This window comes from Streptomyces sp. NPDC101132, from assembly GCF_044759225.1.
In the GTDB taxonomy this organism is placed as follows: domain Bacteria; phylum Actinomycetota; class Actinomycetes; order Streptomycetales; family Streptomycetaceae; genus Streptomyces.
In genome coordinates, this window is record NZ_JBIVYX010000001.1 from 190,641 (window position 1) to 246,122 (window position 55,482).

At 73.9% G+C, this 55,482-nt stretch carries 50 protein-coding genes and 1 pseudogene (2 of these 51 running past the window's edge); 21 read left to right on the forward strand and 30 right to left on the reverse strand.

Translation table 11 applies throughout. The features are described 5' to 3' along the window. Positions 1-29, reverse strand: partial view of a hypothetical protein gene (locus ACIQUR_RS00960; RefSeq protein ID WP_403656460.1) — the start only. The gene continues 463 nt to the left of window position 1, outside the view; the window shows 29 of its 492 coding nt (coding positions 1-29); it begins with the start codon at positions 27-29; its stop codon lies off the left edge, out of view. Positions 30-141: 112 nt separating this feature from the next. On the opposite strand from ACIQUR_RS00960, the gene ACIQUR_RS00965 reads away from it, so the two are divergent. Beyond that, positions 142-1,197: an LLM class flavin-dependent oxidoreductase gene (locus tag ACIQUR_RS00965; RefSeq protein ID WP_403657931.1), complete on the forward strand. Its 1,056-nt coding sequence runs from the start codon at positions 142-144 to the stop codon at positions 1,195-1,197. A gap of 17 nt (positions 1,198-1,214) precedes the next feature. Here the strand turns inward: ACIQUR_RS00965 and ACIQUR_RS00970 are convergent, their stop codons facing one another. Then, on the reverse strand, positions 1,215-2,030 hold the full coding sequence (locus ACIQUR_RS00970) for a MerR family transcriptional regulator (RefSeq protein ID WP_403656463.1): 816 nt from the start codon (positions 2,028-2,030) through the stop codon (positions 1,215-1,217). Between the two features lie 76 nt (positions 2,031-2,106). Between ACIQUR_RS00970 and ACIQUR_RS00975 the strand changes: the two genes are divergently transcribed. Beyond that, positions 2,107-4,566: an ABC transporter gene (locus tag ACIQUR_RS00975; RefSeq protein ID WP_403656466.1), complete on the forward strand. Its 2,460-nt coding sequence runs from the start codon at positions 2,107-2,109 to the stop codon at positions 4,564-4,566. Positions 4,567-4,664: 98 nt separating this feature from the next. Then, complete coding sequence (locus ACIQUR_RS00980) at positions 4,665-5,315, forward strand: hypothetical protein (protein WP_403656468.1); 651 nt, start codon at positions 4,665-4,667, stop codon at positions 5,313-5,315. Positions 5,316-5,349: 34 nt separating this feature from the next. On the opposite strand, the gene ACIQUR_RS00985 is transcribed toward ACIQUR_RS00980, so the two are convergent. From ACIQUR_RS00985 to ACIQUR_RS00995, 3 genes are read right to left on the reverse strand one after another with little or no spacing between them, the layout of a single operon-like run. Beyond that, complete coding sequence (locus ACIQUR_RS00985; RefSeq protein WP_403656471.1) at positions 5,350-6,096, reverse strand: succinate dehydrogenase/fumarate reductase iron-sulfur subunit; 747 nt, start codon at positions 6,094-6,096, stop codon at positions 5,350-5,352. Then, positions 6,093-8,039 carry a fumarate reductase/succinate dehydrogenase flavoprotein subunit gene (locus tag ACIQUR_RS00990; RefSeq protein ID WP_403656475.1) on the reverse strand — a complete coding sequence of 649 codons (1,947 nt, stop codon included), beginning with the start codon at positions 8,037-8,039 and terminating at the stop codon, positions 6,093-6,095. Before ACIQUR_RS00990 ends, ACIQUR_RS00985 begins: the two co-directional genes overlap by 4 nt. A 2-nt stretch (positions 8,040-8,041) precedes the next feature. Then, on the reverse strand, positions 8,042-8,746 hold the full coding sequence (locus ACIQUR_RS00995) for a succinate dehydrogenase (RefSeq protein ID WP_403656478.1): 705 nt from the start codon (positions 8,744-8,746) through the stop codon (positions 8,042-8,044). Positions 8,747-8,840: 94 nt separating this feature from the next. On the opposite strand from ACIQUR_RS00995, the gene ACIQUR_RS01000 reads away from it, so the two are divergent. Then, a complete protein-coding gene (locus ACIQUR_RS01000) occupies positions 8,841-9,737 on the forward strand; it encodes a LysR family transcriptional regulator (protein ID WP_403656481.1) in 897 nt (298 codons plus the stop codon). A gap of 9 nt (positions 9,738-9,746) precedes the next feature. Here ACIQUR_RS01000 and ACIQUR_RS01005 read toward each other — a convergent pair whose 3' ends face one another. Continuing rightward, the gene (locus ACIQUR_RS01005; protein WP_403656484.1) at positions 9,747-10,412 is read right to left on the reverse strand and encodes a TetR/AcrR family transcriptional regulator; all 666 of its coding nucleotides are present in this window, start codon (positions 10,410-10,412) and stop codon (positions 9,747-9,749) included. A gap of 111 nt (positions 10,413-10,523) precedes the next feature. Between ACIQUR_RS01005 and ACIQUR_RS01010 the strand changes: the two genes are divergently transcribed. After that, the gene (locus ACIQUR_RS01010; protein ID WP_403656487.1) at positions 10,524-12,014 is read left to right on the forward strand and encodes an FAD-dependent oxidoreductase; all 1,491 of its coding nucleotides are present in this window, start codon (positions 10,524-10,526) and stop codon (positions 12,012-12,014) included. A 92-nt stretch (positions 12,015-12,106) separates the two neighbouring features. Here the strand turns inward: ACIQUR_RS01010 and ACIQUR_RS01015 are convergent, their stop codons facing one another. Together ACIQUR_RS01015 and ACIQUR_RS01020 are read right to left on the reverse strand one after the other, a co-directional pair. Continuing rightward, positions 12,107-14,287: a putative bifunctional diguanylate cyclase/phosphodiesterase gene (locus tag ACIQUR_RS01015; protein WP_403656490.1), complete on the reverse strand. Its 2,181-nt coding sequence runs from the start codon at positions 14,285-14,287 to the stop codon at positions 12,107-12,109. Next, a complete protein-coding gene (locus ACIQUR_RS01020; protein ID WP_403656493.1) occupies positions 14,284-15,096 on the reverse strand; it encodes an SAM-dependent methyltransferase in 813 nt (270 codons plus the stop codon). The genes ACIQUR_RS01015 and ACIQUR_RS01020 overlap by 4 nt, the downstream gene beginning before the upstream one ends. An 894-nt stretch (positions 15,097-15,990) precedes the next feature. Between ACIQUR_RS01020 and ACIQUR_RS01025 the strand changes: the two genes are divergently transcribed. From ACIQUR_RS01025 to ACIQUR_RS01035, 3 genes are all read left to right on the forward strand, one after another. Continuing rightward, positions 15,991-16,116, forward strand: a complete 126-nt coding sequence (locus ACIQUR_RS01025) for a hypothetical protein (protein WP_399941867.1) — start codon at positions 15,991-15,993, stop codon at positions 16,114-16,116. Between the two features lie 59 nt (positions 16,117-16,175). Further along, complete coding sequence (locus ACIQUR_RS01030) at positions 16,176-16,940, forward strand: hypothetical protein (protein WP_403656496.1); 765 nt, start codon at positions 16,176-16,178, stop codon at positions 16,938-16,940. Positions 16,941-17,137: 197 nt separating this feature from the next. Further along, entirely contained in the window at positions 17,138-17,659 is a 522-nt protein-coding gene (locus tag ACIQUR_RS01035) for a hypothetical protein (protein WP_403656499.1), read from the forward strand. Between the two features lie 115 nt (positions 17,660-17,774). Here the strand turns inward: ACIQUR_RS01035 and ACIQUR_RS01040 are convergent, their stop codons facing one another. Next, positions 17,775-18,269, reverse strand: a complete 495-nt coding sequence (locus tag ACIQUR_RS01040) for a hypothetical protein (protein WP_403656502.1) — start codon at positions 18,267-18,269, stop codon at positions 17,775-17,777. 344 nt (positions 18,270-18,613) lie between these two features. On the opposite strand from ACIQUR_RS01040, the gene ACIQUR_RS01045 reads away from it, so the two are divergent. After that, positions 18,614-19,276: a class F sortase gene (locus ACIQUR_RS01045; protein WP_403656504.1), complete on the forward strand. Its 663-nt coding sequence runs from the start codon at positions 18,614-18,616 to the stop codon at positions 19,274-19,276. A 136-nt stretch (positions 19,277-19,412) separates the two neighbouring features. Here the strand turns inward: ACIQUR_RS01045 and ACIQUR_RS01050 are convergent, their stop codons facing one another. From ACIQUR_RS01050 to ACIQUR_RS01060, 3 genes are all read right to left on the reverse strand, one after another. Continuing rightward, positions 19,413-20,312, reverse strand: coding sequence for a polysaccharide deacetylase family protein (locus ACIQUR_RS01050; protein ID WP_403656506.1), 900 nt, complete (start codon positions 20,310-20,312; stop codon positions 19,413-19,415). Between the two features lie 173 nt (positions 20,313-20,485). Further along, entirely contained in the window at positions 20,486-23,791 is a 3,306-nt protein-coding gene (gene lysX / locus ACIQUR_RS01055; protein ID WP_403656509.1) for a bifunctional lysylphosphatidylglycerol synthetase/lysine--tRNA ligase LysX, read from the reverse strand. 103 nt (positions 23,792-23,894) lie between these two features. Further along, a complete protein-coding gene (locus tag ACIQUR_RS01060; protein WP_403656513.1) occupies positions 23,895-25,082 on the reverse strand; it encodes a CapA family protein in 1,188 nt (395 codons plus the stop codon). 378 nt (positions 25,083-25,460) lie between these two features. On the opposite strand from ACIQUR_RS01060, the gene ACIQUR_RS01065 reads away from it, so the two are divergent. Then, the gene (locus ACIQUR_RS01065) at positions 25,461-25,994 is read left to right on the forward strand and encodes a sigma-70 family RNA polymerase sigma factor (RefSeq protein WP_403656516.1); all 534 of its coding nucleotides are present in this window, start codon (positions 25,461-25,463) and stop codon (positions 25,992-25,994) included. Positions 25,995-26,175: 181 nt separating this feature from the next. Beyond that, the gene (locus ACIQUR_RS01070; protein ID WP_403656519.1) at positions 26,176-26,676 is read left to right on the forward strand and encodes a hypothetical protein; all 501 of its coding nucleotides are present in this window, start codon (positions 26,176-26,178) and stop codon (positions 26,674-26,676) included. A gap of 73 nt (positions 26,677-26,749) precedes the next feature. Here ACIQUR_RS01070 and ACIQUR_RS01075 read toward each other — a convergent pair whose 3' ends face one another. From ACIQUR_RS01075 to ACIQUR_RS01105, 7 genes are all read right to left on the reverse strand, one after another. Continuing rightward, positions 26,750-27,976: a histidine kinase gene (locus ACIQUR_RS01075; RefSeq protein WP_403656522.1), complete on the reverse strand. Its 1,227-nt coding sequence runs from the start codon at positions 27,974-27,976 to the stop codon at positions 26,750-26,752. Further along, positions 27,973-29,727, reverse strand: a complete 1,755-nt coding sequence (locus ACIQUR_RS01080) for a cation acetate symporter (protein WP_403656525.1) — start codon at positions 29,725-29,727, stop codon at positions 27,973-27,975. The genes ACIQUR_RS01075 and ACIQUR_RS01080 overlap by 4 nt, the downstream gene beginning before the upstream one ends. Then, positions 29,724-30,083 (reverse strand): hypothetical protein, encoded by a 360-nt coding sequence (locus ACIQUR_RS01085; protein WP_403657934.1) that lies wholly within the window; start codon positions 30,081-30,083, stop codon positions 29,724-29,726. Before ACIQUR_RS01085 ends, ACIQUR_RS01080 begins: the two co-directional genes overlap by 4 nt. A 174-nt stretch (positions 30,084-30,257) precedes the next feature. Next, positions 30,258-31,085 carry a LytR/AlgR family response regulator transcription factor gene (locus tag ACIQUR_RS01090; RefSeq protein WP_403656528.1) on the reverse strand — a complete coding sequence of 276 codons (828 nt, stop codon included), beginning with the start codon at positions 31,083-31,085 and terminating at the stop codon, positions 30,258-30,260. A gap of 19 nt (positions 31,086-31,104) precedes the next feature. Then, complete coding sequence (locus tag ACIQUR_RS01095; protein ID WP_403656531.1) at positions 31,105-31,965, reverse strand: Fpg/Nei family DNA glycosylase; 861 nt, start codon at positions 31,963-31,965, stop codon at positions 31,105-31,107. Between the two features lie 252 nt (positions 31,966-32,217). Then, complete coding sequence (locus ACIQUR_RS01100) at positions 32,218-34,266, reverse strand: SpoIIE family protein phosphatase (RefSeq protein ID WP_403656534.1); 2,049 nt, start codon at positions 34,264-34,266, stop codon at positions 32,218-32,220. A 63-nt stretch (positions 34,267-34,329) separates the two neighbouring features. Next, positions 34,330-35,613 carry a DUF6777 domain-containing protein gene (locus tag ACIQUR_RS01105; RefSeq protein WP_403656537.1) on the reverse strand — a complete coding sequence of 428 codons (1,284 nt, stop codon included), beginning with the start codon at positions 35,611-35,613 and terminating at the stop codon, positions 34,330-34,332. Between the two features lie 205 nt (positions 35,614-35,818). Between ACIQUR_RS01105 and ACIQUR_RS01110 the strand changes: the two genes are divergently transcribed. From ACIQUR_RS01110 to ACIQUR_RS01120, 3 genes are read left to right on the forward strand one after another with little or no spacing between them, the layout of a single operon-like run. Further along, positions 35,819-36,688: a YndJ family protein gene (locus ACIQUR_RS01110; RefSeq protein ID WP_403657937.1), complete on the forward strand. Its 870-nt coding sequence runs from the start codon at positions 35,819-35,821 to the stop codon at positions 36,686-36,688. Continuing rightward, positions 36,685-37,212, forward strand: a complete 528-nt coding sequence (locus ACIQUR_RS01115) for a DUF1990 family protein (RefSeq protein WP_403656540.1) — start codon at positions 36,685-36,687, stop codon at positions 37,210-37,212. The genes ACIQUR_RS01110 and ACIQUR_RS01115 overlap by 4 nt, the downstream gene beginning before the upstream one ends. A gap of 55 nt (positions 37,213-37,267) precedes the next feature. Continuing rightward, positions 37,268-38,731: a lipase maturation factor family protein gene (locus tag ACIQUR_RS01120; RefSeq protein WP_403656543.1), complete on the forward strand. Its 1,464-nt coding sequence runs from the start codon at positions 37,268-37,270 to the stop codon at positions 38,729-38,731. A 69-nt stretch (positions 38,732-38,800) separates the two neighbouring features. Here the strand turns inward: ACIQUR_RS01120 and ACIQUR_RS01125 are convergent, their stop codons facing one another. The 4 genes from ACIQUR_RS01125 to ACIQUR_RS01140 form a co-directional block, all read right to left on the reverse strand. Beyond that, positions 38,801-39,289 carry a hypothetical protein gene (locus tag ACIQUR_RS01125; protein ID WP_403656546.1) on the reverse strand — a complete coding sequence of 163 codons (489 nt, stop codon included), beginning with the start codon at positions 39,287-39,289 and terminating at the stop codon, positions 38,801-38,803. Positions 39,290-39,483: 194 nt separating this feature from the next. After that, positions 39,484-39,906: a DUF350 domain-containing protein gene (locus tag ACIQUR_RS01130; protein WP_403656549.1), complete on the reverse strand. Its 423-nt coding sequence runs from the start codon at positions 39,904-39,906 to the stop codon at positions 39,484-39,486. Between the two features lie 123 nt (positions 39,907-40,029). Further along, the gene (locus ACIQUR_RS01135) at positions 40,030-41,034 is read right to left on the reverse strand and encodes an NAD-dependent epimerase/dehydratase family protein (protein ID WP_403656552.1); all 1,005 of its coding nucleotides are present in this window, start codon (positions 41,032-41,034) and stop codon (positions 40,030-40,032) included. 178 nt (positions 41,035-41,212) lie between these two features. Continuing rightward, positions 41,213-41,392: a hypothetical protein gene (locus ACIQUR_RS01140; RefSeq protein WP_403656555.1), complete on the reverse strand. Its 180-nt coding sequence runs from the start codon at positions 41,390-41,392 to the stop codon at positions 41,213-41,215. Positions 41,393-41,776: 384 nt separating this feature from the next. Here ACIQUR_RS01140 and ACIQUR_RS01145 point away from each other — a divergent pair, with 384 nt between their 5' ends. Beyond that, positions 41,777-42,391 carry an inositol oxygenase family protein gene (locus tag ACIQUR_RS01145; RefSeq protein ID WP_403657940.1) on the forward strand — a complete coding sequence of 205 codons (615 nt, stop codon included), beginning with the start codon at positions 41,777-41,779 and terminating at the stop codon, positions 42,389-42,391. On the opposite strand, the gene ACIQUR_RS01150 is transcribed toward ACIQUR_RS01145, so the two are convergent. Beyond that, positions 42,370-43,845, reverse strand: a complete 1,476-nt coding sequence (locus tag ACIQUR_RS01150; protein ID WP_403656558.1) for an SDR family NAD(P)-dependent oxidoreductase — start codon at positions 43,843-43,845, stop codon at positions 42,370-42,372. The genes ACIQUR_RS01145 and ACIQUR_RS01150 overlap by 22 nt on opposite strands. A 369-nt stretch (positions 43,846-44,214) precedes the next feature. On the opposite strand from ACIQUR_RS01150, the pseudogene ACIQUR_RS01155 reads away from it, so the two are divergent. After that, positions 44,215-45,015, forward strand: a pseudogene (locus tag ACIQUR_RS01155) (DMT family transporter); the annotation flags it as partial. Between the two features lie 204 nt (positions 45,016-45,219). Here the strand turns inward: ACIQUR_RS01155 and ACIQUR_RS01160 are convergent. Next, entirely contained in the window at positions 45,220-46,428 is a 1,209-nt protein-coding gene (locus tag ACIQUR_RS01160) for a transglycosylase family protein (protein ID WP_403656561.1), read from the reverse strand. A gap of 196 nt (positions 46,429-46,624) precedes the next feature. Between ACIQUR_RS01160 and gndA the strand changes: the two genes are divergently transcribed. Next, on the forward strand, positions 46,625-48,082 hold the full coding sequence (gene gndA, locus ACIQUR_RS01165; RefSeq protein ID WP_403656564.1) for an NADP-dependent phosphogluconate dehydrogenase: 1,458 nt from the start codon (positions 46,625-46,627) through the stop codon (positions 48,080-48,082). 202 nt (positions 48,083-48,284) lie between these two features. After that, positions 48,285-49,484: an NAD(P)/FAD-dependent oxidoreductase gene (locus ACIQUR_RS01170; protein WP_403656567.1), complete on the forward strand. Its 1,200-nt coding sequence runs from the start codon at positions 48,285-48,287 to the stop codon at positions 49,482-49,484. 16 nt (positions 49,485-49,500) lie between these two features. Here ACIQUR_RS01170 and ACIQUR_RS01175 read toward each other — a convergent pair whose 3' ends face one another. From ACIQUR_RS01175 to panD, 4 genes are all read right to left on the reverse strand, one after another. Next, positions 49,501-49,686, reverse strand: a complete 186-nt coding sequence (locus ACIQUR_RS01175) for a hypothetical protein (RefSeq protein WP_403656569.1) — start codon at positions 49,684-49,686, stop codon at positions 49,501-49,503. Between the two features lie 73 nt (positions 49,687-49,759). Continuing rightward, positions 49,760-50,521 (reverse strand): aspartate/glutamate racemase family protein, encoded by a 762-nt coding sequence (locus ACIQUR_RS01180; RefSeq protein WP_403656572.1) that lies wholly within the window; start codon positions 50,519-50,521, stop codon positions 49,760-49,762. Next, positions 50,521-50,856 (reverse strand): GNAT family N-acetyltransferase, encoded by a 336-nt coding sequence (locus tag ACIQUR_RS01185; protein WP_403656575.1) that lies wholly within the window; start codon positions 50,854-50,856, stop codon positions 50,521-50,523. Before ACIQUR_RS01185 ends, ACIQUR_RS01180 begins: the two co-directional genes overlap by 1 nt. Before the next feature lie 72 nt (positions 50,857-50,928). Continuing rightward, complete coding sequence (gene panD, locus ACIQUR_RS01190) at positions 50,929-51,348, reverse strand: aspartate 1-decarboxylase (protein ID WP_403656578.1); 420 nt, start codon at positions 51,346-51,348, stop codon at positions 50,929-50,931. Positions 51,349-52,004: 656 nt separating this feature from the next. On the opposite strand from panD, the gene ACIQUR_RS01195 reads away from it, so the two are divergent. Both ACIQUR_RS01195 and ACIQUR_RS01200 read left to right on the forward strand, forming a co-directional pair. Next, entirely contained in the window at positions 52,005-52,175 is a 171-nt protein-coding gene (locus tag ACIQUR_RS01195) for a helix-turn-helix domain-containing protein (RefSeq protein ID WP_078909523.1), read from the forward strand. A gap of 73 nt (positions 52,176-52,248) precedes the next feature. Continuing rightward, complete coding sequence (locus ACIQUR_RS01200) at positions 52,249-53,070, forward strand: serine/threonine protein kinase (protein WP_403328106.1); 822 nt, start codon at positions 52,249-52,251, stop codon at positions 53,068-53,070. A gap of 81 nt (positions 53,071-53,151) precedes the next feature. On the opposite strand, the gene ACIQUR_RS01205 is transcribed toward ACIQUR_RS01200, so the two are convergent. Beyond that, the gene (locus ACIQUR_RS01205) at positions 53,152-53,853 is read right to left on the reverse strand and encodes a tyrosine-type recombinase/integrase (protein ID WP_403656581.1); all 702 of its coding nucleotides are present in this window, start codon (positions 53,851-53,853) and stop codon (positions 53,152-53,154) included. Positions 53,854-54,625: 772 nt separating this feature from the next. Between ACIQUR_RS01205 and ACIQUR_RS01210 the strand changes: the two genes are divergently transcribed. Then, positions 54,626-55,482, forward strand: the 5' portion of a protein-coding gene (locus tag ACIQUR_RS01210) for a protein kinase (protein ID WP_403328112.1). Its footprint extends 325 nt past the window's final position; 857 of the gene's 1,182 nt are visible here — the first part of the coding sequence; the start codon lies at positions 54,626-54,628; the stop codon falls past the right edge of the window.

Genomic DNA, 55,482 nt, shown 5'->3' on the forward strand with positions numbered 1-55,482 from the left:
GCCAGCGGCCGCCGGTGGGACTCTGTCATGTACGCCACCCTAGACAGGGGCGCCGACAGCGCCCGGGAAGGCGGCCCGGGAAGGCGGCCCCGGGAATCACCGGCCCTCCGCCGCGTTGAAGACTCCGTGACTGCGAACCCGATCCTGGCCGCGACCCGCTTCTCGGTCCTCGACCGCTCCCGCGTCCGCGAGGGCCACGACGGCCCCGAGGCGCTGCGCGACACCGTCGCGCTGGCCCGGTACGCCGAGGAACTGGGCTACCACCGGTTCTGGGTGTCCGAGCACCACAGCGTGCCGGGCGTGGCGGGTTCCGCGCCGACCGTGCTGGCCGCCGCCGTCGCGGGCGCCACCTCGGCGATCCGGGTGGGCACGGGCGGGGTGATGCTGCCGAACCACGAGCCCCTGGTGGTCGCGGAGCAGTTCGGCGTGCTGGAGTCGCTGTTCCCGGGCCGGATCGACATGGGGCTGGGCCGTTCCGTGGGGTTCACCGACGGCATCCGCCGGGCGCTGGGCCGGGACGTGAAGGACGCCGACGCCTTCGAGGAGCGGCTGGGGCAGCTGCTCGGCTGGCTGGACGGCACCCAGCGCGCCCACCCGCAGGTCCACGCGCGCCCCGCGGAGGGGCTGCGCGTGCCGCCGTTCCTGCTGGCGACCGGCGAGGGCGCGGGGATCGCCGCGCGGGCCGGGCTGCCGCTGGTGGTGGGCGACCTGCGGCGGCGGGACCGACTGCTGGTGGCGGTGGAGGAGTACCGGCGCGGGTTCCGGCCCTCGGCCTGGGCGGAGCGCCCGTACGTCGTGGTCTCGGGGACGGTCGCGGTCGCGGGCAGCGAGCGGGAGGCGCGGCGGCTGCTCGTCCCGGAGGCGTGGTCGATGGCGCACGCGCGGACGCGGGGCAGTTTCCCGCCGCTGGCCCCCGCGGAGCGGATCGAGGCCCTGGAGATGTCGGCCAGGGAGCGGGAGCTGTACGAGTCCGGGCTCGGGGGGCACGTGCACGGCACCCCTGAGCGGGTGGCCCGGGAGCTGGCCGCGGTGGTCGCGGAGACCGGCGCGGACGAGGTGCTGGTGACGACCAGCACGTACGACCGGGCCGGCCTGCTGGACTCGTTCGCCCGGCTGGCGGAGCTGGCGGGGCTGGTGCCGCGTACCGCCGGCGGCGCCGGCACAGGCCCCAACCCGCCGGCAGGACAAGCGGATTGAGGCGTCCCCGGCCGGGATCAGACGAGGGGCTCCTGGAGTTCGGTCACCCACTGGCGCGGGTCGTCGGGGCATTCCAGGTACAGCTCGCGCGCGTACCCCGCGGAGCGGTGGCCCTGTGTGTCGATCCACGCCGCCAGCGCCTGGGCGGTGGGCAGCACCTCGTCCATGGCACCGCGGTGGACGAGGGTGGCGGCGCGTTCCACGGCCGGGAGGTCGACGAGGTCGAAGTCCCCGCCGCTGACGGAGGAGCCGACCGGGAGCGCGGCGTGGACGCGTACCGCCTCGCCGCCCTCGGGGGCGTCGTCGTAGTAGGCGACGGCCGGGCCGGCGGGCGTGACGCCCGCGCGTTCCAGGCGGCGGCACAGCTCGTCGAAGAGCGGGCCGACGACGGGCCCGATCCGGTCCGGGTCGAAGTTCTCCGCGGTGGCGCTCAGCTCCGCCACCCGCACCGCCTCGATGCGTTTGACCACCACGTCGTGGGTGTCCATGCGTCCCTCGCTCTCGATCGTCCGGAGCCTCGCCTCGACCTGGGCCAGCCGGGCCGCGGCGGCCGCCTGCGCCTCCGCGAGCTCGGCCCGGCGGAGCCGGAGCATGCCGCGCAGCTCGTCGGGGCCGACCATCTCGTCGAGGATCAGGCGCACCTGTTCGAGGGTGAAGCCGAGGTCCTTGAGCGCGATGACGCGGTTGAGCCGGCTGAGCTGGGCCGCCTCGTAGGAGCGGTAGCCGGTGAAGGGGTCCACGCGGGCGGGCGGGAGCAGGCCGATGGCGTCGTAGTGCCGCAGCATGCGGACGGACACGCGGCCGTGGCGGGCGAAGTCTCCGATGGTGAACATGATGCTCCTACTGCACGGCCTCACACGGTGTGAGGGTCAAGTATCGCGGGCGGTGGCGACGCCTAGAATCGGACAAATGCACAGCCCGGAAGCCCAGCAGCCCGCCCCCGTCCACTCCCCCGCCGTCGCGGGGGCGCCCGCCGCCGATCCCTTCGTACGGGTGCGGGGCGCGCGGGAGCACAACCTGCGCGGGGTGGACGTGGACATCCCGCGGGACGCGCTGACGGTGTTCACGGGTGTGTCGGGGTCCGGGAAGTCCTCGCTGGCGTTCGGCACGATCTACGCGGAGGCGCAGCGGCGGTACTTCGAGTCGGTGGCGCCGTACGCGCGGCGGCTGATCCACCAGGTGGGGGCGCCGAAGGTCGGGGAGATCACGGGGCTGCCGCCGGCGGTCTCGCTGGAGCAGCGGCGGTCGACCGCGGGGACGCGGTCCTCGGTGGGCACGGTGACGATGCTCTCCAACTCGCTGCGGATGCTGTACTCGCGGGCCGGCGACTACCCGGCGGGGGCGGAGCGGCTGGACTCGGACGCGTTCTCGCCCAACACGGCGGCCGGCGCGTGCCCGGAGTGCCACGGGCTGGGGCGGATCCACCGGACCAGCGAGGAGCTGCTGGTGCCCGATCCGGCGCTGTCGATCCGGGAGGGGGCGATCGCGGCCTGGCCCGGGGCCTGGCAGGGGAAGAACCTGCGGGACGTGCTGGACGCGCTCGGGTACGACGTGGACCGGCCGTGGCGGGAGCTGCCCGCGGCGGAGCGGGAGTGGATCCTGTTCACGGAGGAGCAGCCGGTGGTCACCGTGCACCCGGTGCGCGAGGCCGACCGGATCCAACGCCCCTACCAGGGGACGTACACGAGTGCGCACCGGTATGTGATGCGGACCTTCTCGGACAGCAGGAGCGCGACGCTGCGGGCGCGGGCGGAGCGGTTCCTGACGAGCGTGGCGTGTCCGGGGTGCGGCGGGAGCCGGCTGCGGGCGGAGGCCCTGGCGGTGACGTTCGCGGGGCGGACCATCGCGGAGCTGGCGGGGCTGCCGCTGACGGAGCTGGCGGTGGTGCTGGCGGGGGCCGCGGACGGGGGCAGCGAGACGGCTCGGGTGCTGGCGGGCGATCTGCTGGCGCGCATCGGGACGGTCACCGAACTGGGGCTGGGCTACCTGTCGTTGGACCGTACGGCGCCGACGCTGTCGGCGGGTGAGCTGCAGCGGCTGCGGCTGGCGACGCAGCTGCGGTCGGGGCTGTTCGGGGTGGTGTACGTGCTGGACGAGCCGTCGGCGGGGCTGCACCCGGCGGACACGGAGGCGCTGCTCGGGGTGCTGGACCGGCTGAAGGCGGCGGGGAACACGGTGTTCGTGGTGGAGCACCACCTGGACGTGGTGCGGCACGCGGACTGGCTGGTGGACGTCGGGCCGCGGGCCGGTGAGCACGGGGGCGAGGTGCTGCACTGCGGGCCGCCGGAGGGACTGGCCGGGGTGGCGGAGTCGGCGACGCGGAGGTTCCTGTTCGGGGAGCGGGGCGGGGCGGGGGCCGGGGAGGCGGGCGGGGCGGTGCGGGCGGTGCGCGGTGCGAACGGTCACATTGCACTGTCACAGGTGACGCGGAACAACCTGCGCGGTCTGGACGTGGAGTTCCCGCTCGGGGTGTTCACGGCCGTCACCGGCGTGTCCGGCTCGGGCAAGTCCACGCTGGTGGGGCGGGCGCTGGCGGAGGAGGTCGCGGGGCGGCTGGAGCGGGAGGGGGCGGCGGGGCCGGTGCGGCGGCTGGTCGAGGTGGACCAGAAGCCGATCGGCCGTACGCCGCGGTCCAACCTGGCGACGTACACGGGTCTGTTCGACACGGTGCGGAAGATCTTCACGGCCACTCCGGAGGCGCGGGCGCGCGGGTACTCGGCGGGGCGGTTCTCGTTCAACGTGGCGGGCGGCCGGTGCGAGACCTGCCAGGGCGAGGGGTTCGTCTCGGTGGAGCTGCTGTTCCTGCCGTCCACGTACGCGCCGTGCCCGGACTGTGCGGGGGCCCGGTACAACCCGGAGACCCTTCAGGTGCGGCACGAGGGGTTGACGATCGCCGACGTGCTGGGGCTGACGGTCGAGGCGGCGGTGGAGTTCTTCGCCGGGGTGCCTGCGGCGGCGCGCAGTCTGCGGGCGCTGGAGGAGATCGGTCTGGGCTACCTGCGGCTGGGACAGCCGGCCACCGAGCTGTCGGGCGGCGAGGCGCAGCGGATCAAGCTGGCGGCGGAGCTGCAGCGGGTCCGCCGCGACCACACCCTGTACCTGCTGGACGAGCCGACGACGGGCCTGCACCCGGCGGATGTGGAGGTGCTGCTGGGGCGGCTGCACGGACTGGTGGAGGCCGGGCACTCGGTGGTGGTCGTCGAGCACGACATGGACGTGGTGGCGGGCGCGGACTGGGTGATCGACCTCGGGCCGGGTGGGGGTGACGCGGGCGGCCGGGTGGTGGCGGCCGGCCCCCCGGCGGAGGTGGCCGCGGCTCCGGGCAGCCGTACGGCGCCGTACCTGGCCCGGCGGCTCGGCACGGCCTGACCGCAGGGCCGGGGCGGGTCGGCCGATCGGCTGACCGGCGGCCGGGTACGCCGTGCCGCGCGCCGGGGGCTCGCGGGTGATGGGCGACAGTGGGGCGCATGCCCCACGGATCCGCCGGTGTGCCGCGCCGCAGCGTGCTGGCCGCCCTCGTTCTCGCGGGACCCGCCGCGGCCGCCGGATGTGCCGGGAGCGAGCCGCCGCCGCCCGCGCCGGGCCCGCCGCCCGGCCGGGACGCGCTGGTCATGGTGATGCGGCACGCGGAGCAGCCGTACGCGGGGGCGCCGGGGCAGGACGCCGACGGTGAGGACGATCCGGGTTCGCTGGCGGGGCGGGGCCGGCGGCGGGCCGGGGCGCTGCCGCTGCTCTTCGCGCCGTCCCCGAAGGCCCCGCTCCCCCGGCCCGGTCTGGTGTTCGCGGTGGCCGACGCGGGCCGGCACGCCGGTTCGCACCGGAGCCGGGAGACGGTCGGGCCGCTCGCGGAGTCCTTGGGCGTGAAGGTGCGGACGGACCTGGGGCTGGGTGAGGAGGCGCGGGTCGCGGCGGCTGCGGTGGCCTCGGGTGCGCCCGTGCTGGTGTGCTGGGAGCGGGCGGGTGTTCCGGGGCTGGTGCGGGCGCTGGGCGCGGACCGGGTGCCGGGGGTGCCGGCGGAGTGGCCGGACCGGTTCGACCTGGTGTGGGTGTTCACGCGCCGGTCCGGCCGGTGGTCGTTCCGGGAGCTGCCGCAGCACCTGCTGGCGGGGGACGCGTAACCCCGCACCGGCAGCGGCAGCTCCCGTACCGCGCCTAGCGCTTGACCTTGCGGGTGGCGCGCAGCCATTCCTTGTTCATGGCGGCGATGGAGGGCAGGGGGATGCCCTTGGGGCAGGCGGTGGCGCATTCGCCGGTGAGGGTGCAGCCGCCGAAGCCCTCCTCGTCCATGCGGGCCACCATGTCGAGGACGCGGGTCTCGCGTTCGGGCGAGCCCTGGGGCAGGACGTTGAGGTGGTTGACCTTGGCGGAGGTGAAGAGCATCGCGGAGCCGTTGGGGCAGGCGGCGACGCAGGCGCCGCAGCCGATGCACTCGGCGTGCTCGAAGGCGGAGTCGGCGTCGGCCTTGGGGACGGCGGTGGCGTGGGCTTCGGGGGCGGATCCGGTGGGGGCGGTGATGTAGCCGCCGGCCTGGATGATCCGGTCGAAGGCGCCGCGGTCGACGACGAGGTCCTTGACGACGGGGAAGGCGGCGGCGCGCCAGGGTTCGACGTCGATGGTGTCGCCGTCGCCGAAGGACCGCATGTGGAGCTGGCAGGTGGTGGTGCGTTCGGGGCCGTGGGCGTCGCCGTTGATGACGAGGCTGCAGGCGCCGCAGATGCCTTCGCGGCAGTCGTGGTCGAAGGCGACGGGCTCCTCGCCGCGCAGGATGAGGTCTTCGTTGAGGGTGTCGAGCATCTCCAGGAAGGACATGTCCGGGGAGACGTTCTCGACCTGGTACGTGACCATGGCGCCGGGGGCGTCGGCGTTCTTCTGGCGCCAGACGCGCAGGTTGAGCCTCATGCGTAGCTCCGCTGGGTGGGGTGGACGTACTCGAAGACGAGGTCTTCCCGGTGCAGGACGGGGGCCTCGCCGGTGGCGGTGAACTCCCAGGCGGCGGCGTAGGAGTAGGTGTCGTCCTGGCGCTCGGCCTCGCCGTCGGGGGTCTGGGACTCCTCACGGAAGTGGCCGCCGCAGGATTCTGCGCGGTGGAGGGCGTCGAGGCACATCAGCTCGGCGAGTTCGAGGTAGTCGACGACGCGGTTGGCCTTCTCCAGGGACTGGTTGAACTCCTGGCCGGTGCCGGGGACCTTGATGCGGCGCCAGAACTCGGCGCGGATCTCGGGGATGCGGGCGAGGGCCTTGCGGAGGCCGGCGTCGGTGCGGGCCATGCCGCAGTACTCCCACATGAGTTCGCCGATCTCGCGGTGGAAGGAGTCGGGGGTGCGGTCGCCGTCGACGGCGAGCAGGCGGGCGAGGCGGTCCTCGGTCTCGCGTACGGCGGCGACGGCCTCGGGGTGGTCCGCGCCGACGGTGTCGGTGCGGGGGTGGCGGGCGAGGTAGTCGTTGATGGTGGCGGGGAGGACGAAGTAGCCGTCGGCGAGGCCCTGCATGAGGGCGGAGGCGCCGAGGCGGTTCGCGCCGTGGTCGGAGAAGTTGGCCTCGCCGATGGCGAAGAGGCCGGGGACGGTGGTCTGGAGGTCGTAGTCGACCCAGAGGCCGCCCATCGTGTAGTGCACGGCGGGGTAGATGCGCATCGGCACGTCGTACGGGTTCTCGGCGGTGATCCGCTCGTACATGTCGAAGAGGTTGCCGTACTTCTCGGCGACCTTGTCCTTGCCCATGCGGCGGATGGCGTCGGCGAAGTCGAGGTAGACGCCCTGGCCGCCGGGGCCGACGCCGCGGCCCTCGTCGCAGACGTTCTTGGCGGCGCGGGAGGCGATGTCGCGGGGGACGAGGTTGCCGAAGGCGGGGTAGATCCGCTCGAGGTAGTAGTCGCGCTCGTTCTCGGGGATCTCGGCCGGGGGGCGGGTGTCGCCCTGGGCCTTGGGGACCCAGATGCGGCCGTCGTTGCGGAGCGACTCGCTCATCAGGGTGAGCTTGGACTGGTGGTCGCCGGTGCGCGGGATGCAGGTGGGGTGGATCTGGGTGAAGCAGGGGTTGCCGAAGTGGGCGCCGCGGCGGTGCGCCCGCCAGATGGCGGTCGCGTTGGAGTTCATGGCGTTGGTGGAGAGGTAGAAGACGTTGCCGTAGCCGCCGGTGGCGAGGACGACGGCGTCGGCGAAGTGGGTGGAGATCTCGCCGGTGACGAGGTCGCGGGCGACGATGCCGCGGGCGGTGCCGTCGACGGTGATGAGGTCGAGCATCTCGGTGCGGGCGTGCATGTCGACGTTGCCGGCGGCGATCTGGCGGGAGAGGGCCTGGTAGGCGCCGAGGAGGAGCTGCTGGCCGGTCTGTCCGCGGGCGTAGAAGGTGCGGGAGACCTGGACGCCGCCGAAGGAGCGGGTGTCGAGGAGGCCGCCGTACTCGCGGGCGAAGGGGACGCCTTGGGCCACGCACTGGTCGATGATCTCGACGGAGATCTGTGCGAGGCGGTGGACGTTGGACTCGCGGGCGCGGAAGTCGCCGCCCTTGACGGTGTCGTAGAAGAGGCGGTGGATCGAGTCGCCGTCGTTGCGGTAGTTCTTGGCGGCGTTGATGCCGCCCTGGGCGGCTATGGAGTGGGCGCGGCGCGGGGAGTCCTGGAAGCAGAACTGGACGACGTGGTAGCCCTGTTCGGCGAGGGTGGCGCCGGCGGCTCCGCCGGCGAGGCCGGTGCCGACGACGATGATGCGGTGCTTGCGGCGGTTGGCGGGGTTGACGAGCTTGGCCTCGAAGCGGCGGCGGTCCCAGCGTTCGGCGATGGGGCCGGCGGGGGCCTTGGTGTCGGCGACGGGGGCGCCGGTGGTGTAGTCGGCGTAGGACATGGTCAGTTCACCACTCCGGTCATGACGGCGACGGGGACGGAGATGAAGCCCGCGGTCAGCACGAGGGCGAGGAGGTTGGCGGTGGCCTTGAGGGCGCGGTCGCGGGTGGCGTTGCCGGCGCCGAGGGTCTGGGCGGCGCTCCAGAAGCCGTGCCGGACGTGCAGGCCGAGGGCCAGCATGGCGGTGATGTAGATGACGTTGCCGTACCAGGTGGAGAAGGTGGCGAGGACGTTCTCGTAGGGGTGGCCGGCCCAGGCGCGCTCGTTGACGGTGAGCGTGGTGAGGTCGAGCAGGTGCCAGACGATGAAGAGGCCGAGGATGATGCCGCCCCAGCGCATGGTGCGGGTGGCGTAGCTCGCGCGGCGGCGGGTGTGGGCGTACTTGACGGGGCGGGCCTTGATGTCGCGGCGGCTCAGCTGGTAGGCGGAGACGGCGTGGGCGACGACGGCGGCCAGGAGCACGACGCGGGCGGCCCAGAGTCCCCAGTGGCTGTGCAGGAAGGGCTCGCCCATGTGGCGGAGCCAGTCCGCGTAGGCGTTGAAGTCCTCCGCGCCGAAGAAGATCTTGAGGTTGCCCAGCATGTGGACGACCAGGTAGGCGAGCATGACCAGCCCGGAGACCGCCATGACGGTCTTCTTGCCGAGGGTGGAGTTCCAGAGGGTGCGCGGGAGGGACGGTCGTCGGTCCGTTCGCGTTGCCAGAGCCATGGCACACCACGCTAGGGAGCAGCCTCTGAAAGGTCCAAGACATGGTGACGGTCATGTTGATAGGGGCTGGCTATCGAGGGCTAATCTGGTCTTTATGCAGTTCCAGCAGTTGGTGTATTTCGTGGCCGTGGCGGAGACCCGGCACTTCACGCGGGCCGCCGAGCGGGTGCACGTGGCGCAGCCGTCGCTCTCGCAGCAGATCAAGGCGCTCGAACGCGAGCTGGGGGCGGAGCTGTTCAGCCGGGCGCGGGGGAACATCGCGCTGACGGACGCGGGTGAGGCGCTGCTGCCGCTGGCGCGGCGGATCCTGGCGGACGCGGAGACGGCCCGGGTGGAGGTGCAGGAGCTGGCGCAGCTGCGGCGGGGGCGGGTGCGGCTGGGGGCGACGCCGAGTCTGTGCACGGGGCTGTTGCCGGACGTGCTGCGGTCGTTCCACGACGCGCACCCGGGGATCGAGTTGCTGATCGAGGAGGGTGGTTCGCACGACCTGGTGCGGGAGCTGGCGCGCGGTGCGCTGGATCTGGCGCTGATCGCGCTGCCGCTGCCGCCGTCGGCTCCGTCGTTGCGGACGGTGGAGCTGTTGACGGAGGACCTGGTGGTGGTGTCGGCGGAGTCGGCGCCGCCGCCGGGCGGCGGGGGCGAGCTGGCGGTGGCGGACCTGCGGGCGGAGCCGATGGTGATGTTCCGGCACGGCTACGACCTGCGGGAGCTGACGGTGGCGGCGTGCCGGGCGGAGGGTTTCGAGCCGTCGTTCACGGTGGAGGGCGGCGAGATGGACGCGGTGCTGGGCTTCGTGCGGGCGGGGCTCGGGCTGGCGGTGGTGCCGGCGATGGTGGCGGACCGGGCGGGTCCGGGGCTGCGGACCACGCGGCTGGCCGGTTCGCCGCTGCGCCGGACCATCGCGCTGGCGCACCGGACGGACGTGGCGCCGCCCCGGGCCGCCCGTGAGCTGCGGCGGGTGCTGCTGACGGGGCGGCGGCCCGGGGCCTGAGGCGGGGCGTCAGGATCCGGCGGCGGAGTCGAGGCCGTCGGCGAGCATGGCGAAGGCGCGGTCGGCGTCGGCGGCGGCCTGGGCGTGGGCCTCGTCGGCGGTGCTGCCGGCGTCGAGGCGGCGGAAGTTCTCGTGGCCGAGTTCGTGGCGGACGGTCACGAGGTGGAGGGCGGCGAGGCGGGCGGCGAGGGGGCTGTCGTACTCCGGCGCGAGGGCCTCGGCGAGGAGTGCGACCTCGCGCTCGGTGTAGTGGGTGAGGCGGGCGGCGAGGCCGGGCGAGGAGTAGAGGAGCCGCTGGAAGGCGAGGACGCCCGGGTGGTCGCAGAGGCCGGTGATGGGGTCGCGGTCGGCGAGCGCGGCGAGGAAGTGCTGGTGGAGGGCGCGGACCGGGGTGGTGCCGGCGGGGCGGTCGCGCACGATGCGGGCGGCCTCGTCCTGGTGGTCCGCGAAGCGGTCGAGGAGGAGGTCCTCCTTGGTCGGGAAGTAGCGGAACAGGGTGGGCTTGGAGACCTCGGCGGCGGCGGCGACCTCGGCGACGGACACGTCGTCGAAGCCGCGCTCCAGGAAGAGTTCCAGGGCGGTGGCGGCGAGGTGGTCGCGGGTGCGCTGCTTCTTGGTCTCGCGCAGGCCGGCTTCGGGTGCGGTGCGGGGCGGGTGCTGCTGCGGGTTCTCCATGCGCGCAAGCCTAGCAGAAATTCCATTACCCGGTTATTTTCGTTACCGGGTTGCATTTTCGCGGCGGAGGCGCTTTCCTGGAGACACCGAGCGATGCGAGGGGGAAGCGAGATGACCGACGTACTCGTCGTGGGCGCGGGGCCCACGGGACTGACCCTGGCCTGCGACCTGGCCAGGCGCGGGGTGGACGTGCGCGTGATCGACGGACGGGACGCGCCGCACGTCGAATCGCGCGGCAAGACCCTGCACCCGAGGAGCCTGGAGGTCCTGGCCGACCTGGGTGCGCACCGGGAGGTGCTCGCCCACGGCACCGCGCACCAGGTGTTCCGCAAGTACTTCGACGGCGTGCCGGTGGAGGACACCGATCCCTTCGCGCCGGGGACCGGCCCCGGACACCGGCCGGGGGCGCGCTTCGACGGCGCGGTGTTCGCCGCCCAGTGGCGGATCGAGGAGGCGCTGCGCCGCCGGCTCGGAGAACTCGGCGCCGGGGTGGAGTTCGGCGCGCGGCTGGCCGGGCTCGGCCAGGACGGGGACGGCGTGCGGGCGGTGCTGGCCGACGGGCGCGGGCTCCGGGCCGGGTACGCGGTGGGCTGCGACGGCGGGCACAGCACGGTGCGCCGCGCACTCGGGGTGCCGTTCGAGGGCCACTCCGCCGGCGCCGAGACCATGATCTGCGGGGACGTCGAGGCACCCGCGCTGAGCCGGGACGTCTGGCACCAGTGGTTCACCGCGGACGGGGCGGTCCTGATGTGGCCCGTGCCGGGCACCGACTCCTTCCAGATACAGACGGCACCGGAGCGCGGACCGGACGGGGAGGCGCTGCCGCCCTCGCTGGAGGCCTTCCAGCGGCGGTTCGACCGGCACGCAGGGGTCCCGGGGATACGGCTCCGCCGGGCGAGCTGGCTGTCGTCGTGGCGGGTGAACGTCCGGATGGCGCGCCGGTTCCGGGTGGGCCGGGTCTTCCTCGCGGGCGACGCCGCGCACGTCCACCCCATCGCGGGGGGCCTCGGGATGAACACCGGGATCCAGGACGCCTTCAACCTCGGCTGGAAGCTGGCGCTGGCCGTCGGGGACCGGTGCGGCCCGGCCCTCCTGGACAGCTACGAACAGGAGCGGGGGCCCGTCGCCGCCTGGACCCTGAAGATCACCGACGAGCGGATGGAGCACGTCATGGCAGCCGTCCGCACGCCGGGGACCGGCACGGAGGCGGCCCTGACCGACGAGGTTCCGCCGGGCTACCGCTGGAGTCCCCTCGCCGCGGGCACGGGCACGGGACGGACGGCGCCGGGCGATCCGGCACCCGACGTGGCGCTGCCCGGCGGGGGCTGGCTCTCCGAGGCCCTCGCCGGCGGCGGGTTCACCCTCCTCGCCACCGGCCCCGGCACCGGGCCCGCCCTGGCGGCCGTGGCCGCCGCGCACGGCGGCACGGTGCGGCCGCTCGCCGTCGGCACCGCCCTCGGCACCGCGGCGGAGGCGGCCGTCCGCGAGGCCTTCGGCGTGACGGGCGACGCCCTGGTGCTCATACGGCCGGACCACCACGTGGCGCTGGTCGCCGAGGGGCGGGACCCGGAGCCGGTCCTGCGCTGGCTCGCCGCCCTCTGACCGTCGCCGTGCCCGGGCCGCCGCGGCGGATCCGGCCGCCCCCCGGCCGGCCGCCGCGGTGGCCGGGGCCACCGCGGCGGGCCCGGCCCGGGTCAGGTCGCGAACGCGTCCGAGAGGGACAGGGCGTGGATGCGGTCCGGGGCGCCGGGGCGGGCGTAGTACCAGCCCTGGGCGGTGTCGCAGCCGAGTTCGCGGAGCTGCCGGGCCTGCGCCCCGGTCTCGACGCCCTCGACGGTCACGGCGAGCTCCAGGCTGTGGGCGAGCGCGACGATCCCCTCGACGATCTTCACGTCGACCGGGTCCGCGGGCTGCTGCTGCATCCCCTGGGTGAAGGAGCGGTCCAGCTTGAGCACGCTGACGGGGAGCCGTCGCAGGTTGGCCAGGTTCGAGTAGCCGGTGCCGAAGTCGTCGAGCGCGATGTCGACGCCCAGCTCCGCGAGCCGGCGCAGGGGTTCGAGCAGTTCGTCGTCGGCGCCGATCAGGGCGGACTCGGTGACCTCCAGGCACAGGGCGCCCGGCTCCAGGCCCGAGCTCTCCAGGACCTGGAGGGTGTCCGCGACCAGGCCGGGGTGGTGCAGCTGGGTGGGCGAGAGGTTCACGTTGATGCGGAGCGGGCCGCCGGCGGCCCGGCCGCCGTGCTCACGCTGCCAGGTGCGGGCCTGGCGCACGGACTCCTCCAGCACCCAGCGGCCCAGCGGCACGATCAGGCCGGTGCGTTCGGCGAGCGGGATGAACCGGTCCGGGCCCAGGACCCCGTACTGCGGGTGGGACCAGCGCACGAGCGCCTCGGCCCCGTGGACGCTGCCGTCGTGGAGGTGCACCAGCGGCTGGTACTCGATGAAGAACTCGCCGCGTTCCAGGGCGGCGGGCAAGGCGGTGGTCAGCCCGTGCCGGGTGATGGCCCGGGCGTCGGCCTCGGCGTCGGCGAACTCGAAGCGGTTGCCGCCCGCGCCCTTGGCCCGGTACATCGTGATGTCGGCGCTGCGCAGCACCTCGGCGGGGGTGCGCTCGCCGGCCGGGCCCTCGACGATGCCGATGCTGCCCCGCACGGTCAGCTCGCGGCCGTCGAGCCGGATGGGCGCGGAGAGGGCCGTGAGGATGCGGACGGCGAGTTCGGTGACCTCCTCCTCGGTGTCGGGGCCGGTGGTCAGGGCGACGAACTCGTCGCCGCCGAGGCGGGCCACCATCTCGCTGGAGGCCGTGGCACACGCCTGGAGGCGGTCGGCCACCTCGACCAGGAGCCGGTCGCCGGCGGAGTGGCCGAGGCTGTCGTTGACCGCCTTGAAGCCGTCGAGGTCGAGGTAGCACAGGCCGAAGCGGCTGCCCTCCTTGGCGGACAGGGCCTTCTCCAGGCGTTCGAAGAACAGGGTGCGGTTGGGCAGGCCGGTCAGGGCGTCGTGGGTGGCCTCGTAGCGCAGCCGCAGGTTGAGCAGCCGCCGTTCGGTGGTGTCCTCCATCAGCGCCAGCTGGTACTGGGGGCGGCCGTCGGCGTCACGCAGGAGGGAGACGGTGAGGTTGGTCCACAGCACGGTGCCGTCGTGCCGGTAGTAGGGCTTCTCGACGCGGTAGTGCTCGCGCTCGCCCCGCACCAGCTCGCCGTACATCTTCCAGACGTTCGGCGCGTCCTCGGGGTGGCCCCACTCCATGACGTTGCGGCCGCGGACGTGGCCCTCCATGCCGCCGAACATGCGCAGCAGCGCCTCGTTGACCTCCAGGACGTTGCCGTCGAGGTCGGCGATGCCGATGCCGACGGCGGCGCCCTCGAAGACCGCGCGGAACCGCTGCTCGCTGAGGTGCAGGGCGACCTTGGCGTCGGTGCGGGCGGTCAGCGCGGAGCGGGCGATGGCCTCCTGCTCCCGGAGGGTGCGCTCGCGCAGGGCGCGGGCGAAGCCGGCGGCCAGGGCGTGCTGGAGGCGGGAGCAGCGGGCCCGGTACTCCTCGGCGGGCTCGCCGCCGCCGGACGCGCAGTAGAGCACGAGGTAGGCGTCGATCACGCCGAGCGTGCCGGACAGCGCCTCGGGGTCGGTGCAGTGGATGGCGACGAGTTCGGCGCCGACTCCCTGGGCGGGGGCGGCGTCGAAGGGCCGGGCGTGCAGGGCCTCGGTGAGGGTGCGGGCCAGCGGGAGGAGGCGTTCCTCCAGTTCCGGCCGGGTCAGGGAGGTCGCGGTGACGGGGAAGATGGCCCGGCTCCAGATGGTCGCGAAGCGGCCTATCCGGTCCTCGGGGTCGTCCGGGAGCGCCGAGGATCCCTCCGTCTGGGCGGGAAGTCTCACGCCTTGCGTCCCACGCCGGCGAAGCCCGAGAAGGCGTAGGGATCCTCCTGGACGTCGGGGGTGTCCGGGCGCCAGCTCGGCATGGCGACCAGCCCGGGCTCCAGCAGCGTGAAGCCGTCGAAGAAGGGGGTGACCTCCTCGCGGGTGCGCATCACGAGGGGGTTGCGGGCGTCGCGGTAGACCCGCACCGCGCCGTCGGCCGCGTCGGGGGAGGCGGGGATGCCCTCCTGGGAGGCGTGGGTGAGGATCAGGAGGCTGCCGGGGGCCAGGGCGTCGCGGAGCTGGGCGACGGCCGCGCGGGGCTCGTCGGCGTCCTCCAGGAAGTGCAGCACGGCCACCAGGAGCAGGGCGACGGGCCGGTCGAAGTCCAGGAGTGCGGTGGTCTGGGGGCTCCCCAGGATCTCGTGGGGCTTGCGGAGGTCGGCGGCGACGATGTCGGTGCGGTCGTCGCCGGCGAGGACGGCCTGGCTGTGGGCGACGGCGACCGGGTCGTGGTCGACGTACACCACGCGGGCGTCGGGGCAGGCGGCCCGGGCGACCTCGTGGACGTTGCCGAAGGTGGGGATGCCGGAACCGATGTCGAGGAACTGGGTGATGCCCTCGGAGACGGCGTGGCGGACGGCGCGGCGCATGAATGCGCGGTTCGCCTGCATGATCTTGGGGAGGCCCGGCATGAATTCCATGGCCCGGCGGGCGGTCTGCCTGTCGACCTCGAAATTGTGCGATCCGCCCAGGTAGTAATCGTAGATGCGGGACACGCTCGGCACCGATATGTCGATGCCGGGCGGGGCCCAGTCCGGGCGGTCCATCGAGGTCTCCAAGGGCGTAGTCGGTCAGCTGTCCGAGCCGAATCTACTGATCATCCCTCAAGGGAGCGAGTCAAAGCGGAAATTGGCGATCCGTTCTTCGTCACACACCAAAGGCACGTGCCGGACGGGCCACACGGAATGACCGAAACCGACAAATCCCTTTTGGGAAAGAGGGGATCGCGATCGGATGCCATCGGTCTTTGGCTCAAACCCATACGGTGGAAAGTACGCCCGTTCAGGGGAATCGGCAGGGCTCCTCGCGTGCCGCGACCGGCCGCCGCCCATGCTCCCCGGGTGAGAAGACCACCCGCCAGGCGGTTATGGGCCGCCGCCGTCCTGCTCTGGCTGACCCTGGGATCCGCGCCCGCGGTGGCCGATAGCTGCGCCTCCGTGAGCATGGGTCCCGGGGGCTCCCTGGAGGCGGTGGCCGTCGCCGGAGGTGACGGCTCCGGTCACGGCCGCGACCACGGAAAAGGGCACGGCAGGGGCCACGGCCGCGGGCACGGCAAGGGCCACGGCCACGGCAAGGGCCACCACTGCGGCTGCGGGCACGGGAAGGGGCACGGCCGGGGCCACGGGCACCCCGGACGGGGCCGCGGGCACGACTGCGACCCCGAGCCCACGCCCACACCGACTCCCAAGCCCACGCCGAAGCCGACTCCACCGACGCCCGAGCCGACCCCCAGGCCGACCCCCAGGCCGACGCCCAAGCCGACGCCGAAGCCGACGCCGCGGCCCACCCCGAAGCCGACGCCCAAGCCCACTCCCCCGGTCCGCCCGGTCTCCCCGCCGCCGGTGCACCGCGCCGCCCCCGCGCCACCCGCTCCCCCGCCGCCGGTCCGGCGCACGACACCGGCGCCCCCTCCGCCGCGGCCGGTCCTCTCACCGCGCCCCGTGGCCCGCCCGGCCTACCGGGCCCCGGCCCGCAAACCCCGCGAACACCACATCTCGGTGCTCACGTTCACGCTGCTCGCCACCGCGCCGGCGGTCCTGGCCATCGTGGCCCTGCGCCCGCGCTGAGGCCTGCCCGCCCGCACCGCCGTGCCCGCCCCGTCCCCTGACCCACCGGGAGTTCCTCCGTGTCGGAATGGCTCGTCCTGAGCATCGCGATGGCCGCGACCTGCGCCGTGGTCCTGTCCATCACCTTCTTCAACCACCGCCGCATCGGCGAGGACGACGACCCCAGCGAGACGCCGGACGTCATCGAGTACATGACGATGATGATCGGCGTGATCTACGCGATCGTGCTCGGCCTGGCCATCGCCGGCGTCTGGGAGGCCCGCGGCGCGGCCCAGGAGTACGTGCGCCAGGAGGCACAGGCCCTGCACGAGGTGAGCGTCCGCGCCGAGGTGTACCCGCCGGCGGTCCGCGCCCGCATCCGGGCCGACGTGGACGCGTACGTCCGGTACGTCGTCACCACCGAGTGGCGGCACATGGCCGAGCAGGGCTCGGTCACCGACCGCGGGACGGAGCTGCTCGCGAAGGTGCGGCGCGACGTGACCGACTACGAGCCGAAGACCGACCACGAGGGGCAGGCCTACCAGCCGCTGGTCGACCAGGTCGGGGCGGCCGACGACGCGCGGAGCGGCCGGGCCGACAGCGCCGAGGCCACCATGCCGGGCGTGGTGTGGTTCGGCCTGATCGCCGGCGCCGTGGTGACCGTCGGCCTGGTCTTCACGCTCCAGATCCGCAAGTCCTTCCGCGAGATGCTGCTGGCCGGCCTGTTCAGCGCGCTGATCGCCTTCCTGCTCTTCCTCATCTGGGACTTCGACGCGCCCTTCAGCCGGGGCATCTCGGCGACGGCCGAGCCGTTCCTGCGGCAGTTCCCGCACCTGGACGGCTGACGGCGGGGGCGGCGGCACCCGTCGCGTGCGGGTGCCACGCCGCCGGTGTCCCCCGAACGGCCGCCGGACGTGCCCCATTCGCCCGACTCTGATCGCGGGTCACCGGGGCCCCACCTAGCGTGGCGGACATCGAGGCGCACATTCCCCCACATGTGGAAACGGTTCCGCAGATGCTCCTCGGGACCCGGAGGACTGACATGCGTGCGATACGCACCGCTTCCGCCGCACTGCTCGCCACGGCCGCCACCCTCGCCCTCGGGGCGCCCGCGGCCACCGCCGCGGAAGCCCAGCCGATCACCTCGTTCGGCTTCGCCATCACCCCTTCGACCGTCGCGCCGGGCGGCCGCACCACGCTGTCGGTGAGCGGCTGCGACGCGGCCTTCGCGACCGCATCGTCCGGGGTCTTCGACGCGGTGAGCATTCCGCGCGGCCAGAGCGTGGTGGTGACCGTCGACCGCGACGCCCGCCGGGGCGCGGTGTACTCGGTGACGTTCACCTGCAACAACGAGAACGGCTCGGCCGATCTGACCATCGCCGGCGGCACCGTCCGGCCCACCACCCTGTCCACCGCGGTCTCCCGGGGTGTGCGCGGCGGCCTCGGCGGCAGCGTCTCGGGCATGTCCCCGGGCGAGATCGCCGCGGGCGCCGGGCTGCTCGTGGTGGCCGCGGCGGGAACGGCGTACGTGGTGCGCCGCCGGTCGGGCGCCCGCCGCCACTGACGGCACCCGCCGACGGCCCCCGCGCAGGGACTCCGTACGCCCGTCGCCCCCGAGTCCAGGCCTGGACTCGGGGGCGACGGGCGGTTCCGCGATCCGACCGGGGAGGTTCGGCCGGTCAGATGCGACCGCGGGTCGCGCGGCGACGGCGCATCAGGTGGACGCCCGCGCCCAGGGCCGCCGTGCCGACGAGGCCGGCGCCGATGGCCGTCTCGGTGGCGGTCGGGCCGAAGGAGCCGCCGAGGCCGCCCTGGGCGCCGCGGCCGTCGAGGACCTGGAACTGGTGGGTGCCGACGAGGCTGCTGCCGTTGCAGCGGACGGAGAGCGTGTGCCGGCCGGGCACGGCGTGGTTGAAGATCCGTACCGTGGCGAAGCCGATCGACCCCGGCGAGAGGGCGGTCTCGGGAAAGTTGCCGGGCGAGAAGACCGTGCCGCCCTGGTGGCAGCCCGAGGCGCTGACCTGCATGGTCGAGCCCTGGTGCACGGAGAAGGGGTTGACGGTGATGTTGGTGGGACCGCCGCCGGGAGCACCGCCCGCGGCGGCGATGGGTGTCGCGAGTCCGAGGACGGCGAAGGCCGCGGCGGCCGCCGTCAGGGCGCGTGAAGCACGCATGGTGGAACCTCCAGCGGGAAGCGCCCCGGACCGGTGGCCCGGGCTGATCGACGAGAACGCCTCCCATGACGAACCATCACCGGACGCACCGTCCGCCGCATTTCGCCCCGGTCCTCCCGAGAGGGGCGACACGCCGGGCTGCGGGACCCCGGATCTGACGGATCCCCAGGTCACGACCCATCAGATGCTTATCTGACATTTACTCGAATGGACGCACCCCTTCCGGACGGGGGCCACCCGTTCGCACCTTCCTCCTCGCCTTCCCGTCCGACCCGACTTAGCGTGCGGGAAGGAGGGGGGAAGAGAACGCGGGAATCCGGATCCCGCGTCGGGAAGGGAGAGCCATGACCGAGGACGAGACCGGGCAGCCCAGGAAGCGGTCCCCCTGGGGCGTCCTGGCGCTGGTCATGCTCACCGGCCTCGCCATGATCAGGAACGGCGCGAACGTCGAACCGGGGCCGCCCCAGCCCGCCGCGGCCGCCGCCGTGAGCGCCACCTCCGACAGCGCGGCCACCGCCGCGCCCGTACCGCCGGCGGACCTGGAGGCCCTGGAGCACTCGACGGTGGAGCGCATCCGCATCCCCTCGATCAACGTGGACGCACCCGTCATGTCGGTGGGCCTCGACGCCGAGGGCTGGATCGACGCCCCGCCCCCGCAGGACCCGAACCTGGCCGGCTGGTACCTCAACGGCATCGCGCCCGGGCAGCGCGGGTCGGCGGTGATCGTGGGCCACGTCGACAACGCCCAGGGCCCCGCGGTCTTCTACGGCCTCGGCTCGGTCCGCAAGGGCAGCCAGATCGAGGTGAGCCGGTACGACGGGCGGACCGCCGTCTTCGAGGTGTACGGCGTGGAGGTGTTCTCCAAGCACGACTTCCCCGGCGCCCGGGTCTACGGGGACACCGGCCACCCCGAGCTCCGGGTGATCACCTGCGGCGGCGGCTACTCGAAGGCCCGGGGCTACGACGGCAACGTGGTCGTCTTCGCCCGCATGGTGGACACCCGCTGAACCGCGGCGGGTCCCCCGCTCACGCGCGGGGGTCCGCCGGGGTGCCGGTCTGAACCCATCCCACGCCGACGGCGCCCGGCCGGGCGGGAGACGGGCCCGTGCGGGGGCGCCGTCCGTGCGGCGCCCCCGGCCGGGTTCAGCGGCGCGGCGGGAGCTGCGGCAGCGTCATCTCGAAGCCGCGGTCCAGCAGCCGGGGCAGGTAAGTGCGCAGGGCCGCCACGCTCTGGGCGCGGTTGCCGCCCGCGTCGTGCGAGAGGACCACGACGCCGGGGGCGGCGCCGCGCAGCACCCGGCCGACGATCGTGGCGGTGCCGGGTTCCATCCAGTCGAGGGTGTCCACGGTCCAGGCGAGCGGCTCCATACCGAGGTCGGCGCCGATCTCGAAGGCCGCCCGGTTCCAGGCCCCGTAGGGCGCGCGGAACCACGCCGGGGCCTGGCCGACGGTCTTCTCGACGATCTCGCTGGTGTGGCCGATCTCCCAGGTCAGCCGGGGCCGGCTGAGCTTGGGGATCAGCGGGTGGGTCCAGGTGTGGTTGCCGATGACGTGACCCTCGTCGGTCATCCGGCGCAGCAGGTCGGGGTGTTCGACGGCCATCTCGCCGCAGACGAAGAACACCGCGCGCGTGTCGTGGCGGCGCAGGGTGTCCAGGATGCCGGGCGTGTACCGGGGGTCGGGCCCGTCGTCGAAGGTGAGGACCATGTTCCGGCCCAGTGCGGGCACCTCGAGCAGCGGGCGGACGCGCACCGGCGGTTTGGCGGGCCGGTGGCGCGGCGGCAGCTCGGCCGTCATCGGGCTGAGCCGGTACGCGGACGGCACCTGGGGCCGTACGGCCTGCGGCGGCCCGGGGTTCGGCGGGGCGGCGCCCGGGATCCCTACGGGGGCGGCCGGGGCGCCGGCCGCGCCGGCGGGGCCCTGGGCGCCGCCCGGGGAGCCGGCCCGGCCGCCGGTCAGCAGTCCGGCGGCGACGGCGGTTCCGAGGAACACGGCGGTGCGCAGCAGGCCCCGCCGCCCCGGAAGCACTTCATCCGATTTCATTATCAATTGCTCGCACGCCAGACAGCGTGGGGCGTTCATCAACACTGGTCAAGGGGGTGAAAGCACCCGCTTGGCGCACTGGCCGGTTGCCGCGCGCCGCCCTGGCCGGTTCCGTGCGTCCAGGCGTACGAGCCACCGGTCCCGGACGTGCGCACGGGGCCCTCCGGACCCGGTCAGCCCCGGCGCACCAGCGGGAAGGGCAGCGTCTCCCGGATCGTGCGCCCCGTGAGGAACATGACGAGGCGGTCCACGCCGATGCCCAGGCCGCCGGTGGGCGGCATGGCGTACTCCAGGGCGTCCAGGAAGTCCTCGTCCAGCTCCATGGCCTCCGGGTCGCCGCCCGCGGCCAGCAGCGACTGGGCGGTCAGCCGCCGCCGCTGCTCCACCGGGTCGGTCAGCTCGGAGTAGGCGGTGCCCAGCTCGGTGCCGAAGGCGACGAGGTCCCAGCGTTCGGCGAGGCGCGGGTCCTTGCGGTGCTGGCGGGTCAGCGGCGAGACGTCGGTCGGGAAGTCCTTGTAGAAGGTCGGGAGTTCGGTCTTCTCCTCCACCAGCCGCTCGTACATCTCCAGCACCACGTCGCCCCGGGTGTCCTCGGGGCCGTGCGGCACGCCGACGGCGTCGCACAGCCGCCGCAGCGCCGGCTCCGCGGTGTCCGCGTCGACCTCCTCGCCGAGGGCCTCGCTGATCGCCCCGTACACGGTCTTCACCGGCCACAGCCCCGAGATGTCGTGGGCGACGAGCCTGCCGTCGGGCCCCGCCTTGAGGGCGGTCGGCGTGCCGTGGGCGGCCACGGCCGCGCCCTGGATCAGCTCGCGGGTCAGGTCCAGCATCACGTCGTAGTCGGCGAAGGCCTGGTAGGCCTCCAGCATCGTGAACTCGGGGTTGTGCTTGTAGGAGACGCCCTCGTTGCGGAAGGTGCGGCCCATCTCGAAGACCTTCTCCATGCCGCCGACGCAGAGCCGCTTGAGGTACAGCTCGGGGGCGATGCGCAGGTACAGGTCGAGGTCGTAGGCGTTGATGTGGGTGGTGAAGGGGCGGGCGTTGGCGCCGCCGTGGATCTGCTGGAGCATCGGGGTCTCGACCTCCAGGTAGCCGCGGTCGAGCAGGCCCTGCCGCAGCGCCTGGACGGCGGCGGACCGGGCCCTGACCACGTCGCGGGCCTCGGGGCTGGCGACCAGGTCGAGGTAGCGGCGGCGCACCCGTGCCTCGGGGTCGGCCAGGCCCTTGCGCTTGTCGGGCAGCGGGCGCAGGCACTTGCCGGTGAGCTGCCAGGAACGGACCACGACGGACAGCTCGCCGCTGCGGCTGGCGCCCACCTCGCCGGTGGCGACGACGTGGTCGCCGAAGTCGACCGTACGGGTGAAGTCCGCCAGGACGTCGGCTCCGGACCCGTCGCGCGTGAACATCAGCTGGAGGTCCCCCGACCAGTCGCGCAGCCCGGCGAAGACGACGCCGCCGAGGTCGCGCACGACCATCACGCGCCCGGCGACGGTGACCTCCTCCCCCGTCCGCGCGTCCGGCGCCGGCCCGGGGTGCGCGCGGCGCAGCTCGGCGAGGGTGTGGGTGCGCTCGGGGATGCCGACCGGGTACGGGTCGACGCCGGCGGCCTGGAGGCGGGCGAGCTTGCGGTGCCGGACCCGGACCTGCTCGGGCAGGGCGGAACCGGTGCCGGCGTCCGCCGCGTCCTCCTCGGCCAGGCCGAGTTCGCCGATGGGCGGCAGACCGGCGGTGGTGGCGGGGGCCGCGGCGGTGCCGGCGGAGGGCCGCGCCCGGCCCCGCAGCTTGTGCAGGCTGGGTACGGAGACGAAGCCCTCGGCGATGCCGGAGGCGAGGCTGATGCGCGCGAGGGAGCCGGCGTCCCCGTAGCAGAGGAACCGCGGGTACCACTCCGGCTGGTACTTCACGTTGGACCGGTACAGCGCCTCCAGCTGCCACCAGCGGGAGAAGAACAGCAGCAGCCTGCGCCACAGCCGCAGCACCGGTCCGGCGCCGATCCGGCCGCCCTCCTCGAAGACGGAGCGGAAGACGGCGAAGTTGAGGGAGACGCGGCGCACCCCGAGCTTCGGGGCCTGCGCGCACAGCTCGGCCACCATGAACTCCATGACGCCGTTGGGGGCCTTGCGGTCCCGGCGCATCAGGTCCAGGGAGATGCCGTCCCTGCCCCAGGGGACGAAGGAGAGCAGCGCGATCAGGTTGCCCTCGCCGTCGAAGGCCTCCACGAGCAGGCAGTCGCCGTCCTGCGGGTCGCCGAGCCGGTCGAGGGCCATGGAGAAGCCGCGTTCGGTCTCGGTGTCGCGCCAGCGGTCGGCCCGGTCGACGATGCGGCGCATCTCCTCCTCGGTGAGGGCGGAGTGGCGGCGGATCACGGTGGTGCAGCCGGCGCGCCGCACCCGGTTGACGGCCTGCCGGGTGACGCGCATGTCCCGGCCGTCGAGGTCGAAGTGGGCGACGTGCAGGATCGCCTCGTCACCGAGCTGCAGGGCGCCGAGGCCGGAGCGGGCGTAGGCGGTGGCGCCCTCCTCGGAGGCGCCCATCACGGCCGGCTGCCAGCCGTGGCGGCGCGCCACGGCCAGCCACTCGTTGATCGCGGCGGTCCAGGCGCCGGGGTCGCCGACCGGGTCGCCGGAGGCCAGGCAGACGCCGGCCTCGACGCGGTAGGTGACGGCGGCCCTGCCGTTGGGGGCGAAGACCACGGCCTTGTCGCGCCGGGTGGCGAAGTAGCCGAGCGAGTCGTTGCGGCCGTAGGCGCCCAGCAGCGCCCGGATGCGCGGCTCCTCGTCCCCGTGCAGCGCGGCCTCCAGCCGCTGGGAGCGGAAGAGCGTGGCGGCGGCGTTGAGCAGGGCCAGGGCACCGAACAGGCCGCAGAAGAAGTACACCGGCCGGGGCGGCCGGCCGTCGAACTGGCGGGCGGAGAAGAGCCCGCCGAACACCTGCTTGGCGGCCCAGTCCAGCCACTGGGAGCGGGGCAGCGTCCCCGGCCAGATCGCGACCAGTGCCCAGCCGAGGAAGACGGCCAGCAGCAGGCCGAGGCCCAGGACCAGCAGCGCCCGCCACACCGCGCCGTGCCGGGAGGCGGCGTAGAACTCGCCGCGGGCGGCGACCAGCAGCGCCAGGGCCGCCACGGCGGCGATGATCGAGGGGACCGAGTACCAGTACCAGCCCTCCGCGAGGAAGGCCGCGTCGCTGAGCACCAGCAGGGTCAGGTAGGCGACGACGACCCACCAGGCCACCTTCTTGCGGCTGCCGAGGGCTGCGGCGAGCAGGAAGAGGAAGACGGCGTAGGCCAGGTTGGCGCTGACCGGGACGAGGACGGCGTCGAGGAAGTCCACGACCGGCCGCAGGACGCGCCGGAGCACCGGGGAGAGCGCCAGGAGCACGCAGAGCAGGCCGATGGTGCCGAAGAAGGCTCCGAAGGCGTCCGGCACCCGGTTCAGGAAGCGGTTCCTGGTGCCCTGCGTCTGCTCCACCGTGACACTCATGATTCGCACTGTAGGCAGCGGCGCCGCTCGGCGCGCGGCGGAGGACCCGCCCCCCCCCGGGGGGGGCGGCCGGCTCCGGGGGCGGAGCCGGCCGGCGGCCCGGTCAGCGGCCCATGACCAGGCCGTCCTTCGCCGCGCCGCGGCTCAGCACCGCCTCGCGGATCGCGTCCCGCGCCGTCGCGTAGTCGTCCCGGCCGGGGTCCTTCGCCAGTGCCTCGGGCAGGTTCACCACCCTGCCGGCGTCTAGGTCCATCAGCTGCGGGACGAACTCCGCGCGGGTCACCCGCCACCGCTCCCCCGCCGCCGCCGGGGGCGCGAAGGTGAAGCGGCCGATGGAGCCGTAGTTGCCCCGGGGGTCGACCTGGTCGGAGTAGTTGATCATCGTGCCGGCGACCTGGTCGCCCATGCCGTAGACGATCCAGGTCCCGTTGACCTTCTCGAAGGGCTGCGGGACGTGGGCGTGCGTGCCGAGGATCAGGTCGACGTCTGGCCGGCCGCCGGTCTTCGACGCGGTCAGCGCCCGGCCCAGGGCCAGCTGCGTCGCGTCCGGTTCGGTCTGCCACTCGGTGCCCCAGTGCAGGCTGACCAGGACCACGTCGGCGCCCGCCTTCCGGGCCGCCCGCGCGTCCGCGACGACCTTCTTCTGCTCCGTCAGGTTCACGGCCCAGGGCTGCCCGTCGGGCAGGGGGTAGCCGTTGGTGCCGAAGGTGTACGCCAGGTGCGCGACCTTCGCGCTGCCCGCCCGGTACGTGGTGACCCTGCGGGCCTCCTCGGCGGTGCGGGCGGAACCCGCGTGCCCCAGGCCGGCCCGGTCGAAGGCCTCCAGGGTGCGGCGCACGCCGTCGGCGCCGTCGTCCAGGGTGTGGTTCGAGGCCGTGGAGCAGCCGTCGTAGCCGGCGTCCTTGAGCCCCGCGGCCACCTGCGGCGGGGACTTGAAGGCGGGGTAGCCGGTGAAGGGGCCGCCGTCGGGCCCGTACACGGTCTCCATGTGGCACAGCGCCAGGTCGGCCTTCGACACCAGCGGCTTGACCAGGGAGAACATCGGCCTGAAGTCGTATCCCTCGCCGCCCGCGTCGGCCTGGGCGCGCCGGATCACCGAGTCGTGCGGCAGGACGTCGCCGCTGGCCACCAGGCTGAAGCCGCGGGCGGCCGGGGAGCCCGCCGTGTTGCCGCCGGCCGGGGGTGACGGGCGGCCGGCGAGCCGGGCCTGCGCTCCGCCGTGTCCCGCGGAGCAGCCCGCCGTGCCGGCGGTCACGAGGACGACGGCGAGGGCGGCCGCCGCCCGCCGCACGGCCGGGCGCGGGCGTCCCGGCGCGCGTCCGCGCGTCCCCCCGGGGGTGGTGCCCGGCGCACTCGAACCCGTCGAACCCGAACCCGTCGACCCCATAGGACCAGACTCCCATTTGTAGGACTATCGGATGTTCTGAATTTCGAATCCACAGAACACGCGCCACGAAGTCAAGGAACGGCGCCGAACCGGTCACCGGAACGGCCGAACCGCACGACCGTTCACCGCACCGTTCGGACCGTTCGTCGCACCGGCCGCCCGCCCGGCGGCCCTCCCGGCGCCCTTGGGCGCGCCACCGCCGCCCGGCGGTTCCCGCGGCCCCACCCGCAGGTCAGGGTGGGTTCGACCGGCCCACTCAGCCGCCCGGGAAGGAGCCCACCGGTGAGCCACACCATCACCCTCCGGCGCACTGGCGCCGACGAGCTGGCCGAACTCCAGCGCGAGCACGGCCGCGCCCTCTTCGGGTTCCTGCTGGGCCTGACCCACGGCGACGCCCAGCGCGCCGAGGACCTGGTCCAGGAGACCCTGGTGCGGGCCTGGCAGCACCCGGAGGCCTGGCAGAGCGAGCACGCCTCGATGCGGCCCTGGCTGTTCACCGTCGGCCGCCGGCTCGCGATCGACGCCCGCCGCGCCCGCCTGGCCCGCCCCCAGGAAGTGGAGACCGAGGCGCTGGAGCAGCGGCCCGCCCCCGAGGACCGGTACGAGTCCTCCCTGACCGCCATCGACGTGCGCCGCGCGGTCGGCTCGCTGGGCCCCGAACACCGCGAGGTGCTCGTCCAGGTCTACTTCCGCGACCGTTCCGTCTCGGAGGCCGCACAGGTGCTCGGGATTCCCGCGGGTACCGTCAAGTCCCGTACGCACTACGCCCTGCGGGCCCTGCGGAAGGGACTGCCGGGGTACGGGCTCGGCGCCTGAACACCCGGCGCCGCGCCGTCCGTCCAGAATCCGGCCGGAGTCATGAGCAGACTGTGCCCAGGGCGCATCGAATTTGCCATCAGACCGTTCAAGTTGAGTAAACGTCCCCCGCCCGTCCCGCCGCTGCGTGAAGGCTCGGGGCAGACGGCGGCAGGCTCGACACGCGGGAGAAGGTGGAACGGTGCGCCCCGAGGGTGGTAACGGCACCAGTGACGGTGGGCTCGCGGTGCCCCTGGCATGGCTCTACGCCGAGTACATCGCGGACGAACTCCTGCGCACGGGACGGCTGATCCCGGTCAGCACCCTGGAGTTCCGGGCCGGCCGCGACACCCTCGCCCTCACCATCTACCTCTCCGACGCGGCCGGCGAGCTGTCCGGCATCCGCGTGGTCTCGCAGCTGGACGAGTGGCTCTCGCTCACCGCGTACGGGCACCCCTGGCGCGACTGGGTGCAGACCCGGTTCCTCCAGCTCGGCGAGGAGGCACGGGACCGGGGCGGCGACGACGCCGACCTGGAGCTGGCCCGGGCCGCCTGGCGCTGGCTGGACCGCACCGAGCTGTACGCCACCAACCTGGACCCGGCCCGCCGCGAGGGCGCCGGCCTGGACGAGAACGTCCGGGTCTGGACCCCCGCCTGGCAACTCGGCCTGCCACTGGGCCACCTGGCGATGCACCTGTTCTGACCGTCCACGCGCCGCCGTCCCGGACGGTACGGGCGCCCCCGCGCTCACCCGGGCGGTGCGGACTCCCCCGCGCTCACCCGGGCGGTACGGCCGCCCCCGCGCCGGGGTGCACCCCCGCCCGGTACTTCGGCACCCGGACCGTCACCTTCATGCCCGCGCCCACCCCGGTCTCGATCACCAGCCCGTACGCGTCGCCGTACACCTGCCGCAGCCGCTCGTCCACGTTGCGCAGCCCGATCCCGGACGGGGCGGGCCCCTCCCCCGCGAGCAGCGCCCGCAAGGCGGCCGGGTCCATGCCCACCCCGTTGTCCTCGACGGTCACCACCGCCTCGTCGCCCGCGTCCCGCGCCGCGATCGTGATCCGGCACTCGGCCACCGAGGTGCCCAGCCCGTGCTTGACGGCGTTCTCCACGAGCGGCTGGAGGCACAGGAACGGCAGTGCCACCGGCAGGACTTCGGGCGCCACCTGGAGGGTGACGGTCAGCCGGTCGCCGAACCGGGCGCCGGCCAGCGCCAGGTACTGCTCGATGGAGCGCAGTTCGTCGGCGAGCTGGGTGAAGTCGCCGTGCCGGCGGAAGGAGTAGCGGGTGAAGTCGGCGAACTCCAGCAGCAGTTCACGGGCGCGCTCGGGATCGGTGCGGACGAACGAGGCGATGGCGGCCAGGGAGTTGAAGATGAAGTGCGGGGAGATCTGGGCGCGCAGGGCCCGGATCTCGGCCTCGATCAGCCGGGTCCTGGACCGGTCGAGCTCGGCCAGTTCCAGCTGTACGGACACCCAGCGGGCCACCTCGGTCGCTGCCCGCACCAGCACCGCCGACTCACGCGAACCATAGGCCACCAGCGCCCCCAGGACGCCCTCCTCGCCGGTGAGCGGGGCGATCACCGCCCAGCGCAGCGGGCAGCCGGGGTCGTCGCAGCCGGTCTCGACGGCGATGCTGCGCCCGGAGTCGAGCGGCGCGGCGACCTTGCCCATCACGACGTCCACGTGGTGCCCGGCACCGGGCCCGTCCCAGGCCAGCACCGCGTCCCGGTCCGTCAGGCAGAGGGCCTCGGTGCCGAGCAGCGGCCGCAGGCGCCGTACGGCCTTCCGCGCGGTGTCCTCGGTGAGCCCGCCGCGCAGCGGGGGCGCGGCCAGCGAGGCCGTGTGCAGGGTGTGGAAGGTGGCCCGCTCCACCGGGGTGCCCAGGTCCAGGGAGCCGCGGCGGTCGCCGCGCACCGCCCACCGGCGCCCGAGCGCCGCCCCCGCGGCGAGCAGGGCGAGGCCCCCGAGGACCAGTCCGGCCAGCACCTCGCCCGTCATCGCAGCCCCTCCGGCAGGTGCAGCCGGGTCAGGGTGGCCGCCGCCCCGGCCGGCACCCGGTCCCGGGTGGCCAGGGAGACGGCCACCATCGTCAGGAAGCCCAGCGGCACCGACCAGACGGCAGGCCAGGCCAGCAGCGTGTGCGCCCAGCCCCCGCCGGGCACCCCGGCCCGGGTGGCCAGCACGGCCGTCAGCGCGGCCCCGCCGCCGACCAGCAGTCCGCTGGCGGCACCGGGCGCGGTCAGCCCCCGCCACCAGATGCCCAGCACGAGCAGCGGGCAGAAGGAGGAGGCGGACACGGCGAAGGCCAGCCCCACCGCGTCGGCGACCGGCACGTTCGCCACAAACCGGCTGACCAGCAGCGGCACCCCCATGGCCACGACCGTCCCGAGCCGGAAGGCCCGCACGCCGGGCCCGGCGGGCCGGACCCCCGCGGCGGACCGGCGCCGCCACCGCAGCCGGCGGGGCAGCGCGTCCTTCGTGAGCACACCGGCCACCGCCATGGTCAGCCCGGAGGCGGTGGACAGGAAGGCCGCGAAGGCGCCGCCGGCGAGCAGGGCGCCCAGCAGGTCCCCGGCCACGCCGCCGACCATCCGCTCGGGCAGCACCAGCAGGGCCGCGTCGGCGCTGCCGGTCAGGGCGAGTTCGGGGGCGTAGATGCGGCCGAGGGCCCCGTAGACGGGCGGCAGCAGGTAGAAGGTGCCGATCAGGCCGAGGACCACCAGGGTGGTGCGGCGGGCGGCGGTGCCGTGGGGGCTGGTGTAGAAGCGGACGGCCACGTGCGGAAGGCCCATGGTGCCGAGGAAGGTGGCGAGGATCAGCCCGTAGGTGGCGTACAGCGGGTGTTCCTCGCGGCTGCCCGTGAGCGGCTGCGACCACGGCGCGCCGGCCGTTCCCGAGGGGGCCGCGCGCTCGGGGACCCGCGCGCCCTCGGGGAAGTCCAGGACGGTGCCGGCCTCCACGCGGTGGGGGCCGGCGGCGAGGGCGACGGGGCGGGCGTGGTGGTCCAGGCCGTCGACGCGGCCGGTGACGGTGACCGTGAGCGGTGCGGCGAGGTCCAGCCGTACGGTGTCGGCCACGCGTACGGCCGACTGCTCGCGGAACCGGGGCGGTTCGGCGAACCGGGCGCGCGGGGCGCCGTCCCCCGCCCACGCGGCCAGCAGGAAGAAGGCGGGCACCAGCAGGGCGGTCAGCTTCAGCCAGTACTGGAACGCCTGGACGAAGGTGATGCTGCGCATGCCGCCGGCCGCGACCGCGCCGGTGACCACCACGCCGACGACGAGGGCGCCGAACCAGTCGGGGGCGCCGGTCAGGATGTGCAGGGTCAGTCCGGCCCCCTGGAGCTGCGGCAGCAGGTAGAGCCAGCCGATGCCGACGACGAACAGCCCGGCCAGCCGGCGGACGGCGGCGGACTCCAGGCGGGCCTCGGCGAAGTCGGCCAGGGTGTAGGCGCCGGAGCGGCGCAGCGGGGCGGCGACCAGCACCAGCAGCACGAGGTAGCCGGCGGTGTATCCGACGGGGTACCAGAGCATCTCGGGGCCCTGGAGCAGGACCAGGCCGGCGATGCCGAGGAAGGAGGCGGCGGAGAGGTACTCGCCGCTGATGGCGGCGGCGTTGAGGCGGGGGCCGACGGTGCGCGAGGCGACGTAGAAGTCGGAGGTGGTCCGGGAGATGCGCAGCCCGAGGCCGCCGATGAGGAGGGTGCCGAGGACCACGGCGGTGACGGCGGCGACGGCGTGGGCCTGGTTCACGGGCGGCCCTCGTTCCGGTCGGCCGGGTCGGTGACCAGGGTGGTGAAGTCGCGTTCGTTGCGCTCGGCGCGGCGTACGTACCAGCGGGCGGTCAGCCACATCACCGGGTGCACGGCGACCCCGAGCACCGCCCAGACGAGTGGGGCGGGCGCGGTGCCGCTGGGCGTGTGCGGCAGGGCGAACAGCAGCGGGAGGCCGCCGACGAGCAGGGTGAGGGCAGCCAGTGCCGCGAGGGCGGTGCGGAGCTGGCTGCGCATCAGGGCCCGTACGTACGTGGCGCCGAGGGAGGTCTGCTCGGTGATCTCGGAGCGGGCGGGGGTGGGCACGGGGGCCCGGCGGCGGGCGGGCAGGGGCACGCCGGTGACGGTCTCGCGGCGCGGGGCGGGGGCGCCGGGGTGCGGGGCGGGGGTGCCGGTGCCGGGTACGGGCGGTTCGCGGCGCGGGGCGGGGGCGCCGGGGTGCGGCGCCTGCGGATCGGGGTGGTCCCCGTACGGGACCGGCGGCCGGTCCGGGCTGTCGGCGGCCACCGGTCAGCCCCGGGCCCGGCGCAGCAGGAGGTCCCGCAGTTCGCGGGCGTGCCGCCGGCTGACGGCCAGTTCCGCGGCCCCGACGCGGACGGTGGTGGCCCCGGCGTCCACCCGGAGTTCGTCGATGCGGGCCAGGGCGACCAGGTGGCGGCGGTGGATGCGCACGAAGCCGCGGGCGGCCCAGCGCTCCTCCAGGGTGGACAGCGGGATGCGGACGAGATGGCTGCCGGCGGCGGTGTGCAGGCGGGCGTAGTCGCCCTGGGCCTCGGCGTACGCGATGTCGTCGACCGGCACGAAGCGGGTGACGCCGCCGAGTTCGACGGCTATCTGCCCGTCGGCCGGCGGCTGTACGGGGATCCTGACGGCTCCGGGGCCGGGCGGGCCGGCCGGCCCGGCGGCAGCGGCGGCACCGCCGGGTCCGGGAACCTGCGGGACCTGCTGGACGTGCTGGTCGCAGACGCGGCGTACCGCTTCCGCGAGGCGTTCGCGGCGCACCGGCTTGAGCACGTAGTCCACCGCCTTGAGGTCGAAGGCCTGGACGGCGAAGCCCTCGTGGGCGGTGACGAACACCAGGTGCGGGGGGCGGGCGAAGCCGGACAGCAGGCGGGCGACGTCCAGGCCGGTGAGCCCGGCCATGTGGATGTCGAGGAAGACCACGTCGATGGCGTCGGGGCTGCCGGGTCCGGCCTCCAGGGCGCGGCCGATCCGCCGCAGCGCACCGGTCGCGTCGTTGGCTCCCTCGGCGCTGCGCACGCGCGGGTCGGCCCGCAGCAGGTACAGCAGTTCCTCAAGAGCGGGTTTCTCGTCGTCGACGGCCAGCGCGCGCAGCATGCCGCGCAGTGTAAACGGCCTATTTCAGCAGGCGGGAGAGGCGTCTGTCGGCCAGTGGCTTGCCGCCGGTCTGGCAGGTGGGGCAGTACTGGAGGGCGGAGTCGGCGAAGGAGACCTCGCGGATGGTGTCCCCGCACACGGGGCAGGGCTCCCCGGTGCGGCCGTGGACGCGCAGTCCGCTCTTCTTCTCCGCCTTCAGCCGCCCGGCGGCGACGCCCCGGGAGCGCTCGACGGCCTCGGCGAGGGTGGTCTCCAGGGCCTCGTAGAGGCATGTCACCTCGTCCTCGCCGAGTTTCGCGGCGAGTTTGAAGGGGGACATGCGGGCGGCGTGGAGTATCTCGTCGCTGTACGCGTTGCCGATGCCGGCGATGACGCTCTGGTCGCGCAGGACGCCCTTGATCTGGCGGCGTTCGCCGGTGAGGAGCGCGGCGAAGGCGTCCCGGTCGAAGCCCTCGGCGAGCGGGTCGGGGCCGAGGCGGGCGATGCCGGGCACCTCGGCCGGGTCGCGGACCACGTGGACGGCGAGGCGCTTCTGGGTGCCGGCCTCGGTGAGGTCGAAGCCGCCGCCGCCCTCCAGGGCGAGGCGCAGCGCGAGGGGTCCCTTGCCGGGGCGGGGCGGGGCGGCGGGCAGGGTGTCCTGCCAGCGCAGCCAGCCCGCCCGGGCGAGGTGGGTGACCAGGTGCAGGTCGCCGAAGGAGAGCGCGAGGAACTTGCCGTACCGGGCGGTGGGCCCGGCGGTCCGTCCGTGCAGGGCGGTCAGCGGCGGGTCGTACGTCTTGAGCACGCTGACGGCGGCCGGCCAGACGCGTTCGACGACCCGGCCGGCGAGGTGCTCGTCGAGGAAGTCCCGCAGGGCCTCCACCTCCGGCAGTTCCGGCATGTACTCCAGCCTGCCGCACACGGCCGCGCGCGGCGCGCCGGGAGCGGTCCGGGGGACGGACGGGGGCCGGTCCCGGGTGGCCGGCGGGGACGGGAGCTGCGCGGCCCGCCGGGACGGGACCGCCTCAGCCCGCCGGGGCGGGAGCGCCGCAGCCCGCGAGGGCGGCAGCGCCACGGTCGGCGGGGGCGGCAGCGCCGCAGCCCGCGAGGGCGGCAGCGCCGCGGTCGGCGGGGGCGGGAGCGCCGCGGCGCGTCAGTCCATGACGAACTCGCACCACACGCACTTGCCGCTGCCGCGGGACTCCACGCCCCACACGTCCGCGAGGCGGTCCACCAGCATCAGGCCGCGTCCCGAGACGCCGGATTCGCCGGCCTCGCGCCGGCGCGGCAGGGCGCTGGAGCGGTCCTCGACCTCGACGCGGAGGCGGCGTTCGGGGCCGGTGAGGACGCGGAGGGTGACGATCGCGGGCCCCTCGGTGTGCATCAGGGCGTTGACGATCAGCTCGTCGGCGACCAGTTCGATCTCGTCGGCGCGCTCCCCCGCGCCCCACGCCCGCACCGCGGCGCCGATCATGTGCCGGGCGGAGATCAGGGCCTCGGGGTCGTTCTGGGCCACGTGCTGCTGGAGGCGGCCGCCGCCGCGCGGGGTCTCCTCGACGCGGCGCCGGAGCAGGAGCAACGCCATGTCGTCGTCGCCGCCCCGCTCGTCGACGATCTCGCAGAGCCGGTCGGCGAGGCTCTGGAGTTCGGCGGGGCCCCGCCGGATCTGGGAGGTGAGCGCCTGGATGCCGTCGTCGAGGTCGGCGCCCGGCTGTTCGACCAGGCCGTCGGTGCACATCAGCAGGGTCTCGCCGGGGTCGAGCTCGACGGTGGTGACGGGGTACTCCAGGCGGCCGAACTCGGCGGACAGGCCGAGCGGCATGCCGCCCTCGACCGGCACGCGCCGCACGTCGCCCTCGCGGGAGCGCAGCAGCGGGTCGATGTGCCCGGCGCGGACCAGCTGGACCACGCCGGTCGTCAGGTCGGCCTCGGCGTAGGTGCAGGTGGCGAAGCGGTCGGTGTCGAGTTCGTGGAGGAAGCCGGAGGCGCGGGCGATCACGGTGGCCGGTGCGTGGCCTTCGGAGGCGTAGGCGCGCAGCACGATCCGGAGCTGGCCCATCACGGCCGCGGCGTGGGTGTCGTGGCCCTGGACGTCGCCGATGACCGCGCCGACCCGGCCGCCGGGCAGGGGGATGACGTCGTACCAGTCGCCGCCGATGTCCCGGCCCATCCGTGCGGAGCGGTAGCGGACGGCGATCTGGGCGCCGGGGACGCTGGGGATGCGGCGGGGCAGCATCGCCTGCTGGAGGCCCTCGGCCAGTTCGTGCTCCTGTTCCAGCAGCATGGCCCGCTGGAGGCTCTGCGCGATGCTGCTGCCGAGCGCGACCAGCAGGTTCCGCTCGTCCTGGGTGAAGCCGTCCTTGTCCTGGTAGAGGAGTCCGATGGCGCCGATGGGCCGGGCCTGGGCGATCAGCGGCAGGTAGGCGGCGGCCGAGATCTCCATGTACGCGATCTTGTCCCAGAGGATCGGGTAGCCCTCGGCGAAGTCCTCGGCCGACTCGATGAACCGCGGCTGGAGCGAGCGGACCACCTCGCTCATCGGGTAGCCCTCGTCGATCCGGGTGTAGCGGGTGCCGGGCACGAAGCTGCCTTCGGGCCCCTCGGCGACCAGGTGGATCCGGCTGCCGGACTCGACCAGGCCCATCACCATGCCCATGGTGCCCAGGCGCTCCAGCCCCTGGCTGTCGCTGAGCGCGTCGATGACGTCCTGGACGGTGCGGGCGTGCGCGAGGGCCGCGGTGGTGCCCTCGACCACCGAGGTCTGGCGGCGGCGCTCCTCGTCGAGCCCGAGGCGCTCGGCGGAGTGGCTGAGCTCCTCGGTGGCGTCGCGGACGATGCCGATGATGCGGTACGGGCGGCCGTCGGCGTCCCGCATCACCCGGCCCTGGGTGTGGGTCCAGCGGTGCCGGCCGTCGCGGCAGCGGATGCGGAAGTAGGCGCCGTAGCTGTCGGAGCCGCTCTTGAGGGCGCTGGAGACCATCGCGTCGAGCCGGACCGCCTCGGCGGGCGGGACCCGGGGGGCGAGGGATTCGGGGCGTCCGTCGTATTCGTCCGGCAGGACGTCGAAGACCTCGTGTGCGGCCGGATCCATGTGCATGAGCCCGGTGACCAGGTCCCAGTCGAAGCTGCCCATCCGGTTGAGCGCCAGGCTCCGGTCCGGGTGTGCGGGCCAGTCGTCCGGCAGCGATACGGTGGTCGGCACCGCTCCACCATGACATTCTTCGGCCGATTCCTCGACAGGAGGCCGCCGCGCGGTGTGCTCGGCTCAGGCGTTCTCCAGGTAGGCGTCGGGGTCTGGGGCCTGCGTGTCGCCGGTGCCGCCGTACGGGTCGTAGGGGGCGTACGGGTCGCTGGGGGCGTACGGGTCGACGCCGTAGGGGTCGTACGGGTCCCCGGTCGAGCCGTCCGGCTGCACCGGGACCTCTTCGGTGAACGGGTCGCCGGGCGGCGTCTCCACGGGCAGGTCGGACGGGACGTCGCCGGGCGTGGTGCCGGTGTCGGGGAGGCTGGGCAGCGGTTCGGCGGGGCTGCTGCGGTCCGGGACGGTGGTGTCGGGCGACACCACCGCGGGCGGCGGGGTGAGCGGCGGACAGTCGGTGGGCCGGGCGGCCGGGGGTTCCGCGGCGGTGCCGTCGTCCGCTCTCGGAGTCGCGCTCAGGGGCGGGGTCGGGGTGCTGCTCGGGGTGGCGCAGGGGTCGCCGGAGCCGGTGTCCGGGCTGGCGGGCGCGTCGGACGGGATCGGGCCGGTCGGGTCGTGGGCCGGCGGGACCGCGGGGCGCCGGTCCTGGGCGCCGTCGTCGCCGGTGGTGCGTTCGATCCAGGTGTTGTCGGTGATGTTGACGATCACCAGGTTGGTGACCGCCTGGGTGGTCGGCTTGATCACGACGACCTGGTGGGGCTGGTAGCCGGGCCAGGGCGCGCCCTGGTGCAGCTGTTTGCCCTCGACTGCGGCGGGCGGCATCAGCGGGTTGCCGCAGGCGCAGCGGACGCGGGGCAGCCCGTGCTCGTCGACGAGGACGGCGGTGCCGGCCTGGAGCACGGACTGGAAGCTGGTCGCGCGGCCGTCGCGGAATCCGTGGTTGGTGACCCGGGTGTCGGCCCGGAGGACGACCGGGGTGAGGCCGCGCAGGAAGTCGGGCAGCTCGGCCTGGGCGACGCCTGCGGCCCGGGAGAAGGCGCGGGCCCTGGCCTGCTCGGCGGCGAGGAAGGCGACCTGCTGTTCGACGTCGCAGCTGCCCAGTTTGTGGGTGCCGCCGTAGAGGCCGGGGACGGCGCCGTTGACGGTCCGCAGGGTGGGGGCGCCGCCGCTGTCGGTCGGTTCGACGTCGGCCGTGCCCGAGGTGCCGCCGGTGCCCGAGGGGAGGGCGACGGCGGAGGTGGCCGTGGACGCGGTGAACGGGTCGGGGCCGGCCGCGGCCACGGGCTGGAGGTGGACCTCCTGCCCGCGGTCGGCCGCGCGGGCGCCGCCGCCGTCGGAGCAGGCCGCGGTGAGGAGGCCGAGGGCGGCCACGCAGGCGGCGAGGGGGTAGCTGCGGACCGTTGCTCGCACGGAATCTCCTCTTCGGCCTGGAGTGCCCTCAATTGTCTGCGGGGCCGCACACCGGGCCGCAAGCGGAGCGGGGCCGGGGGGTGACGCTGCGTGCACCAATGGCGCAGGGGCCGCACACCGGCAGCCCTTCTTGAACATGTTCAAGAATCTGCGTAGGCTGCACCTGCGAGTTGAACACGTTCAAGGGGGGTGTGCGGTGTCCGCGTTGGAACTGCTGGTCGACCCGGTGGTGGCCCTGGGCATGCTGGCCGTCGTCCCGGCGGGCCTCCGGCTGGCCGGCCCCGCCGGACCGCGGGGGACGGGGGTCCTCACGGTCGCGGCGCGCTGGTGGCCGGTGGCCGCACTGCCCGGCGCGGTCTCCCTGTGGCTGCCGCGGGGCACCCCGGCCACGGCCCTGGCCGCCGTGTACGCGCTGGCCGCCCTGGCCCTCGCGGCCGTGGCCGGCGCCCGGCTGGTCCGGGCGGGGCGGGGGGACCCGGCGGGGCGGGGCCGCCTCCGGCTCCCGGCCGAGGAGGTGGCCCTGCTCACCGCCCTGGTCTCGCCCTCGGTGGCCGCGACCGCGCTGGTCGCCGAACGCGCCGGCCGGCACCTCTTCGGCTTCGACCTCGACATCCTGGCCCTGACCGTGCCCCACTTCCACTTCGCCGGCTTCACCGCGGCACTGGTGGCGGGGCTGGTCTGCCGGGCGGCCGGGGCCGGGCCGCGGGCGCGGTTCGCGGCGTACAGCGTTCCGGCCGGAACACTGCTCGTCCTCGCCGGATACTTCGTCGACGATTGGCTGGAACTGGCCGGTGCGCTCGTGCTGACCGCCGGCATGTGGACCGTCTCGCTGCTCACCTGGCAGGACATCCGCGGCCGCACGGCCGACCGCCTCACCCGCGCCCTGCTCACCACCTCGGCGGTGGTCCTGCCGGCCACCATGCTGCTCGCGCTCAGCTGGGCGCTGGGCGAGGCCACCGGACTCCCCCACCTCAGCCTGACCTGGACCGCGGCCACGCACGGCCTCGGCAACGCCCTCGGCTTCGCACTGTGCTCGGTGCTGGCCTGGCACCGTCTGAAGGAGACACCGGCATGAACCCGCTGCTCGACCCCGCCGCCCTGAGCTACCCCGAGGCCGGCGCCACCCTGCGCGGCGGCCCGCTGCCCGCCGGCTACCACCACCTGCGCCACCGCACCCGCGTCGGCACCGGCCGGGCCGCCTTCGAGGCCGCCGGCCGGGCGGTCACCACCTTCGCGATGCACCGGGCCGTCGGCCTGCGGGTGCGGGCCGACCGGGAGCGCGCCGAGCCCGGCGTACGGCTGGACAACGGGCTCGGCATCGGCCGGCTGGAGCTGTCCGTGCCCTGCGAGGTGGTCGGGGCCGTGTACGAGCGGGACCTCACCGGCTTCGCGTACGGCACCCGGAACGGCCACCCCGAGCAGGGCGAGGAGTCGTTCCTGGTGGAGCTGGCCGAGGACGGGGCGGTGTGGTTCACCGTGACCGCCTTCAGCCGCCCCGCCACCTGGTACACCCGCCTGGCCGGACCGGTCGTGCCGTTCCTCCAGCTGCGCTTCGCCCGCCTCTGCGGCCGCCGGCTGCGGCGGCTCGCGGCGGCCTGAGGCACCTCGCGACGGCCTGAGGCACCGGGCCGGTGCCGGGCGGATACTGGTGGTGATGGACTGGTTCACCGAGCCCGGCTACTGGCTGAGCCGGCTGGTCTTCCAGCGGGGCCTCGCCGGGCTGTACGCCGTCGCCTTCCTCGCCGCCGCGCTCCAGTTCCGCGCGCTGATCGGCGAGAAGGGCATGCTGCCCGTCCCCCACTACGTACGCCAGGTCCCCTTCTCCCGTGCGCCCAGCCTGTTCCAACTGCGCTACTCCGACCGGCTCTTCGCGTGCTGCGCCTGGACGGGCGTGCTGCTGGCCGCGGCGGTGGCCTGCGGCGCGGCCGACGCGGTGCCCCTCGGGGCGGCGATGGCCATGTGGCTGGTGCTCTGGGCGCTGTACCTGTCGATCGTCAACGTCGGGCAGACCTGGTACGCCTTCGGCTGGGAGTCGCTGCTGCTGGAGGCCGGCTTCCTGGCCGTGTTCCTCGGCAACGCCTCGGTCGGGCCGCCGGTGCCGGTGCTCTGGCTGCTGCGCTGGGTGCTGTTCCGGGTGGAGTTCGGCGCGGGGCTGATCAAGATGCGGGGCGACCCGTGCTGGCGCCGGCTGACCTGCCTCTACCACCACCACGAGACCCAGCCGATGCCGGGGCCGCTGAGCTGGTTCTTCCACCGGCTGCCCCGGCCGCTGCACCGGGTGGAGTGCGCGGCCAACCACGTCACGCAACTGCTGGTTCCGGTGCTGCTGTTCACCCCCCAGCCGGTGGCCACGGTCGCGGCGGCCGTGATGGTGGTGACCCAGCTGTGGCTGGTGTTCTCGGGGAACTTCGCCTGGCTGAACTGGATCACCATCGTCCTCGCCCTGTCCGCGGTGGACTTCACCCTCTTCGGCGCCCCGCGGCGCACCGCGGCGGACTTCGGGGAGACCCCGGTCTGGTACGTGGTGACGGTGTGCGCGGTGACGGCACTGGTGCTGGTGCTCAGCCACCGCCCGGCCCGCAACCTGCTCTCCCGGCGCCAGGCGATGAACCGCTCCTTCGACTCCCTGCACCTGGTGAACGCGTACGGGGCCTTCGGCACGGTCGGCCGGATCCGCGACGAGGTGGTCGTCGAGGGCACCGCCGACCCGGTGCCCTCGCGGGAGAGCGCGTGGCTGCCGTACGAGTTCAAGGGCAAGCCCGGCGACGTGAAGCGGATGCCGCGCCAGTTCGCCCCGTACCACCTGCGGCTGGACTGGCTGATGTGGTTCGCGGCGCTCAACCCGGGTTACGCGCGGGACTGGTTCGGACCGTTCGTGACCCGGCTGCTGGAGAACGACCGGGACACCCTCCGGCTGCTGCGGCACAACCCCTTCCCCGACGCGCCGCCGGTCTACGTCCGCGCCCGCCTCTACCGCTACCGCTTCACCACCTGGCCCGAACTCCGCGCCACCCACGCGTGGTGGCACCGCCGCCTCCTCCGCGACTTCCTCCCCCCGACCCGCCTGGCCGCGTACGACGAGAAGGACGGGCCGGACGAGCCGGACGGGTACGACTAGGACCGCACCGGGGGCAGTGCGGTCAGGGACGGCCGTGCGGGCAGGGCGTCCGTGCGGGCAGGGGGGCGGTCAGGGGCAGAAGATTTCGCGGGCCGCGGACGCGCCCTCGTTCCAGCCGTCCCGGAAGGCCTCGTTCGCGGACGCCGGCGGCTTGGCCGCGCAGTCCTCGCTGACGGCGTCCCAGCCTGCCGTGACCCCGGCCTTGTAGGTGGTGCCGGGCCTGCCGGTGGGTTCCGGGCCTCCGGTGCACACCGTGGTGGTGCCGCCCTGCGTCACGGCGTAGCGGCCGTCGGCCTTGTTGGCGATGCGGAAGGAGCCGCCGTCCGGCACGTTGAAGTCCGTGATGGGAGAGCCCGGCGAGGACAACTGGGCCTCGCCCCGGGCGAATCCCTTGCCCTCGACGGTGACCCGATCCGCCTGGTCGGGCTCCGAGACGGTGCAGGTGGCCGCCGGTGCGGCGGCGGGCGGCCGGGCGGACACCGCCGGTGCCGCCGCGAGCGCCGAGGCGCCCAGCGCGATCACGGCGGCCGCGGAGATGGTGCGCGCGCGTCGGTGCATGGTGCTTCTCCTCGTTCCCTCGTCGGTCCGGCGCGACGGGGTCGCGTCCGGGTCCTGCGGGAATGGCTCCATCCTCCCCCGCCCGGTACGGCGTGTCGACCGGACGGGTGGCGGCTGACCGGGCGGGCCCGGTACGACGAAGGCGCCGCCCCTGGGGGGGGCGGCGCCTTCGTGCGGCGTCGGTGTCGGTGTCGTCAGGCGATGGAGGCCGAGACGATGGCGGCCACCGCGAGGTTGCAGGAGGCGGTGACCCAGACGGCGGGGTGCGGCTCCGGGTCGACCACTATGGCGCCGAGCTTGCCCGGGGTGACCAGGTCGAGCACGAGGAACGCGACCGCCATCAGGACCAGGCCCAGCACGCCGAAGGCGGCGGTGGACGCGAGGCCCTTGCCGAAGTCGTCGTACGTGGTCCAGATCGAGGTGAAGACGATGCCGCCGATGCCGAGGAGTGCGGAGCTGAGCAGGAGGGCGGCGTTGCGGTTGCGTTCCTCCCAGATCTGCTTGGGCAGCTTTCCGGGGGTCAGCACGTCCACCAGCACGATGCCGAGGATCAGCAGCACCAGGCCGAGCGCTCCGTAGGCGCTGGTCCGGCCAAGTCCGTTGACGATGTCGTTCATTGGGGGGCGTGTCTCCATCCGGGACGGAAAGGGGGCGGGGCCGGCCGAATTTATCGCACGGCAGTCGGCCGGACCAGGGTCCGGCGAGAAGGCGGTGCGCAGGTCGCTGCCGCAGGGAACGGCCTAGGCGCCGGGAACGCCGAGGGAGCGGAGGACGGCTGATTCCTTGTGGGGGGACAGGCCCACCGGGGGGCGGTCGGGGCGGTGGGGGGCCTTGCCGTTCAGGGAGGTGAGCCAGGCCCAGGTGTCGTCCACCGTCTCCGCGACCGGGCGGCAGCGCAGGCCGGCGGCCAGGGCGCGGGTGACGTCGGCCCCGTGCAGGGCCTCGCGGTCGGGGCCTTCGGGGAGCCAGACGGGGAGTTCGGTCCACGGCTCGATGCCGGCGTCGAGGAGGATCCCGGGGTCGGCCCAGTGCAGTTCGGCGGTGCCGCCGGTGGCGGTGACGCAGGCGTCGAGCAGGCCGCCGAGGGTGACGTGGCCGGGCGGGGAGACCAGGTCGTACGGGCCCGCGAGGCCGGCCGCGGCGGCGTCGAGGGTCCAGCGCGCGAGGTCGCGCACGTCGACGTACTGGACCGGCTGGTCGTGCGGGCCGGGGGCGAGGACCGGGCCGCCGCGTGCGGTGCGGTTGAGCCACCAGGGGAGGCGGCCGATGTTCTCGTACGGGCCGAGGACCAGGCCCGCGCGGACGAGCAGGGTGCGGGCGGCACCGAAGGCGGCCTCCGCGGCGAGCTCGCCGCCGCGCTTGGCCTCGGCGTACGGGGCTTCGGTGAGGTCCGGCGAGGAGTCCACGACCGGCGCGTCCTCGGCCAGGCCGGGCGCAGCGGGGTGGGCGTAGACGGAACGGCTGGACACGTACGCGTACCGGCCGGCGCGCGGCGCGAGCAGGCGGGCGCTGTCGCGCACCGCCGCTGGGGCGCCGGACCAGGTGTCCACCACCAGGTCCCACTCCCCCGCGGCCAGCGCGGTCAGGCCCTGGGAGGTGGTGCGGTCGCCGTGGAGCGCGGCGGCGCCGGGCGGCGGTGCGTGCCGGCCGCGGTGGAAGACCGTGACCTCCCAGCCGCGGGCGAGGGCGTCCTCGGTGACGGCGCGGCCCACGAACTCGGTCCCGCCCAGCATCAGCAGTCTCATGGCGCCAGCCTGCCCGGCGGGTGGTGCGGGCGGAACGTCCGATCGCCGAGGGCGGACGGGTGTTCACCGGCAGCGGACGGAGGGGCGGGTTCCGGCGCGGAGCGCCGTGTGCGGCCCGGCTCCACGCAAGGCGGGCCCCCGTGCCGAAGGGGGCACGGGGGCGCGTCGTGGCCGGCGGTCAGTCGATGCCGGGCAGGATGTGCGGCTCCGCGAGGTCGTCCTCGTAGCCGGCGAGCCGGATGGGGGCCGACCGGGCCCACACCTCCAGGCTGCCCAGCTCGTCGGAACGGCGGCGGCCGCGCCGCTCGGTGGCTCGTTCCTTCAGGGCTTGATCATGCTGCGTCAACTCTGGTGTCACCGCGCACTCCTTTGTGTCGCGTAACCCGTCGGGCTCCCGCGCTCGGTCGCCTCCGACCGGTCCGAATCGTCCGTCGGGGCAGTGAAAAAGGGCAGTTCGGTCGCGGTGGCGCCGTCTCGTGTTCACACGGAGGTGGCCTTGGTGGGGCCTTCCGTGCGCCTAAGGTTACACATATGAGCGGGGTCCCGCTCGATAGGGGGGTGAAATCCGGCCTGTCTCCTTCCCGACTGCGCCCGTTCAGCACCGCGCCCCCGGTCGTGTTCACCGGACCGTGGTCTGCTCGCCCCGTCGGACGGGGAAGGCTCGGCGGGAGCGGAGGCGGTCGTGGTGGCGGAGGAGACCGGCGGGGCGGACGTGCCCCGTGTGGGCAGTGTCGCGGAACTCATGGAGCTGCTGCACGCCTGCCGCGGGGCGTGGGACACGCCCGACCGCAGCGGGGATCCGGTGGATCTGCACGATCACGCGCTCCAGACCGCACATCTTTTGCGCCGTTCCCACCCTGCGGACAAGGAACTTCAGGTGGCGGGGCTCGTGCACGACCTCGGCCACCTGCTCCGTCCGGGTGACGACGCGGGGCACGCGGACACCGCGGCGGACGCGGTGCGGGGACTGCTGGGCGAGCGCGTGGCGCGGCTGGTGCGGCTGCACGTACCGGCGAAGCGGTACTTGGCGGCGGTCGAGCCGCGGCGGGCGCTGTCGGCGCAGAGCGCCCTGACCCTCGCCGCGCAGGGCGGGGTGATGGGCCGGGAGGAGGCCGCGGCGTTCGCGGCCGGGCCGGACGCGGGGGCGGCGGTGGTCCTGCGCCAGGCCGACGACGCGGGGAAGACCCCCGGGCTCGACGCGGGGGTGATGGAGGACTGGCGCCCGGTCCTGGAACTGGTCGCGGACCGGGCGTACGACCGGCGGGCGGGGGCCCCGGGCCCCGCGCCGCGGGCGCGGGTGCGCCCGGCGGGGGCCTCCGGCGGCGGGCCGGCGTCCTACCAGTTCGCCGGCGAGTAGTCCTTCAGGAAGACGCCGTACAGGTCCTCGCCGGCCTCGCCGCGGACGACCGGGTCGTACACGCGGGCCGCGCCGTCGACGAGGTCGAGGGGGGCGTGGAAGCCCTCCTCCGCCAGCCGCAGCTTGTCGAAGTGCGGGCGCTCGTCGGTGATCCAGCCCGTGTCGACCGAGGTCATGAGGATCCCGTCGGCCTGGAACATCTCCTGGGCGCTGGTCCGCGTCACCATGTTCATCGCGGCCTTGGCCGCGTTGGTGTTCGGGTGGCCCGCGCCCTTGTAGCCGCGGCTGAAGACGCCCTCCATCGCGGAGACGTTCACGACGTACGCGCGGCCGCTGGCCGACTGGCGGGCGGCCTCGGCCATGACCGGCCGCAGCTTGCTGATGAGGATGAACGGCGACGTGTAGTTGCAGAGCTGGGTCTCCAGCAGCTCGACCGGGGAGATCTGGTCGATGGTCTGCACCCACGTGTTGGTCTCGACGACGTCCGGCAGCAGGCCTCCGGCGTCGATGGCGGTGCCGTCGAGGTGCCGCTCGATGCTGGCGTTGCCCGCCACGAGCGCCAGGTCGGCGACCTTCTGGGCGTCCAGGCCGCTCGTGCCGAGGGGCAGGGCCGCCAGCCCGTCGACCGCGCCGGAGCCGAAGGCGCCGATGACGTGGTGGGCGGGCAGCTCGCCGGCGGGCAGCGGGGCGCTCTCCCCCTCGACCAGGGCGGCGTACGCGCTGGGCAGGCGGCGGACGGTCTGCGTGGCGTTGTTGATCAGGATGTCCAGCCGGCCGGCCTCGGTCAGCTGGTCGGCGAGGGCCACGGACTGGGCCGGGTCGCGCAGGTCGATGCCGACGACCTCCAGGCGGTGCATCCAGTCCGCCGAGTCCTCCATCGCCTTGAAGCGGCGGATGGCGTCCTTCGGGAAGCGGGTGGTGATCGTGGTGTGCGCGCCGTCGCGGAGCAGTCGCAGCGCGATGTACATGCCGATCTTGGCGCGGCCGCCGGTGAGCAGGGCGCGCTTGCCGGTCAGGTCGGCGCGGGCCTCGCGCTTGGCCCGGTTCTGGGCGGCGCAGGCCGCGCAGAGCTGGTGGTAGAAGTAGTCGACCTCGACGTACCGGGTCTTGCAGACGTAGCAGGAGCGCGGGCGCTGGAGTATCCCGGCGATCCGGCCGGCCTCGGTGACCGAGGAGGGCAGGATGCCCTCGGTCTCGTCGTCGATGCGCTGCGCGGAGCCGGTGGCGGTGGCCTCGGTGACGGCCTTGTCGTTGGCGGTCTTGGCGGCGCGGCGCTCGGAGCGGCGGCGCTGCTTGACCGTGCGGTAGATGCCGGCGGTGGCCCGGCGCACGGTGATCGCGTCGGGGTGGTCGACCTCCAGCTTGTCGAGCTCCTCGAGCACGCTCAGGCAGACGGCCAGGCGCTCGGGGTCGATGCCCGGGCCGTACTCCTGGATGTCTTCAGTCACCGTCATGGCCGCTGCCGTTCCTCGTTGCTCGTGGTCTGCTCGCCGGGTCGCCGCCCGTGCCCGCGGTCGTCGCGCGTGCGCTGCCGCGCCTGCGTCGTCCGTCGTGCCGTCCGCGGCCCGCGCGCGCGTCGCGCGCGTGTCCCGTACCGAAAGGAGAACTTTACGGAGCCCCCGGCCCGCCCTCCAAACCCGCTCACGGTGTGCGACACCGCGGTCACTTCCCGTCCGCCGGAGCGCGGGCTTCCGGGCCCCGTGCGCCGCCCGCAGTACGCCGTACTCCAGCCGCGGTAGGGCGATGACCTGCTCAGGTTCGAGGAATAGTCGAGTGGACGGAGGCATTCTGGAAGACATGGACCTGACGCTGCCGGGGTCCCGATGAGCGCGCTGGCGCTGTCGGTGCTCCTCTGTCTGATATCGGCCCTGGCGTACGCCGGGGGCGCGATAGTCCAGGAGCGGGTGGCCGTCAGCACCCCGGACCGCCCCTACGCACCGCTGCGGCGGCCCGCGTGGTGGACGGCGGTGGGCCTGAACGGACTCGGTGCCCTGCTGCACGTCGCGGCCCTCGCGTACGGTCCGCTCTCCCTGGTCCAGCCGCTGGGCGCGCTGACCATCGTCTTCGCGCTGCCGCTGGCGGCCCTCTTCGTCCACCGCCGCGCCGGGCGGACCGCCTGGCGCGGGGCGCTGATGGCCACCGCGGGGCTCGCGGGGCTGCTCGCGCTGACCGGGCGGGCCGTGCACGCGGATCCGCTGGACGGCGGTGAGCGGGGGCTGCTGGTGCCGGTGACGGCGGGCGCGGTGGCGGTGCTGTGGGCCGCCTCGCACCTGGTCCGGCGGCCCGCCCAGCGCAGCGTGCTGCTGGCGGCGGCCGCGGGGACGGCCTTCGGGATCGCCTCGGTGTTCACCAAGTCGGTGGCCACCGGGTGGACCGCGTCGGCGCCGCTGGCCCAGTACGGGGAGATGCTGGTGATCGCGGGGCTGGCGACCTCGGGGCTGCTGCTGTCCCAGGCCTCGTACCGGGGCGCGGGGCTGACCGCTCCGCTGGCCACGGTCACGGTGGTCAATCCGGTGGTCGCGGCCGTGGTGGGGCTGACCCTGTTCGGCGAGTCGTTCCGCGGCGGCCCCGCGGGGGCGGCGGGCGCGGTCCTGTTCGCGATGCTCACGGCGGCCGGTGTGGTGCTGCTGATGACGGAACGGCACGCCGCGGAGGTGGCGGAGTCCGAGTCGATCTCATCGGTCCGGGCGGGCGGCGGCGTGCCGGTGGCGGCTCCCACCGGGCGCGTGGCGGCTCCCACCGGGCGCGTGGCGGCTCCCACCGGGCGCGTGGTGGCTTCCTCGGGTGCCCGGCGGGAGTCCGTCGCGTCGTCGGTCCCGGCGGTGGTGTCAGATCGAGACGCCGCGGTTGCGCAGGTACGCGAGCGGGTCGATGTCGGATCCGTAACCGGGGCCGGTGCGCACCTCGAAGTGCAGGTGGGGTCCGGTGACGTTGCCGGTGGAACCGGACCTTCCTATGCGCTGGCCGGTGTTGACACCCTGCCCCGCCCGGACGTTCAGCGCTGACAGGTGCGCGTACTGCGAGTACCTGCCGTCGCCGTGCCGGATGACGATCTCGTAGCCGTACGCGCCCGCCCAGCCCGCGGAGACCACCTGGCCGGAGCCGACGGCCCGGACCGAGGTGCCCGTGGAGACCAGGAAGTCGACGCCGGTGTGGTGGCCGCTGGACCAGTGCGAGCCGGAGGCGTTGTACGGGGTGCCGACGGCACCGCTGACCGGTGAGGTGAAGCCGCCCTGCTTCTTGGTGCCGGCCTGCCGGGCGACGGGCTTCTTCTCCGGGGCCTTCTTCGCGGGGGTCTTCGCCTCGGGCCTGGCGGGGACGGGCTTCGCCGTGCGCGGGGGCTTCTCCGGTGACGGCGCGGGCACGGCGCGCGGGGTGCCGACGCGCAGCGAGAGGCGCTGGCCGGGGTGGATGAGGTTCGGGTCGTCGCCGACGACCTGCCGGTTGGCCTGGTAGAGGGCCTGCCAGCCGCCGCGTACCCGGTGGTCCTGGGCGATGGCGGACAGCGAGTCGCCCGGTGCGACGGTGTACGGGGAGCCCTTGCCCGCCTGTGCGCGCGGGACGGCGGCCTTGGCCGGGGTGCCGGCGGCGCCCTGCTGCTTGGGGACGGCCTTGACCGTACGGGTCTGCACGCGCGGCGCGGCGTCGGGTGCGGGGCCGCCCCGGGCGAGGTTCGCCTGGCGGCCGCAGACGGGCCAGGCCCCGGGGCCCTGGCCGTCGAGGACCTTCTCGGCGACCGCGATCTGCTGGGCCTTGGTGGCGAGGTCGGCGCGGGGGGCGTGCACGGTGCCGCCGAAGGCGCGCCAGGTGCTCTGGCTGAACTGGAGCCCGCCGTAGTAGCCGTTGCCGGTGTTGATGTGCCAGTTGCCGCTGGACTCGCAGGCGGCGACCTTGTTCCAGGTGTCGACGCTCGCCGCGTGGACGTCGCCCGCGCCGATGAGCGGCAGGACGATGCCCGCACCGCCCGCCGTGACCGTCAGCGAGGCGCGGTTGATGCTGCTCGGCTGGTACCGGCGGTGCCGGCCGCGTACGGCCATGAGTGCCCCCTTGAAGACATCAGGAATCGCACAACCTAACGTCGGTCTCCGGAGTGTGACAAGGGGCTCAGGGGGGCGCAACGGCTCGCGTTCAAGAGGAAGTTGACATTCCAGCGAGCCGGAAGGGCACCGGTCGCGAGGGGAGGCGGGTAGCGTCGGCCCTCCCGCACACCGGAGCATTCAGGAGCGCAGAACGATGGACAGTACGCCTCAGCAGGGCACCGCCCACATCGGGGTCACCGGCCTGGCCGTGATGGGCTCCAACCTGGCCCGCAACCTCGCCCGCAACGGCTTCACGGTGGCCGTGCACAACCGCACCGCCGCCAAGACCCGTGCGCTGGTGGAGGAGTTCGGGCACGAGGGCGCCTTCGTGGCCGCGGAGAGCGCGGCGGAGTTCGTCGCGGCGCTGGAGCGGCCGCGCCGGCTGGTCGTCATGGTGAAGGCGGGTGAGCCGACGGACGCGGTGATCCGCGAGTTCGCGCCGCTGCTGGAGCCGGGCGACATCGTGGTCGACGGCGGCAACGCGCACTTCGAGGACACCCGGCGCCGGGAGCGCGAACTGCGGGAGCTGGGCATCCACTTCGCGGGCGTCGGCATCTCGGGCGGCGAGGAGGGCGCGCTGCTGGGGCCGAGCATCATGCCGGGCGGGTCGAAGGAGTCGTACGAGGCGCTGGGCCCGCTGCTGGAGCGGATCTCGGCGAAGGCGGCCGACGGGACGCCGTGCACCTCGCACGTGGGGCCGGACGGCGCCGGGCACTTCGTGAAGATGGTGCACAACGGCATCGAGTACGCGGACATGCAGCTGATCGCGGAGGCGTACCACCTGCTGCGCGAGGTGGCCGGCTTCTCCCCGGAGCGGATCGCGGAGACCTTCCGCGCGTGGAACCGGGGCCGCCTGGACTCGTACCTGATCGAGATCACGGCCGAGGTGCTGGCGCACGTGGACGCGGCGACGGGCCGCCCGTTCGTGGACGTGGTGGCGGACCGCGCCGAGCAGAAGGGCACCGGCCGGTGGACCGTGCAGATCGCGCTGGACCTCGGGGTGCCGGTGTCCGGCATCGCCGAGGCGGTGTTCGCCCGGGCGGTCTCGGGGCACTCGGCGCTGCGGGCCGCGTCGCGGGGCCTGGCCGGGCCGGTGCCGGCGCCGCTGGCGGGCGAGGCGGCTGAGGCCTTCGCGGCGCGGGTGGAGCAGGCCCTGTACGCGTCGAAGGTGGTCTCGTACACGCAGGGCTTCGACCAGATCCGGGCCGGCAGCGGCGAGTACGGCTGGGGCGTCGACCTGGGTGCCGTGGCGGCGCTGTGGCGCGGCGGCTGCATCATCCGGGCCGCCTTCCTGGACCGGATCAGGGCGGCGTACGCGGCGCGCCCCGAGCTGCCGAGCCTGCTGGCGGACGAGGGCTTCGCGGCGGAGACGGCGGCGGCACAGGACGACTGGCGGGCGGTGATCGCCACGGCGGTGGCGCAGGGGGTGCCGGTACCGGCCTTCTCGGCCTCGCTGGCGTACTACGACGCGCTGCGCGCGGAACGCCTCCCGGCCGCCCTGACGCAGGGCCAGCGCGACTACTTCGGTGCGCACACGTACCGGCGGGTGGACCGGGAGGGGGCGTACCACACGCTGTGGAGCGGCGACCGGACGGAGGTCCGGACGGACTGACGCCGGGGCCTGGGCGGGGCGCCGGGGCCGGGCAGAGGGCGCCGGGGCCGGGCGCGGGCGTCCGCCGTCGTGGTGCGGCCCGCCCGGGTGGGCGTACGGGCGGGCCGGAGCGGCGTACGCGGCGCGCCTGGGTGGCGGCTGGGCGCGCCGGGGGGCCGGGTCTGCGGCTAGCGTGGAAGGAGAGCGATCGGCAGGTGTTGCCATGACGCACACGACGTACGACGCGATCGTCGTCGGGGCCCGCTGCGCGGGCGCGCCGACGGCCATGCTGCTGGCCCGCCAGGGCCATCGTGTCATCCTGACGGACCGCGCCGTCTTCCCCAGCGACACCGTCTCGACCCACCTGATCCACCCGCCGGGCCTGGCGGCGCTGGACCGCTGGGGCCTGCTGGAGCGGGTGACGGCGGGCGGCCTGCCCGAGATCACCCGGTACGCCTTCGACCTCGGACCGCTGACCTTCGCCGGCTCCCCGGCCGGCCTCGGCTTCACCGGCTCCTACGCGCCGCGCCGGACCGTGCTCGACAAGATCCTCGTGGACGCGGCGGCGGAGGCCGGGGCCGAGGTGCGCGAGGGGTTCTCCGTGGAGGAGCTGGTCGACGACGGGGACGGGACGGTGACCGGCGTCCGGGGCCGCGAGCACGCCGGCGCGCAGGTCACGGAGCACGCCCGGGTGGTGGTCGGGGCGGACGGTGCGCACTCCTTCGTCGCCCGGACCGTCGGAGCCGGCACGTACGACGAGATCCCGAAGCTGCAGGCGGGCTACTACACGTACTGGGACGGGCTCGGGCTGGAGCAGTTCGAGGCGTACCTGCGCGGCGAGCGCGCCTTCGCGGGCTGGCCCACCCACGACGGGCTGAGCCTGGTCGTGTGCAGCTGGCCGATGAGCGAGTTCGAGGCCAACCGGACCGAGGTGGAGGCCCAGTACCTCGCCGCCATCGCCCTCGCACCCGGCCTCGCGGAGCGGACCGCCGGCGCCACCCGGGTGGGGCGGATCATGGGGACCGCCGTCCCGAACCACTTCCGCACCCCCTACGGGCCCGGTTGGGCCCTGGTCGGGGACGCCGGCTACCTCAAGGACTTCATCACGGCGCAGGGCATCCAGGACGCGTTCCAGGACGCCGAACTCTGCGCCCGAGCCCTGCACGAGGCCCTGACCGGGCAGCGCCCGTACGACGAGGCCATGGGGATCTACCAGGAGGCCCGCGACTGGCGGGTGAGGGAGATCTACGGGTTCACGGCCGACTTCGCCAGGCTCGAACCGCCCACACCGGAGATGCAGCAGGTGTTCGGCGCGATCGCGCAGCGCCAGGAGCTGATGGACGGCTTCGCCCGGGTCATCGCGGGCGTGACCCGTCCCTCGGAGTTCTTCTCCGACCCGGCGCTGACGGGCGCGGCGGCCTGAGGGACCGCCCTCCGGCTCAGCCGAGCGGTCCCGGCGGCGGGATCGGGGCCGGTCCGGGCGGCGGCGGGATCGGGTCCGGCTCCGGAACCGGGCCGGGCGTCGGGGGCGGCGGCATCGGCGGCGGGTTCGGCGTGGGCGCCGGATCCGGCACGGGGGCGGGCTCCGGGTCGGGCGGGCGCGTCAGCTCAGGGGTGGTTGCCATGCCTCCCAGGGTCCCTCGCGGGGCCCGGCACTGCCCACCGGAGGGGCCCGGTGGGACCAATGCGGGCGGGGTCCTACGCCGTCCCCGCGCCCGCGGAACGCACGCCGGCGGCAGCCGCCGCGGCTGCGGCCAAGCCCGGGGCCGGGCTCGACAGGACGGGGACGGGCGTGCCGGGGCGTACGAGGGCGACGGCCGGCGCCATCGAGGCCTGGGCCAGCACGATCACGTCGGCGGCGCCGGAGGCGGTGAGGGCGTCGGCGGCCGCGGCCACGGCGGCCAGGTAGCCGGCCGTGTCGCCGGCCTCCCAGCGTTCCCAGGCACCCTCGACCAGCCGGCCCTCCAGGCTCACGGCGGCGGTCGGGGCGTCGGCAGGTACGGCGGCCCGGCCGTCGCGGAGTACGGTGGCGCGGCTGTCGGCAGGCGCGGCGGCCCCGCGGTCGCCCAGGGCCGCGGCCTCCTCCGCGAGCAGCGCCAGGGTCGGTTCGAGGGTGCTGGCCACGGTTCCGAGGACCACGACCCGGCCACCGAGGCGTACGGCCTCCGCCGCCATCGGGCGGTCCAGGCGCAGTACGGGAACCGCGAGCGGCACCGCCTCGGCGACGGCGCCGATGGACGAGCAGGTGCACAGCACCGCCGCGGCGCCGCCCTCCGCCGCCTCCCGGACCAGGCGGGCCACCTCGCCGGCCATCGCCGCGGGCCCGTGCTCGCGAGCCCCGTCGAGCAGCTCGGGGGCCACCACGTGGCGCAGCTCCAGGCCGGGGTGGTGCCGGTCGCGGAGCGCGTCGAAGACCGGTACGTGGGCCGGGGAGGTGTGGAGCAGGGCGAGGGCCGGCATCAGACGGGGTTCGCCGCCTGCTGCGCCTCGGCGGCGGCCACGAGTTCCGGCGCCGGCTCCGGTGCCAGCTCCGGGTGCCGGGAGGCCCACTTGGCGGCGTACGGGCAGAGCGGGACCACCGGCACGCCCTCCTCGGCCGCGATCTCGTAGAGCCGCCGCACCAGGTCTCCCCCGATGCCGCGGCCCTCCTGGCCGGGCTCGACGACGGTGTGGACCGGGACGAGCGCCCGCACCGGGCCGTCCAGCACGAAGTACACGATGCGGCCGACGACGTGGCCGTCCTCGACGGCGCGCAGCCGCCCCGCGCCGCGGTAGTCCTTGATCTCGATGGCCATGCCGGTCCTCATCCCCCTGTGAGTGCGAAGGTGCGGCGGCGGACGCCGCCGCACCGAACGGTTCCGGTTCCGCTACACGCCGACGGCGTGCGGGCTGCGCCGCTGGTCCGTACCCGGAACCGGCGCCGACGCGTCCTCGCCCAGCTCCACGATCCGGTTGCCGGCGTCCACGTGCACGACCTTCGGCCGCAGCGACCGCGCCTCGGCGTCGTCGACCTGGGCGTAGCTGATCAGGATGACGAGGTCCCCGGGGTGCACCAGGTGCGCGGCGGCCCCGTTGATCCCGATCACCCCGGAACCCCGCTCGCCCTCGATGACGTAGGTCTCCAGCCGGGCGCCGTTGTCGATGTCGACGATGTGCACGAGCTCGCCGGGCAGCAGGTCCGCCGCCTCCATCAGCTCGGCGTCAACCGTCACGGACCCCACGTAGTGCAGGTCGGCCTGCGTGACCGTGGCCCGGTGGATCTTGGACTTGAACATGGTGCGCATCATCGAGGTACTCCTGGATCTATGCTCCCTGCCTGCGTTTTTGCAGGTCAAGTGCGGTTTCCCTACCCTACAACGAGTCGCAAGTTTGGTCAGCTTTCCCCATGTTTTTGAGGACTGATGCTGACCAATTGCTGACTTTTCTGACCCACCGTCAGCTGGCTTCGGAGGGGTTGAGAAGCCTCACCCACTCCCCCGCCGCGACGACGACGCCAGCCTACGCAACGACCCTCGGCAGCCACTAGGACCACCTTCACTGTGACCGGAGCCACGCGAGCAGGTCGCCAGTCAGCACGCGCCGGGGGCCACCTGGCGCCGGCCCCAGCTCTGAGAAGCGCAGTACCCCCACCCCGGATGACGCTGCCCTCGGATCGCCCCAGCAATCACCGGACCCGAACGGCGGAGCAAGGTAACGGCAGATCCCCGGTTAGCCAAACCGGGGATTCCCGTGACCATTGCTGTAGTCCGCACGACGACAGGGCGCCCACTGGGTGCACTCCTAACCCTGCCGCCGCCTGCCGGGCTGCAGGCCGATCCATTCCGGATCGGCGTGGCCGCCAAACCGAAGGAGATCCTTGCCCCTAGATCCGCAGACGCCCCTCGGCAGAACAAACACCGCAGCAGACGGACCTCACGGGAGGCGCGCCGTCGAGCCCGTGCTCATGAACACGTCCGAGGTGGCAACCATGCTGAATATGTCCACGAGCTGGGTGTACAAGGAGGCCGCCAAGCTCGGCCTGAAGGGTTACAAGCTCGGCCGAGGCAGGAACGCGAAAGTCCTCTACAAGAAGACCGAGGTCTTCAAGTGGCTGGAGCAGCAAAAGATCCATTAGCCCGATCGCCAGCCAGACATCGCATCAACCGATATCACTGCGGACCTGCACGCAAACTGACAGCATTCCGGAAATGAAGACGCACCCGTTCGAGGACGTTACTCACGTCCCGGCGCTCGAGCCTCTGCTGGCCCGGCTGGGCACCGTGTTCCAGCGGTTCGACGATCAAGACTCCGGCTGCACCTCCTACGGATTGCTGGCATCGGGACAGCGCTGGTTCGTGAAGACCGCGTCGGCACCCGAAGCCGTCCCGTCATTGGACAGGGCGATGGCCGTTCACAATGCCATCTCACATCCGTGCATCGTGGCCTTGGCCCACTCCTTCACGACGGACATCGGCCCTGTGCTCGTCTATCCGTGGACGAGCGGTGAGGTTCTCTACCACCCGACCCGGTCACGCCACGGCGGACGCGCCGCTCCCGGCAGCCCCATGGCACGGTTCAGGGCCCAGCCGCTCGCCCAGATCAATATCGCTCTGGAAGCGCTGCTCAACGCCCATCTGGCTGTCGAAGATGCTGGATATGTAGCCGTGGATTTGTACGACGGCTGCATGCTCTACGACTTCGATCAGCAACGCATGATGCTCTGCGATCTGGACGAGTACCGCCCCGGCCCCTTCACCCTGGAGGGGGACCGGCTCCCCGGCTCCAGCCGCTACATGGCGCCCGAGGAGTTCGTCCGCGGCTCGCTCATCGACATCCGCACCACGGTCTTCAACCTGGGCCGGGCACTGCGCCTCCTCCTCGACGCCGGCGACGAGGAGACGCAGTGGCGCGGAACCCCGGCCCAGCTGGCTGTCATCGTGCAGGCGACCGCACGTGAGCCGGAGAATCGACTGCCGTCCGTGAGCGCCCTCGCCGATGCCTGGCAGGCAGCAGGAGAACAAACAAGCTGACGCGGCGGGGCCCACGCACCACTGCCTCGGAACCAGGCCACTGCAGCTCCCTGACTGATCACGCTGAGCTGGCGCCGGACATTACCGCCCCGCTGGGACCACCAACTGGGAGTCCAGTCGTTCCCAGGCTCCCATGACCGCCTGGTGAGCGCCTGGAGCGAGGTGGGCGTACCGCTGTGTCGTCTGGTAGCTCTCGTGGCCGAGTAGGTGCTGGACGTCGTAGAGCGAGACGCCCTTCTGCACGAGCCACGACGCACACGTGTGGCGGGTGGAATGCGGCGGGTACTGCGGAACGCGGACGATCGCACCGTCGGCGTCCGTGGAGTGCGCCCGCCTCATCGCGGGCCACCATGTCTGGGCCCGCCAGTTGGCGTCGTCCAGGAGCCGGCCCGACCGTCCCCTTGTGACGGTGGTGAAGACGACGCCCTCACGGTCGCGCTCATGCATGTGCCGGGCCAGAGCGTCGAGGACGTGATCAGGAATCGGAACCTCGCGGCAGCTCTTGGAGCTCTTCGGATACTCCTTGATCCCCGATTTTGTATTGACTTCCACCACGAACAAACGCCCGCGCCGCCAGTCGATGCGGTGCCCATGCAGGCCAGCCAGCTCGCCCCACCGAAGGCCGGTATAGAAGGCAAGCAGCACCATCGTCTGCCACGGCTGGTCAAGCTCGTCCAGGATGGCCTGGGCCTGCGCGATCGTGAACCACTGCGGCGGCTTCACCGCCTCCGGCGGCAGAGCGATACGCCGGCATGGCGTCACCGTGATGAGGTCTTCGTCCACCGCCGCTCGCATCATGGAGGACAACAGGTTGTAGGCCCGCCGGATGGCCGAAGGACCCTTCCCGTCCACGACAAGCCTCCGGACCCAGGCCTGCACGTCCAGCCTCGAGATCGCACGGACTTCCCAGGCCGACCAGTACGGCGTGATGTGAGTGCGGATGCACGAGGCATCGCCCCTCTGCGTCTGAGGCTCGACCAACCGGGCCTCCCACCAGCGGTCGTGCCACTCTACAAACTTGATCTTGCCTGCCCGGGGATCCGGAGATGCGCCCCGCCTGACCTTCGCTTCTTCGTCCAAGCCCCAGCCGCGGGCCTGGGAGCGCAAAGGGAACGTTTGACTGAACCGCTCGCCAGCACGATTCCTGACCGTGGCCTGCCAGTTTCCGGATGGGAGCTTACGCAAGTAGGGCATATGTACCGTCCATCGTGTTCCGCGTACTCGGTGGCTGCGGGGAGGACCGGGATCGACAGCCTCCCGAGACTTGCGCCCTCGCCTCACGCCTCGGATGCCCGCGAGACTGTCCGCCGCTCCTCTCGACCAATCCTGACGACAGCGCGCCGGGCACCGGACGGTCGCGACCGGCGAGGAGACACTGCCGCTGCCAGCCGCTTGGCCTGCCGCAGGCACGGCGAGGCGCGAGATCCGGCCAGGCTCGCGCCCCTCGTGCCCTGATCACGACGAAAGGCCCCCAGCCTGGCCTTTTGGCCGATTAGAGTAGCCCTGGGAACAGCGCCGATCGGGTGAGGCGCACCGGAAGGGTGAGTCGGTACGGATGAGTGGGGTACCCACGCGGATCGGTCGCTACACGGTGGCACGGGAGCTCGGCTCGGGCGGGATGGGCGAGGTCTACCTTGCCTACACCCCTGCGGGTGACCCGGTCGCCGTAAAGGTGATCCGCAACGACAAGCTGGACCCGCTGACCCGCGCCCGGTTCGAGAAGGAAGCCTTGATCGCCCGCACGGTGATCGGCACAAACCGGGTAGCCCGGTTCCTGGACGCCGACCCTTACGCGGACCAGCCGTGGCTGGCCATGGAGTACGTGACCGGGCGCACGCTGCTGGCCTGCGTGGACACGGACGGCACTCTGCCGATGCCGCTCGTGGCCAGCCTCGGCGCGCTGCTCGCGGAGGGCCTGACCGCCGTACACGCTGCGGAGCTGCTGCACCGGGACCTGAAGCCTCAGAACGTGATCATGGGTGGCGACGGTCCGATGATCATCGACTTCGGGCTGGGGGCGTTCATGGACACCTCCAAGGAGACTCTCTCGCACAGCGGGATGATCATCGGCACGGTACGGTGCATGCCGCCCGAGCAGGCTGGCGGACGGCCACAGGTGTCTGCGGCGGCGGACGTCTACGCGCTCGGCACGGTGTTGCTGTACGCCGCGACAGGCCACTACCCGTATGACGGCAGCCGCTGGGAGGCCATCGCAGCGCAGGTGACCAATCCCGAGATCGCTCCGGATCTGTCCGGGGTGCCGGCGCCTCTGGTGCCGCTCCTGGAGTCCATGCTGGCGCACGAGCCCAAGGACCGGCCCGCCCTTCAGGCAGTGTCCGACCTGTGCGCGCAGGTCATCGTCGGCTGCGGGTCCAATCCGGCGGCAGCGCGGCTGGCTCTGATCGCGCACAC

What these genes read in the sequence shown, in the direction of transcription:
- ACIQUR_RS00975 (WP_403656466.1), top strand. Translation starts at nt 2,107, where the DNA reads ATGCACAGCCCGGAAGCCCAGCAGCCCGCCCCCGTCCACTCCCCCGCC.
- ACIQUR_RS01145 (WP_403657940.1), top strand. Translation starts at nt 41,777, where the DNA reads ATGGAGCTGCTGCACGCCTGCCGCGGGGCGTGGGACACGCCCGACCGC.
- ACIQUR_RS01160 (WP_403656561.1), bottom strand. Translation starts at nt 46,428, where the DNA reads ATGGCCGTACGCGGCCGGCACCGCCGGTACCAGCCGAGCAGCATCAAC.
- ACIQUR_RS01185 (WP_403656575.1), bottom strand. Translation starts at nt 50,856, where the DNA reads ATGGCCATCGAGATCAAGGACTACCGCGGCGCGGGGCGGCTGCGCGCC.
- ACIQUR_RS01130 (WP_403656549.1), bottom strand. Translation starts at nt 39,906, where the DNA reads ATGAACGACATCGTCAACGGACTTGGCCGGACCAGCGCCTACGGAGCG.
- ACIQUR_RS01195 (WP_078909523.1), top strand. Translation starts at nt 52,005, where the DNA reads ATGAACACGTCCGAGGTGGCAACCATGCTGAATATGTCCACGAGCTGG.
- ACIQUR_RS00970 (WP_403656463.1), bottom strand. Translation starts at nt 2,030, where the DNA reads ATGTTCACCATCGGAGACTTCGCCCGCCACGGCCGCGTGTCCGTCCGC.
- ACIQUR_RS01125 (WP_403656546.1), bottom strand. Translation starts at nt 39,289, where the DNA reads ATGCACCGACGCGCGCGCACCATCTCCGCGGCCGCCGTGATCGCGCTG.
- gndA (WP_403656564.1), top strand. Translation starts at nt 46,625, where the DNA reads ATGGACAGTACGCCTCAGCAGGGCACCGCCCACATCGGGGTCACCGGC.
- ACIQUR_RS01000 (WP_403656481.1), top strand. Translation starts at nt 8,841, where the DNA reads ATGCAGTTCCAGCAGTTGGTGTATTTCGTGGCCGTGGCGGAGACCCGG.
- ACIQUR_RS01020 (WP_403656493.1), bottom strand. Translation starts at nt 15,096, where the DNA reads ATGGACCGCCCGGACTGGGCCCCGCCCGGCATCGACATATCGGTGCCG.
- ACIQUR_RS01180 (WP_403656572.1), bottom strand. Translation starts at nt 50,521, where the DNA reads ATGCCGGCCCTCGCCCTGCTCCACACCTCCCCGGCCCACGTACCGGTC.
- ACIQUR_RS00985 (WP_403656471.1), bottom strand. Translation starts at nt 6,096, where the DNA reads ATGAGGCTCAACCTGCGCGTCTGGCGCCAGAAGAACGCCGACGCCCCC.
- lysX (WP_403656509.1), bottom strand. Translation starts at nt 23,791, where the DNA reads ATGAGTGTCACGGTGGAGCAGACGCAGGGCACCAGGAACCGCTTCCTG.
- ACIQUR_RS01150 (WP_403656558.1), bottom strand. Translation starts at nt 43,845, where the DNA reads ATGACGGTGACTGAAGACATCCAGGAGTACGGCCCGGGCATCGACCCC.
- ACIQUR_RS01120 (WP_403656543.1), top strand. Translation starts at nt 37,268, where the DNA reads ATGGACTGGTTCACCGAGCCCGGCTACTGGCTGAGCCGGCTGGTCTTC.
- ACIQUR_RS01045 (WP_403656504.1), top strand. Translation starts at nt 18,614, where the DNA reads ATGACCGAGGACGAGACCGGGCAGCCCAGGAAGCGGTCCCCCTGGGGC.
- ACIQUR_RS01010 (WP_403656487.1), top strand. Translation starts at nt 10,524, where the DNA reads ATGACCGACGTACTCGTCGTGGGCGCGGGGCCCACGGGACTGACCCTG.
- ACIQUR_RS01050 (WP_403656506.1), bottom strand. Translation starts at nt 20,312, where the DNA reads ATGAAATCGGATGAAGTGCTTCCGGGGCGGCGGGGCCTGCTGCGCACC.
- ACIQUR_RS00990 (WP_403656475.1), bottom strand. Translation starts at nt 8,039, where the DNA reads ATGTCCTACGCCGACTACACCACCGGCGCCCCCGTCGCCGACACCAAG.
- ACIQUR_RS01005 (WP_403656484.1), bottom strand. Translation starts at nt 10,412, where the DNA reads ATGGAGAACCCGCAGCAGCACCCGCCCCGCACCGCACCCGAAGCCGGC.
- ACIQUR_RS01115 (WP_403656540.1), top strand. Translation starts at nt 36,685, where the DNA reads ATGAACCCGCTGCTCGACCCCGCCGCCCTGAGCTACCCCGAGGCCGGC.
- ACIQUR_RS01040 (WP_403656502.1), bottom strand. Translation starts at nt 18,269, where the DNA reads ATGCGTGCTTCACGCGCCCTGACGGCGGCCGCCGCGGCCTTCGCCGTC.
- ACIQUR_RS01175 (WP_403656569.1), bottom strand. Translation starts at nt 49,686, where the DNA reads ATGGCAACCACCCCTGAGCTGACGCGCCCGCCCGACCCGGAGCCCGCC.
- ACIQUR_RS00980 (WP_403656468.1), top strand. Translation starts at nt 4,665, where the DNA reads ATGCCCCACGGATCCGCCGGTGTGCCGCGCCGCAGCGTGCTGGCCGCC.
- ACIQUR_RS01135 (WP_403656552.1), bottom strand. Translation starts at nt 41,034, where the DNA reads ATGAGACTGCTGATGCTGGGCGGGACCGAGTTCGTGGGCCGCGCCGTC.
- ACIQUR_RS01095 (WP_403656531.1), bottom strand. Translation starts at nt 31,965, where the DNA reads ATGCCGGAACTGCCGGAGGTGGAGGCCCTGCGGGACTTCCTCGACGAG.
- ACIQUR_RS01200 (WP_403328106.1), top strand. Translation starts at nt 52,249, where the DNA reads ATGAAGACGCACCCGTTCGAGGACGTTACTCACGTCCCGGCGCTCGAG.
- ACIQUR_RS01090 (WP_403656528.1), bottom strand. Translation starts at nt 31,085, where the DNA reads ATGCTGCGCGCGCTGGCCGTCGACGACGAGAAACCCGCTCTTGAGGAA.
- ACIQUR_RS01170 (WP_403656567.1), top strand. Translation starts at nt 48,285, where the DNA reads ATGACGCACACGACGTACGACGCGATCGTCGTCGGGGCCCGCTGCGCG.
- ACIQUR_RS01035 (WP_403656499.1), top strand. Translation starts at nt 17,138, where the DNA reads ATGCGTGCGATACGCACCGCTTCCGCCGCACTGCTCGCCACGGCCGCC.
- ACIQUR_RS00995 (WP_403656478.1), bottom strand. Translation starts at nt 8,746, where the DNA reads ATGGCTCTGGCAACGCGAACGGACCGACGACCGTCCCTCCCGCGCACC.
- panD (WP_403656578.1), bottom strand. Translation starts at nt 51,348, where the DNA reads ATGATGCGCACCATGTTCAAGTCCAAGATCCACCGGGCCACGGTCACG.
- ACIQUR_RS01075 (WP_403656522.1), bottom strand. Translation starts at nt 27,976, where the DNA reads ATGACGGGCGAGGTGCTGGCCGGACTGGTCCTCGGGGGCCTCGCCCTG.